56 protein-coding genes are annotated in these 56,279 nt (G+C 67.6%); 26 read left to right on the top strand and 30 right to left on the bottom strand.

All coding sequences use genetic code 11. The features are described 5' to 3' along the window. The first annotated feature begins 148 nt into the window (after positions 1-148). The 5 genes from ACFWUR_RS19575 (at position 149) to ACFWUR_RS19555 (ending at position 4,460) form a co-directional block, all read left to right on the top strand. Positions 149-1,048, top strand: a complete 900-nt coding sequence (locus tag ACFWUR_RS19575) for a DUF4129 domain-containing protein (RefSeq protein ID WP_378908621.1) — start codon at positions 149-151, stop codon at positions 1,046-1,048. Positions 1,049-1,268: 220 nt separating this feature from the next. Further along, positions 1,269-1,763, top strand: a complete 495-nt coding sequence (locus tag ACFWUR_RS19570) for a hypothetical protein (RefSeq protein ID WP_378908620.1) — start codon at positions 1,269-1,271, stop codon at positions 1,761-1,763. Positions 1,764-1,780: 17 nt separating this feature from the next. Further along, on the top strand, positions 1,781-2,743 hold the full coding sequence (locus tag ACFWUR_RS19565) for an AAA family ATPase (RefSeq protein WP_378908618.1): 963 nt from the start codon (positions 1,781-1,783) through the stop codon (positions 2,741-2,743). Further along, positions 2,740-4,014, top strand: a complete 1,275-nt coding sequence (locus ACFWUR_RS19560; protein ID WP_378908617.1) for a DUF58 domain-containing protein — start codon at positions 2,740-2,742, stop codon at positions 4,012-4,014. Before ACFWUR_RS19565 ends, ACFWUR_RS19560 begins: the two co-directional genes overlap by 4 nt. Further along, positions 4,011-4,460, top strand: a complete 450-nt coding sequence (locus ACFWUR_RS19555) for a hypothetical protein (protein ID WP_378908616.1) — start codon at positions 4,011-4,013, stop codon at positions 4,458-4,460. Before ACFWUR_RS19560 ends, ACFWUR_RS19555 begins: the two co-directional genes overlap by 4 nt. Positions 4,461-4,465: 5 nt before the next feature. On the opposite strand, the gene ACFWUR_RS19550 is transcribed toward ACFWUR_RS19555, so the two are convergent. Together ACFWUR_RS19550 and ACFWUR_RS19545 are read right to left on the bottom strand one after the other, a co-directional pair. Beyond that, positions 4,466-5,311, bottom strand: a complete 846-nt coding sequence (locus ACFWUR_RS19550; RefSeq protein ID WP_378908615.1) for a GNAT family N-acetyltransferase — start codon at positions 5,309-5,311, stop codon at positions 4,466-4,468. Between the two features lie 48 nt (positions 5,312-5,359). Further along, on the bottom strand, positions 5,360-5,707 hold the full coding sequence (locus ACFWUR_RS19545) for a winged helix-turn-helix transcriptional regulator (protein WP_378908613.1): 348 nt from the start codon (positions 5,705-5,707) through the stop codon (positions 5,360-5,362). 71 nt (positions 5,708-5,778) lie between these two features. Between ACFWUR_RS19545 and ACFWUR_RS19540 the strand changes: the two genes are divergently transcribed. Beyond that, positions 5,779-6,540, top strand: a complete 762-nt coding sequence (locus tag ACFWUR_RS19540) for an SDR family oxidoreductase (RefSeq protein WP_378908612.1) — start codon at positions 5,779-5,781, stop codon at positions 6,538-6,540. A 58-nt stretch (positions 6,541-6,598) separates the two neighbouring features. Here the strand turns inward: ACFWUR_RS19540 and dmpG are convergent, their stop codons facing one another. The 3 genes from dmpG to ACFWUR_RS19525 are packed head-to-tail and all read right to left on the bottom strand — an operon-like array spanning position 6,599 to position 9,373. Further along, positions 6,599-7,651, bottom strand: coding sequence for a 4-hydroxy-2-oxovalerate aldolase (gene dmpG / locus ACFWUR_RS19535; RefSeq protein WP_378908610.1), 1,053 nt, complete (start codon positions 7,649-7,651; stop codon positions 6,599-6,601). Positions 7,652-7,663: 12 nt separating this feature from the next. Further along, the gene (locus ACFWUR_RS19530) at positions 7,664-8,569 is read right to left on the bottom strand and encodes an acetaldehyde dehydrogenase (acetylating) (protein WP_378908609.1); all 906 of its coding nucleotides are present in this window, start codon (positions 8,567-8,569) and stop codon (positions 7,664-7,666) included. A gap of 18 nt (positions 8,570-8,587) precedes the next feature. Further along, positions 8,588-9,373 carry a 2-keto-4-pentenoate hydratase gene (locus ACFWUR_RS19525; RefSeq protein WP_378908608.1) on the bottom strand — a complete coding sequence of 262 codons (786 nt, stop codon included), beginning with the start codon at positions 9,371-9,373 and terminating at the stop codon, positions 8,588-8,590. Positions 9,374-9,555: 182 nt separating this feature from the next. On the opposite strand from ACFWUR_RS19525, the gene kstD reads away from it, so the two are divergent. The 3 genes from kstD to ACFWUR_RS19510 all read left to right on the top strand — a co-directional run bounded on the left by kstD (position 9,556) and on the right by ACFWUR_RS19510 (position 13,402). Then, entirely contained in the window at positions 9,556-11,250 is a 1,695-nt protein-coding gene (gene kstD, locus ACFWUR_RS19520; RefSeq protein ID WP_378908607.1) for a 3-oxosteroid 1-dehydrogenase, read from the top strand. A 222-nt stretch (positions 11,251-11,472) separates the two neighbouring features. Next, positions 11,473-12,333, top strand: a complete 861-nt coding sequence (locus ACFWUR_RS19515; RefSeq protein WP_378908605.1) for a MaoC/PaaZ C-terminal domain-containing protein — start codon at positions 11,473-11,475, stop codon at positions 12,331-12,333. A gap of 139 nt (positions 12,334-12,472) precedes the next feature. Further along, positions 12,473-13,402, top strand: a complete 930-nt coding sequence (locus ACFWUR_RS19510) for a DUF559 domain-containing protein (protein ID WP_378908604.1) — start codon at positions 12,473-12,475, stop codon at positions 13,400-13,402. Here ACFWUR_RS19510 and ACFWUR_RS19505 read toward each other — a convergent pair. The 5 genes from ACFWUR_RS19505 to hsaA all read right to left on the bottom strand — a co-directional run bounded on the left by ACFWUR_RS19505 (position 13,349) and on the right by hsaA (position 17,587). Further along, complete coding sequence (locus ACFWUR_RS19505; protein ID WP_378908603.1) at positions 13,349-13,957, bottom strand: YdeI family protein; 609 nt, start codon at positions 13,955-13,957, stop codon at positions 13,349-13,351. The two genes, ACFWUR_RS19510 and ACFWUR_RS19505, sit on opposite strands and share 54 nt — an antisense overlap. 95 nt (positions 13,958-14,052) lie before the next feature. Further along, positions 14,053-14,628 carry a 3-hydroxy-9,10-secoandrosta-1,3,5(10)-triene-9,17-dione monooxygenase reductase subunit gene (gene hsaB / locus ACFWUR_RS19500; protein ID WP_378908602.1) on the bottom strand — a complete coding sequence of 192 codons (576 nt, stop codon included), beginning with the start codon at positions 14,626-14,628 and terminating at the stop codon, positions 14,053-14,055. 17 nt (positions 14,629-14,645) lie between these two features. Continuing rightward, the gene (hsaC, locus tag ACFWUR_RS19495) at positions 14,646-15,554 is read right to left on the bottom strand and encodes an iron-dependent extradiol dioxygenase HsaC (protein WP_378908600.1); all 909 of its coding nucleotides are present in this window, start codon (positions 15,552-15,554) and stop codon (positions 14,646-14,648) included. Then, on the bottom strand, positions 15,551-16,420 hold the full coding sequence (hsaD, locus tag ACFWUR_RS19490; RefSeq protein WP_378908599.1) for a 4,5:9,10-diseco-3-hydroxy-5,9,17-trioxoandrosta-1(10),2-diene-4-oate hydrolase: 870 nt from the start codon (positions 16,418-16,420) through the stop codon (positions 15,551-15,553). The genes hsaC and hsaD overlap by 4 nt, the downstream gene beginning before the upstream one ends. 3 nt (positions 16,421-16,423) lie before the next feature. Beyond that, entirely contained in the window at positions 16,424-17,587 is a 1,164-nt protein-coding gene (hsaA, locus tag ACFWUR_RS19485) for a 3-hydroxy-9,10-secoandrosta-1,3,5(10)-triene-9,17-dione monooxygenase oxygenase subunit (RefSeq protein ID WP_378908598.1), read from the bottom strand. Positions 17,588-17,807: 220 nt separating this feature from the next. On the opposite strand from hsaA, the gene ACFWUR_RS19480 reads away from it, so the two are divergent. Beyond that, positions 17,808-18,983 carry a Rieske 2Fe-2S domain-containing protein gene (locus ACFWUR_RS19480; RefSeq protein ID WP_378908597.1) on the top strand — a complete coding sequence of 392 codons (1,176 nt, stop codon included), beginning with the start codon at positions 17,808-17,810 and terminating at the stop codon, positions 18,981-18,983. A 16-nt stretch (positions 18,984-18,999) separates the two neighbouring features. Next, positions 19,000-19,470, top strand: coding sequence for a hypothetical protein (locus ACFWUR_RS19475; protein ID WP_378908595.1), 471 nt, complete (start codon positions 19,000-19,002; stop codon positions 19,468-19,470). On the opposite strand, the gene ACFWUR_RS19470 is transcribed toward ACFWUR_RS19475, so the two are convergent. The 8 genes from ACFWUR_RS19470 to ACFWUR_RS19435 all read right to left on the bottom strand — a co-directional run bounded on the left by ACFWUR_RS19470 (position 19,471) and on the right by ACFWUR_RS19435 (position 28,154). Continuing rightward, positions 19,471-20,214, bottom strand: coding sequence for a DUF427 domain-containing protein (locus ACFWUR_RS19470; RefSeq protein ID WP_378908594.1), 744 nt, complete (start codon positions 20,212-20,214; stop codon positions 19,471-19,473). Positions 20,215-20,325: 111 nt separating this feature from the next. Further along, entirely contained in the window at positions 20,326-21,567 is a 1,242-nt protein-coding gene (locus ACFWUR_RS19465) for an MFS transporter (protein ID WP_378908592.1), read from the bottom strand. Between the two features lie 94 nt (positions 21,568-21,661). After that, the gene (locus ACFWUR_RS19460) at positions 21,662-22,114 is read right to left on the bottom strand and encodes a MarR family winged helix-turn-helix transcriptional regulator (protein ID WP_378908590.1); all 453 of its coding nucleotides are present in this window, start codon (positions 22,112-22,114) and stop codon (positions 21,662-21,664) included. A 178-nt stretch (positions 22,115-22,292) separates the two neighbouring features. Continuing rightward, complete coding sequence (locus tag ACFWUR_RS19455; protein WP_378908589.1) at positions 22,293-23,342, bottom strand: acyl-CoA dehydrogenase family protein; 1,050 nt, start codon at positions 23,340-23,342, stop codon at positions 22,293-22,295. 132 nt (positions 23,343-23,474) lie between these two features. After that, complete coding sequence (locus ACFWUR_RS19450; protein WP_378908587.1) at positions 23,475-24,524, bottom strand: acyl-CoA dehydrogenase family protein; 1,050 nt, start codon at positions 24,522-24,524, stop codon at positions 23,475-23,477. 49 nt (positions 24,525-24,573) lie between these two features. Beyond that, positions 24,574-25,716 (bottom strand): acyl-CoA dehydrogenase family protein, encoded by a 1,143-nt coding sequence (locus tag ACFWUR_RS19445; protein ID WP_378908586.1) that lies wholly within the window; start codon positions 25,714-25,716, stop codon positions 24,574-24,576. Beyond that, complete coding sequence (locus tag ACFWUR_RS19440; RefSeq protein WP_378908584.1) at positions 25,717-26,592, bottom strand: enoyl-CoA hydratase; 876 nt, start codon at positions 26,590-26,592, stop codon at positions 25,717-25,719. Continuing rightward, complete coding sequence (locus tag ACFWUR_RS19435; RefSeq protein WP_378908583.1) at positions 26,589-28,154, bottom strand: FadD3 family acyl-CoA ligase; 1,566 nt, start codon at positions 28,152-28,154, stop codon at positions 26,589-26,591. The genes ACFWUR_RS19440 and ACFWUR_RS19435 overlap by 4 nt, the downstream gene beginning before the upstream one ends. Positions 28,155-28,281: 127 nt before the next feature. Here ACFWUR_RS19435 and ACFWUR_RS19430 point away from each other — a divergent pair, with 127 nt between their 5' ends. From ACFWUR_RS19430 to ACFWUR_RS19405, 6 genes are all read left to right on the top strand, one after another. After that, entirely contained in the window at positions 28,282-29,421 is a 1,140-nt protein-coding gene (locus tag ACFWUR_RS19430) for an acyl-CoA dehydrogenase family protein (protein WP_378908777.1), read from the top strand. Further along, the gene (locus tag ACFWUR_RS19425) at positions 29,418-30,224 is read left to right on the top strand and encodes an SDR family oxidoreductase (RefSeq protein WP_378908582.1); all 807 of its coding nucleotides are present in this window, start codon (positions 29,418-29,420) and stop codon (positions 30,222-30,224) included. The genes ACFWUR_RS19430 and ACFWUR_RS19425 overlap by 4 nt, the downstream gene beginning before the upstream one ends. A gap of 46 nt (positions 30,225-30,270) precedes the next feature. Next, entirely contained in the window at positions 30,271-30,891 is a 621-nt protein-coding gene (locus ACFWUR_RS19420) for a TetR/AcrR family transcriptional regulator (RefSeq protein WP_378908580.1), read from the top strand. Positions 30,892-30,937: 46 nt separating this feature from the next. After that, positions 30,938-32,098, top strand: coding sequence for an acetyl-CoA C-acetyltransferase (locus tag ACFWUR_RS19415; protein WP_378908775.1), 1,161 nt, complete (start codon positions 30,938-30,940; stop codon positions 32,096-32,098). 216 nt (positions 32,099-32,314) lie between these two features. Then, positions 32,315-32,935: a hypothetical protein gene (locus ACFWUR_RS19410; RefSeq protein ID WP_378908579.1), complete on the top strand. Its 621-nt coding sequence runs from the start codon at positions 32,315-32,317 to the stop codon at positions 32,933-32,935. Between the two features lie 129 nt (positions 32,936-33,064). Beyond that, entirely contained in the window at positions 33,065-35,026 is a 1,962-nt protein-coding gene (locus tag ACFWUR_RS19405; protein WP_378908577.1) for a molybdopterin-dependent oxidoreductase, read from the top strand. A 138-nt stretch (positions 35,027-35,164) separates the two neighbouring features. On the opposite strand, the gene ACFWUR_RS19400 is transcribed toward ACFWUR_RS19405, so the two are convergent. Genes ACFWUR_RS19400 through ACFWUR_RS19385 form a run of 4 tightly spaced genes read right to left on the bottom strand, consistent with a single transcriptional unit; the run spans position 35,165 to position 38,662 of the window. Further along, positions 35,165-36,250, bottom strand: a complete 1,086-nt coding sequence (locus tag ACFWUR_RS19400; protein WP_378908575.1) for an NAD(P)H-dependent flavin oxidoreductase — start codon at positions 36,248-36,250, stop codon at positions 35,165-35,167. Continuing rightward, a complete protein-coding gene (locus ACFWUR_RS19395) occupies positions 36,247-37,014 on the bottom strand; it encodes a CoA-transferase subunit beta (protein ID WP_378908574.1) in 768 nt (255 codons plus the stop codon). The genes ACFWUR_RS19400 and ACFWUR_RS19395 overlap by 4 nt, the downstream gene beginning before the upstream one ends. Beyond that, on the bottom strand, positions 37,011-37,901 hold the full coding sequence (locus ACFWUR_RS19390) for a CoA transferase subunit A (protein ID WP_378908773.1): 891 nt from the start codon (positions 37,899-37,901) through the stop codon (positions 37,011-37,013). The genes ACFWUR_RS19395 and ACFWUR_RS19390 overlap by 4 nt, the downstream gene beginning before the upstream one ends. Beyond that, positions 37,898-38,662 (bottom strand): enoyl-CoA hydratase family protein, encoded by a 765-nt coding sequence (locus ACFWUR_RS19385; RefSeq protein WP_378908573.1) that lies wholly within the window; start codon positions 38,660-38,662, stop codon positions 37,898-37,900. The genes ACFWUR_RS19390 and ACFWUR_RS19385 overlap by 4 nt, the downstream gene beginning before the upstream one ends. 70 nt (positions 38,663-38,732) lie before the next feature. Between ACFWUR_RS19385 and ACFWUR_RS19380 the strand changes: the two genes are divergently transcribed. The 5 genes from ACFWUR_RS19380 (at position 38,733) to ACFWUR_RS19360 (ending at position 43,758) form a co-directional block, all read left to right on the top strand. Next, a complete protein-coding gene (locus ACFWUR_RS19380) occupies positions 38,733-39,509 on the top strand; it encodes an SDR family oxidoreductase (RefSeq protein ID WP_378908571.1) in 777 nt (258 codons plus the stop codon). 343 nt (positions 39,510-39,852) lie between these two features. After that, entirely contained in the window at positions 39,853-40,764 is a 912-nt protein-coding gene (locus ACFWUR_RS19375) for an SDR family oxidoreductase (RefSeq protein WP_378908569.1), read from the top strand. Between the two features lie 203 nt (positions 40,765-40,967). Beyond that, positions 40,968-42,200 carry a hypothetical protein gene (locus tag ACFWUR_RS19370; protein ID WP_378908568.1) on the top strand — a complete coding sequence of 411 codons (1,233 nt, stop codon included), beginning with the start codon at positions 40,968-40,970 and terminating at the stop codon, positions 42,198-42,200. Positions 42,201-42,211: 11 nt separating this feature from the next. Next, positions 42,212-42,727, top strand: coding sequence for an ImmA/IrrE family metallo-endopeptidase (locus ACFWUR_RS19365; protein ID WP_378908567.1), 516 nt, complete (start codon positions 42,212-42,214; stop codon positions 42,725-42,727). Further along, a complete protein-coding gene (locus ACFWUR_RS19360) occupies positions 42,724-43,758 on the top strand; it encodes a hypothetical protein (protein WP_378908566.1) in 1,035 nt (344 codons plus the stop codon). Before ACFWUR_RS19365 ends, ACFWUR_RS19360 begins: the two co-directional genes overlap by 4 nt. A 130-nt stretch (positions 43,759-43,888) precedes the next feature. Here the strand turns inward: ACFWUR_RS19360 and ACFWUR_RS19355 are convergent, their stop codons facing one another. Both ACFWUR_RS19355 and ACFWUR_RS19350 read right to left on the bottom strand, forming a co-directional pair. Beyond that, the gene (locus tag ACFWUR_RS19355; RefSeq protein ID WP_019044759.1) at positions 43,889-44,305 is read right to left on the bottom strand and encodes a helix-turn-helix domain-containing protein; all 417 of its coding nucleotides are present in this window, start codon (positions 44,303-44,305) and stop codon (positions 43,889-43,891) included. Positions 44,306-44,670: 365 nt separating this feature from the next. Next, complete coding sequence (locus ACFWUR_RS19350) at positions 44,671-45,834, bottom strand: steroid 3-ketoacyl-CoA thiolase (RefSeq protein WP_378908564.1); 1,164 nt, start codon at positions 45,832-45,834, stop codon at positions 44,671-44,673. A gap of 132 nt (positions 45,835-45,966) precedes the next feature. Here ACFWUR_RS19350 and ACFWUR_RS19345 point away from each other — a divergent pair, with 132 nt between their 5' ends. After that, complete coding sequence (locus tag ACFWUR_RS19345) at positions 45,967-47,256, top strand: cytochrome P450 (RefSeq protein ID WP_378908563.1); 1,290 nt, start codon at positions 45,967-45,969, stop codon at positions 47,254-47,256. A 66-nt stretch (positions 47,257-47,322) separates the two neighbouring features. Here ACFWUR_RS19345 and ACFWUR_RS19340 read toward each other — a convergent pair whose 3' ends face one another. From ACFWUR_RS19340 to ACFWUR_RS19320, 5 genes are read right to left on the bottom strand one after another with little or no spacing between them, the layout of a single operon-like run. Further along, entirely contained in the window at positions 47,323-47,742 is a 420-nt protein-coding gene (locus ACFWUR_RS19340; RefSeq protein WP_378908562.1) for a nuclear transport factor 2 family protein, read from the bottom strand. Beyond that, entirely contained in the window at positions 47,739-48,629 is an 891-nt protein-coding gene (locus ACFWUR_RS19335; RefSeq protein ID WP_378908560.1) for a TIGR03619 family F420-dependent LLM class oxidoreductase, read from the bottom strand. Before ACFWUR_RS19335 ends, ACFWUR_RS19340 begins: the two co-directional genes overlap by 4 nt. Next, complete coding sequence (locus tag ACFWUR_RS19330; RefSeq protein ID WP_378908559.1) at positions 48,626-49,795, bottom strand: thiolase domain-containing protein; 1,170 nt, start codon at positions 49,793-49,795, stop codon at positions 48,626-48,628. Before ACFWUR_RS19330 ends, ACFWUR_RS19335 begins: the two co-directional genes overlap by 4 nt. Then, positions 49,792-50,787 carry a thiolase domain-containing protein gene (locus ACFWUR_RS19325; RefSeq protein ID WP_378908772.1) on the bottom strand — a complete coding sequence of 332 codons (996 nt, stop codon included), beginning with the start codon at positions 50,785-50,787 and terminating at the stop codon, positions 49,792-49,794. Before ACFWUR_RS19325 ends, ACFWUR_RS19330 begins: the two co-directional genes overlap by 4 nt. Positions 50,788-50,833: 46 nt before the next feature. Further along, on the bottom strand, positions 50,834-51,799 hold the full coding sequence (locus ACFWUR_RS19320; RefSeq protein WP_378908557.1) for a Zn-ribbon domain-containing OB-fold protein: 966 nt from the start codon (positions 51,797-51,799) through the stop codon (positions 50,834-50,836). 60 nt (positions 51,800-51,859) lie between these two features. On the opposite strand from ACFWUR_RS19320, the gene ACFWUR_RS19315 reads away from it, so the two are divergent. Together ACFWUR_RS19315 and ACFWUR_RS19310 are read left to right on the top strand one after the other, a co-directional pair. Continuing rightward, positions 51,860-52,897, top strand: coding sequence for an LLM class F420-dependent oxidoreductase (locus ACFWUR_RS19315; protein WP_378908556.1), 1,038 nt, complete (start codon positions 51,860-51,862; stop codon positions 52,895-52,897). 21 nt (positions 52,898-52,918) lie between these two features. After that, positions 52,919-54,451, top strand: coding sequence for an acyl-CoA synthetase (locus ACFWUR_RS19310; protein WP_378908555.1), 1,533 nt, complete (start codon positions 52,919-52,921; stop codon positions 54,449-54,451). Positions 54,452-54,464: 13 nt separating this feature from the next. Here the strand turns inward: ACFWUR_RS19310 and ACFWUR_RS19305 are convergent, their stop codons facing one another. Beyond that, positions 54,465-55,463 carry a sigma-70 family RNA polymerase sigma factor gene (locus ACFWUR_RS19305; RefSeq protein ID WP_378908553.1) on the bottom strand — a complete coding sequence of 333 codons (999 nt, stop codon included), beginning with the start codon at positions 55,461-55,463 and terminating at the stop codon, positions 54,465-54,467. Between the two features lie 151 nt (positions 55,464-55,614). Here ACFWUR_RS19305 and ACFWUR_RS19300 point away from each other — a divergent pair, with 151 nt between their 5' ends. After that, positions 55,615-56,031 (top strand): VOC family protein, encoded by a 417-nt coding sequence (locus ACFWUR_RS19300; RefSeq protein ID WP_378908552.1) that lies wholly within the window; start codon positions 55,615-55,617, stop codon positions 56,029-56,031. Positions 56,032-56,279: the final 248 nt, after the last annotated feature.

Genomic DNA, 56,279 nt, shown 5'->3' with positions numbered 1-56,279 from the left:
GGACAATTATGTGGAGGGTCCAAAAGCATCGATTTCCTCGCGAGCGGACCACTCGGCATGTAACTATGTGGCTGTTTTGTGCAGTCTTCTGGGGTTTGGTGGTACAGCTGTGATCGGGGTGAATCAGCCCATAACGCGGGCGATTGTCGTGATCGCACTCGTCGTCGCCTCGACGATCGCTCTGCAGGGCACGCTGCCCGGCGCCGGCGACACGTCGTCGGGCGCCCCTTCGCCGTTGCTCATCGCCGTGATGCCGGTGCTGCTGCTGGTCTCCATCGTCATCCTCATCGCGGGCGTGATCGCCAGCCAGCACCGCCTGCCCCTGGCGATGCCGGAAGCCGAACGCGACGCCATGCCGCGTATCCAGTGGCATCGGATGGCTCTGCTGATTCCGATCGCCGTCGCCGCTGTCGCGCTGATCTTCGCCGGCGGCGTCACCGCGCTGTTCCTGCTGCCCGGTGCCCGTCCGATGAACCCGGCCGCTGAAACGCTGGCCGAGGGCTCCGGCCCGGTCCCCACGACCGACACGCACGCCGCCGACCCCACCACCGGGCCCACCGAGCTCACCGGCACCGCCCTGGTGATCGCGGCGGTGCTGGCCATCGTGCTGATCGTCGTCGCACTGGTCGGCCTGATCGTCGTCGCGGTGGCCGCGCGCCGCGAACCGGCCACCGCGGCCCCCGTCGAGGACGAGCCGACCCCCAGCGAAGTCGATTCCCTCACGCGCGCCGCCGAGATGGGCCTGGCCGCGATGAACGCCCCAGGCCAGGACCCGCGCACCGCCATCATCGCCTGCTATGTGGCGATGGAACGCGGCCTGTCCAGCGACCGCGCCGCCCGTCCGCTGGCGTCCGACACCCCGATGGAAGTGCTGGCCAGGGCGTTCGAAAGCGGTGTGCTGCACGATGCCTCGGCCCGCGAGCTGGTCGCGCTGTTCGAGGAGGCGCGGTTCAGCCCGCACTCGATGCTCGAATGGCAGCGCATGCGCGCCGAACAACTGCTGCGCATCGTGCTCACCGATCTGCAGCGCAGGCTGGTGCCGGCATGAGCGGTCAGCGCCCGGAGGCGGTAGCGAAGTGTGACCACGTAGGGCGCCCGAGCATGCCGAATGGACACGGCATGAGCGGTCAGCGCCCGGAGGCGGTAGCGAAGTGTGACCACGTAGGGCGCCCGAGCATGCCGAATGGACACAGCATGAGCGGTCAGCGCCCGGAGGCGGTAGCCCGCGTCACCACGCGGCACGCCCGAGCATGCCAGGAGGACACGGCGTGAGTCGGACTTCGGTGATCGTCACGGCCCTCCTCGCGGTCGCTGTGATCGAAGTGGTGCTGGTGCGCCTGAACCGCGACTCGGTGCTGCTCGCGGTCGCCGTGCCGGTGGCCGCGGCGCTCGCGATGTTGGTCTGGTCGCTGCGTCACCGTGTGATCCGCGAGGAACCACTTACCGAGTACATCGACAACGGACCGGCGGAGATGCTCGGTCGCTGGCACGCGCGCGCCGAAATGCTCACCGCCCGCGCCGACGGCACCCGCGCCGACTGGGACCGCCACCTGCGGCCGCTGCTGGCCAAGGAATTCGAGCTGTCCACCGGGCTGCGGGTCTCCAAGAATCGCCGGGCCACCGAGGCCGCCGGTCAGCTGCAGTTCGGACCAGAACTGTGGCGCTGGGTGGATCCGGCGAACTCCGCGCTGCGCGATCAAACCGGTCGCGCACCGGGTAGGGAGGCGCTGGATGAGATCCTGCGCCGTTTGCAGACGATGTGAGGGGTTAGAGGCCACCGATGACAATGCCGTTGAACGTGACCGTCCAGCGCTCCGATGCCGTACTGCGTGAGCTGGGTCGGGTCGTAGTCGGCAAGCGAGATGAGATGCAGCTCATCATGATTGCCGTGCTGGCCGGAGGGCACGTACTCATCGAGGACCTGCCGGGACTCGGAAAGACCCTGATCGCGCGGTCTTTCGCGGCCGCGCTCGGACTCGACTTCACCCGCGTGCAGTTCACGCCGGATCTACTGCCCGCCGACCTGCTGGGTTCGACGATCTACGACATGGCTTCGGGCCGTTTCAACTTCCGTCGTGGCCCGGTGTTCACCAATGTGCTGCTCGCCGACGAGATCAACCGCACTCCGCCCAAGACCCAGGCTGCCCTGCTGGAGGCGATGGCCGAGGGTCAGGTGAGCATCGACGGCGAAACATTCCTGCTCCCACAGCCTTTCGTCGTGCTGGCCACCGACAACCCGATCGAGTACGAGGGCACCTACCCGCTGCCCGAGGCCCAGCTCGACCGTTTCGCCATCCAGCTGCGCCTGGGCTACCTCTCCGAGGCCGACGAGACGCAGATGATCCGGCGCAGGCTCGAACGTGGCTCCACCGCACCGCAAGTCGGCCAGGTGGTCGACGCGCAGGGGCTGATGGAAATGCGGCAGTCGGTCGAATTCGTCACCGTGCACCCCGATGTCGTGAACTACGTGGTGGCGCTGGCCTCGGCCACCCGCAGCCACCCGCAGGTCGAGGTCGGCGCCAGCCCGCGCGCCGAACTGGATCTGGTGCAGATGTCGCGGGCTCGCGCGCTGCTGCTCGGACGCGACTACGTGATCCCGGAGGACGTCAAAGCGCTGGCGGTGCCCGCCATGTCGCACCGCATCACCCTGCGCCCGGAGATGTGGGTCCGCCGCATCCGCGGTGAGGACGTGATCACCGAACTACTGCGCCGGCTACCGGTACCCCGCGCCACCAGCACATGAAGCACCGCGACGAATCGAGATCGGTCGAGGTCGACCTCCGGTGGCGACCCGCACCGCTGGTGTTCATCTTGGCCGGTTGCGCCGCGGCGGCGCTGGTCGTCGCGGTGCTGCTCGGGCAGTGGCAGCTGGTCGTGTTCGCCGCGCCGATGCTCGGTGTGCTCGCCACCGCCCCGTGGCAGCAGGCGCCGACCCGGGTGCAGGTAGACGGCAGCGGCACCGTTCGTTGTTTCGAGAACGAAGTGATCGGGTGCAGCGCCGCGGCTTTCGTCGAGAGTGGACACGCGCTGCTGCGGATGACGGCCCTGCCGATGCCCGGCCTGGAACTCGAGGTCGAGGAATCCCACGATTCCGGCGGCGCGCCCGCGGGGATGCGGCTGGGGCTCTCGGCCGCCCGCTGGGGACGCTACCCGGTGCAGGTGAAGGTGTCGGCGTTGAGCCCGGCCGGTCTCGCGGTCGCGACAACCGAGCTGCCCGCGGCCAAGCTCTATGTCTATCCCATCGCCGATCCGCAGCGAATGCGCTTGCCGCGCACCGAACTTCCCGACCGCATCGGCACCCACCTGACCCGCCGACACGGCCCCGGCGTCGAATACGCCGATATCCGCGCCTACACCCCGGGCGATCAATTGCGTGCGGTCAACTGGCCGGTGAGCGCGCGGCGCGGCAGGCTCTACGTCACCCAGCGGTTCACCAACCGCTCCGCCGACGTGGTGGTCATGGTCGACACCTCCTTGCAGGCGCCGGGCCCGGCCACCGCCTCGCTGGAACTGTCGGTGCGTGGCGCGGCCCAGGTGGTGCAGTCGACCCTGCAATCCGGCGATCGGACAGCGGTTGTCTGCCTCGGTGAATCGCCGCGCTGGCTGCGCCCCGATATCGGCCGCAGGCAGTTCTACCGCATCGTCGACACCGTCCTCGGTGTCGGTGACGAGCACGTCGAGACCACCGGCACCCTCGCCCCGCACGCCGCCGTCCCGATCGGCGCGATCGTGGTCGCCTTCTCCACCCTGCTCGACACCCAGTTCGCGCTGGCCCTGATCGATCTGCGCAAACGCGGCCACGTGGTCGTCGCGGTCGACGTGCTGCGCGGCACGCCCTTCGAGGACGGCCTCGACCCGACCATGGCCAAGATGTGGCAGCTCGAACGCGCCTCGATGTATCGGGATATGGGCACTGTCGGTGTGGACATCATCGCCTGGCCCGAAGGCACGCGCCTCGACCAGGCCATGCGCCTGCTGCCCGAACACCGCCGCGCAGTACGGGTACGCCGATGACGAGATTTCTGGCCCTTCTGGCCGGCCTGCTCCTGGTCGCCGCGGTCGCGCTGATCAACCCCATCGCCGGGGTGCCCGCACTGGTTCTGGTCATCGCGAGCTGGTGGTGGCGCCCGGCCTCGGTCGGCGCGGTCCTGATCACCATCGCCGCGCTGGCCGTCTCCGATGTGGGCGTCACAGCCGCGGCGGCAGCGGGTTTGGTGGCCACCACCTACCTGCTCAACGCCGCCGTGCTGCACGCGCCCGACGGCGTGGTGCCCACCACGATCCCCTCGGTCGGTGGCGCGGTCCTGTTCACCATCGCCGCCGCCACGGCGGCCTGGGTGCCCGTCCAACTGATCTGGGCCCCGCTGGCCGCACCCATCCTCATCGTCGCGATCTACGCCCTGCTGGTGAGTGGCCTCGCGGCCAAGGGCCCGACGGTCGAAGAGATCCGCGTCGAGTAGGACCCTCAGGCAGGGTCTTTGACCAGCACGGCCCGGGTGTAGAGCAGCGCGAAGCCCTGGGATTGGGAGTTCTTCTGGGATTTCGATCCGGGCTCGGTGGTGACGACCGCGAGATCGCAGTCGGCCACGGCCGCGGCACGGAGCCTGGCCGAGAGCAGCGCTGTCTGGACGCCTTGTCGGCGGTGCGCGGGCAGGGTGGCCGCCCCGGCGAGAGCGGCGATGCCGCCGGCCATGCGAAGGCTGGCGCCGCCTGCGGGAACGCCGTCTCGGTAGGCCAGGTAGCGGTGGGTGTCGCCTGCGGTGGCGAGGTCCCGGACGACAGTGGCGAGGATGTCGCGGGGGAACTCTTCGTGGGCGGGTCGACCGTCGTCGTCGGGGTGGGCGAAGCCCTCCACGACGGTATCGAGCCAGGTATCGAACCCGTTCTCGTCATCGCGACGTACCTCGACCGACTGCGGTGTCGGCCAGGCGCGTCCCCGTGGACGCAGGCCGAGCACGTTCTCGAACGACGTCAACCGGTACCCGCGGGCGGTCAGGTCTGCCCCGATCCGAGGGTCGGCCAGATGTGCCAATTCCACCTGGACCGGCGCCCCCACCTCGGCGTAAGCCTGTTCGACAGCCTCCCATTGCCCCACCGTCGGCACCCCGGCGAAGCCGACCCCGACCACCTTGTTCAGCGGGGAGCCGGGCGCCGCGAAACATGCCGCGCCACCGGCGATCTCCTGGGCGAACCCGCCGTTGCTCCGTCGCAGCCCCGTACGCACCCCGCCGGTGATGGCATCGGTCTCCATCCGCTCTATCCGGGCAGCCGTGGCGGTATCGCAGAACAATGTCGCCGCATCCTCGCTCATCAGCCAGTTATATCGCCCTTGTCCAGCGGTTTTCCGGCGATCAGCGCACTAGCGGTCGGGGCGCCATGGAATGCGGCCGTCGCCGTCGCCGGAGGAAGTCCGGTGCTCGGACCAGTCCCACAGGGGTTGCAGGGATTCGGCGAGGAGGGCGCCTTCGGTGGTGAGTTCGTAGGCGCCACGTGCGCCGTTCTTGCGGATCAGCGCCGCGGACTGGAGTTGCTGCAACCGGTCCGAGAGCATGCTCGACGAGCAATTGCCCATGCGTCGGCGGATGTCGAGGAAGCCGAGGGGACCGGGCTCCAGTTCCCAGATCACGCGCAGCATCCAGCGCTGGCCGAGGAGGTCGATCGCGGCCAGGATCGCTTGGGAGGGCTCGTCGCCGGTTGCGCTTCTCATTCAGAAGCACGATAGTTGCTTCTGAATCAGAAGCGTTATGGCCGGTCGGGGTGTGGACGAGGAGATCGACGATGGATTCGACAGAGCGGCGAAATCAGCGGATCGTGCTGGTCACCGGGGCTTCACGGGGGATCGGGGCGGAGGCTGCCGCGCAGTTCGGCGCGGCGGGAGCGCATGTCGTCGTGAACTTTCGGGAGAAGCGCAAGCGGGCCGAGGCCGTCGTGGACGGGATCGTGACGACGGGTGGGAGCGCCTCGGTGCTCGGCGCCGATGTGTCCGATCCGGCGGCTGTCGAGGCGATGGTCGAGGAGATCGGCCGGACGTTCGGGCGACTGGATACCTTGGTGCTCAACGCATCCGGTGGACTCGAGCGGGATGTCGACCCCGGGTACGCGCTGCGGCTCAACCGGGATGCGCAGGTGAACCTGGCGACGGCGATACTGCCGCTGATGCCGACGGGTGGCCGGATCGTGTTCGTGACCAGTCATCAGGCGCACTTCTTCCGCGAAAAGGGCGACGTACCCGCCGGGTACGCGCCGATCGCGGCGAGTAAGCGGGCCGGGGAGGATGCGCTACGGGCACTGATTCCCGAATTCCGTGCGCGGGGCGTCGGTTTCACGGTGGTCTCCGGAGACATGATCGACGGCACCATCATCGTGCGCCTGCTCGAACGGCGCGACCCGAGCAGCGTCGAGTCACGTCGAGAAGCGGGGCCGTTGCCCACGGTCGAGGAGTTCGCGCGCGTGATCGTGCACGCGGGAACTGAGGACAGCGCCGAGGGGCAGACGCGTTATGTCGGCGGTGACGACTACCTCGCGACAGGCGCTCGGTGACCGAGCAACGGCGTGGCCCGAGTCGTGTCGGGTCACGCCGTAACGCCGAGTGCGATGGCTAGCTCGAGGTGACGGATGCTTCGCGCTGCAGTTCCAGGGCGATGTCGATGAGCTGGTCTTCCTGGCCGCCGACGAGTTTGCGCTTGCCCGCGCGGACGAGCATTTCGGCGGCGGAGACGCCGTAGCGTTCGGCTTGGCGTTCGGCGTGGCGCAGGAAGCTGGAGTACACGCCCGCGTAGCCCATCATCAGGGCTTGGCGGTCGAGCAGGCATTCCGACGGCATGGCCGGGCGGACCACGTCTTCGGCGGCGTCGGTGACGGCGAAGAAGTCGACGCCGGTCTTGATGCCGAGCTTGTCGCAGACGCCGATGAAGGCTTCGACCGGCAGATTGCCCGCGCCCGCACCGAAGCGGCGCGCCGAGCCGTCGATCTGGGTGGCGCCCGCGCGCACGGCGTAGACCGAGTTCGCCACGGCGAGGCCGAGGTTCTCGTGGCCGTGGAAGCCGACCTGGGCGTCGTTACCGAGTTCGGCCACCAGGGCCGAGACACGGTCCGAGACCTGCTCGAGGACGAGGGCGCCCGCGGAATCGACGACGTAGACGCACTGGCAGCCCGCGTCGGCCATGACGCGGGCCTGCTCGGCCAGTTTCTCCGGCGTGGTGGAGTGGGCCATCATGAGGAAGCCGACGGTCTCGAGGCCGAGTTCGCGCGCGAGACCGAAGTGCTGGATCGAGACATCCGCCTCGGTGCAGTGGGTGGCGATACGGCAGATGGACGCGCCGTTGTCCTGAGAGATCTTGATGTCTTCCTTGACGCCGACGCCCGGCAGCATGAGGAAGGCGATCTTGGCCTGCTTGGCGCTCTCGGCGGCGGCCTTGATCAGCTCCTGCTCAGGGGTTTTCGAGAAACCGTAGTTGAACGAGGAACCACCGAGACCGTCACCGTGGGTCACCTCGATGACCGGGACACCCGAAGCATCGAGGGCGGCAACGATATCGCGCACCTCGGTCACGGTGAACTGGTGACGCTTGTGATGAGAGCCGTCGCGCAGCGAGGTGTCGGTGACACGTACATCGAGTTCGCCCGAGAAGGGCTCGAGGATATTGCTCATGGTCAAAACTCCTTACACCCGAGCCGAGATGATCTGGTCGGCCAGCACGTCACCCACGCGGGTGGCGGCGGCGGTCATGATGTCGAGGTTGCCCGCGTAGGGCGGCAGGAAATCGCCCGCGCCTTCGACCTCGACGAAGATCGACACCTTCGCCATGCCACCGGAGATCACCGACGGCTCGTCGAACTGCGGATCGTTGAGCAGCCGGTAGCCCGGCACGTACTGCTGGATCGACTTCTCCATCTCGAAGATGCTCTCGGCGATGGCATCCCGATCAGCGTCTTCGGGGATGGCGCAGAAGATGGTGTCGCGCATGATCATCGGCGGCTCGGCCGGGTTCATGATGATGATGGCCTTGCCCCGCTGCGCGCCGCCGATGGTCTCGACACCCTTGGAGGTGGTCTTGGTGAACTCGTCGATGTTCGCGCGAGTTCCCGGACCGGCCGATACCGAGGCCACCGACGCCACGATCTCGGCGTAGGCCACCGGCACGACGCGCGACACCGCCGCCACCATGGGAATCGTGGCCTGACCACCACAGGTGATCATGTTGACGTTGCGCGCATCCCGCAGCGAATCCAGGTTCACCGCGGGGATCACGGCCGGGCCGACCGCGGCCGGGGTGAGGTCGACGGCGCGGATGCCCGCGGCCTCGTATTTCGGCGCGTACGCGCGGTGCACATAGGCGGAGGTGGCCTCGAACAGCAGATCCGGCTTCTCGTCGAGGGCGAGCAGCCAGTCAGCGCCCTCGGCGGAGGTTTCCAGGCCGAGCCCGCGTGCCCGTTTCAGCCCCTCCGAATCCGGGTCGATGCCGATCATCCAGCGCGGCTCGATCTTGTCCGAGCGCAGCAGCTTGTAGAGCAGGTCGGTGCTGATATTGCCGGACCCCACGATCGCGGCGGTGACTTTGCTGGTCACGGTGTCTCCTAGTGAAGTTCAGCTGAAACGCAGGCGGACGGAACCGAGCCCGGAGAACTCGGCGTGGAAGTCGTCACCGGGGCGGGCGTCGATGGCGCGGGTGCAGGAACCGGGCAGCACGATGTCGCCCTTCTTCAGCCGCACCCCGAAGGTCGCGACCTTGCGCGCCAGCCACGCGACGGCGATCACCGGATCGCCCAGCACCGCGTCGCTGCGGCCCTCGGCGATGACCTCGCCGTTGCGGGTGAGCACGGCGTCGATGGCCTTGATGTCGATGTCGCCGGGGGCGACGCGTTCTTTGCCGAGCACCCATCCGGCCGAGGAGGCGTTGTCGGAGATGGTGTCGGTCAGACCGATCTTCCAGTCCTTGATGCGCGAGTCGATGAGTTCGATCGAGGGTGCGTACGCGACGGTCGCGGCCAACACGTCGGCTTCGGTGCAGTCCTCACCGGGTAGGTCGGCGCCGAGGACGAATCCGACCTCGACCTCCACCCGGGGCAGCAGGAATTTCGAGGTGTCGACGGGGACGTCCTCGTAGACCTCCATGTCGGCGAGCAGGTGACCGTAGTCGGGCTCGTCGACCCCCATCATCTCCTGCATCGCTTTCGACGACAGCCCCACCTTGTGCCCCACGACCTTCGCGCCGGACCGGAGCCGACGCTGGATGTTGAGCAGCTGGATCTCGTAGGCGTCGACCACATCGATGTCGGGGAACCGGTCCACGAGCGGCGAGACGGCGACGCGCTCGTCTTCGGCGCGGGCCAGTTCGTCGGCGAGTTGGGTTCGTACCGCGTCAGGCAGCACGCGGACCTCCTTGGCAGCACGGTCGGAAGGATCTAGGCGTCAAAACTGTAACCGGTTTCCCGATGCAGCGTCAGCCGTTCACCTGACAATACAACGCTACATCTGGTGATTTCTGCAACATGTTCTACTGAGTTCTACTTTTGTCTGTCCAAACGGCCGGGCCCTTCTATAACGTGTTCTACATGAGTGATCGGGAATACGATGTCGTGGTCGTCGGTAGCGGCGCCGCCGGGATGACCGCGGCCCTCGCCGCGGCGCACAAGGGACTGAGCGTTGTGCTGCTGGAGAAGGCCGCGCACTACGGCGGGTCGACGGCCCGCTCAGGCGGTGGCGTCTGGATTCCGGGCAACAAGGCGTTGCTCGCGTCCGGGCGACCCGACGATCGCGAGGACGCGCGCACCTACCTGCACAGCATCATCGGCGACGTGGTGCCCGCCGAGAAGATCGACACCTACCTCGACCGGGGCGCCGAGGCATTCGACTTCGTCCTCGACCACACCCCGCTGAAGATGAAGTGGGTTCCCGGCTACTCCGACTACTACCCGGAGGCGCCGGGCGGGCTCGGCCAAGGGCGTTCGTGCGAACCCACGCCGTTCAACGGCAAGGTGCTCGGCGCGGAGCTGGTCAATCTGGAACCGCCCTATGCCAAGGCGCCGCTGAACGTGGTCGTCATGCAGGCCGACTTCGTGCGGCTCAACCTCATTCGTCGTCACCCCAAGGGCATGATGCGGGCGCTGCGCGTCGGCGCGCGCACCTACCTGGCCAAGTGGACCGGCAAGCATCTGCTCGGCATGGGCCAGGCCATCATCGCCGCCATGCGCAAGGGCCTGCTCGACGCGGGCGTGCCGGTGCTGCTCAACACCCCGCTCACCGAGCTGGTGGTCACCGACGGGCGAGTCACCGGCGTCAAGGCCATCGCCGACGGCGAGCCGGTCACCTTCACCGCGCGCTACGGAGTGGTACTCGGCGCAGGCGGGTTCGAGCACAACGCCGACATGCGGGCCAAGTACCAGCGTGCACCGATAACCACTGAGTGGACAACCGGTGCCGCGGCCAACACCGGCGATGGCATCGTCGCGGGTATGGCAGCGGGCGCGACGGTCGGGTTCATGGAGGACGCCTGGTGGGGTCCCACGATCTTCAAGGGTGGCAAGCCCTGGTTCGCCCTCGCCGAGCGCAACCTGCCCGGCACCATCATGGTCAACGACCGAGGCGAGCGGTTCGGCAACGAGTCGGCGCCCTATGTCGAGGCGGTGCACACCATGTACGGCGGTGAGCACGGTCAGGGCGCGGGCCCCGGCGAGAACGTTCCCGCCTGGCTGGTGTTCGACCAGCGCTACCGCAACCGCTACATCTTCGCCGGACTCCAGCCGGGGCAGCGCTTTCCGTCGCGCTGGATGGAGAACGACTACATCGTCAAGGCCGACACCGTCGCAGAGCTGGCCGAGCGCATCGGCGTGCCCGTCGACAACCTGACCTCGACGATCGAGCGCTTCAACGGCTTCGCCGCCGCGGGTGAAGACGAGGACTTCGGCCGCGGCAACAGCCATTACGACCGCTACTACGGCGACCCGACCGTGAAGCCGAACCCGTGCCTGGCCGAACTGTCGCAGGGCCCGTTCTACGCGGCGAAGATCGTGCCCGGCGACCTCGGCACCAAGGGCGGACTGGTCACCGATACGGCCGCACGTGTGCTGCGGGAGGACGATTCCGTCATCGAGGGCCTCTACGCCGCGGGCAACACCAGCGCGCCGGTGATGGGCCACACCTACGCGGGCCCCGGCGCCACCATCGGCCCCGCGATCACCTTCGCCTACCTGGCGGTCCTCGACATCGCCGCGAGGAAGACGACCGAATCGGCGAAGACGACAGCATGAGCGTCAGCCCGGCGATCGCGATCGGCTACCCGGCGGTCCTCGATGTCTCGACGACGGCGTCGGCGGACGAGGCCGACGCATGATCGGAGGTGGTGTTTTCGTGCGATCGATCCGCGCAACCGGACGACTGGATGGCAAGTCCCGTCGAGTGCACGCTCATGCCACCTCCGCAGTGCACCGAACGAGCCATTCATTCTGTTCAGCAGACATGCAGGAGTAACCATGCCCATTGATCCAGCGATCGCGCTCGGCGCGACACTGCCCGCACGCGAGTTCAGTTGGACACCCACCGACGTGCAGCTCTACCACCTGGGCCTGGGCGCGGGCGCCCGCCCGACCGACCCGGCCGAGCTGGCCTACCTCGACGATCGCACGCCCCAGGTACTGCCCACGTTCGCGACGGTGGCGCCGACCCTCGGCGAAACCGAGCCGCCGCGGGTGAGCTTCCCCGGTATCGAGATCGACCTGGCCAAGGTTGTGCACGGTCACCAGGAAGTGTTGGTGCACAAGCCGATTCCCGCCACCGGCAAGGCGGTCTCGGTCGGCCGGATCGCCGAGATCTGGGACAAGGGCGCCAATGCGGTGATCGTGCAGGAGCACACCGTCACCGGGTCCGACGGTGAACCGCTGTGGACGGCACGGTCGTCGATCTTCGCCAAGGGCGAAGGCGGCTTCGGCGGCGAGCGCGGCCCGAGCACCCGCACCGAACTGCCCGATCGCGCCCCCGACGCCGAACTGCTCACCCCCACGATGCCGCAGCAGGCCCTCCTCTACCGCCTGTCCGGCGACCGCAACCCCCTGCACTCGGACCCCGAATTCGCCCGCAACGCAGGCTTTCCCGCCCCCATCCTGCACGGCCTGTCCACCTACGGCACGGTGTGCAAGGCCATCACCGACGCCCTTCTCGACAGTGACGCCAGTCGAGTCCGCGGCTTCCGCGCCAAGTTCGCCGGCGTCCTCTACCCCGGTGAAACCCTGCGCACCAAGGTCTGGCGCGAGGCCGACGACCTGATCGCGGTCGTCACCGTGGTCGAACGAGACGACGCCCCCGTCCTCGGCGACGTCGCCTTGCGTATCGCCTGACCTGGACCACTGATCACCAGGCCACCACGGCACCATCGCCCGAGAGCGAAAATCCCTGGTGGCCTGGTGATCACGCGTCCAGTGGGGGGCGCCTCGGTGGGGGGTGGGTTGTCGGTGGGGTGGGGGACGATCTTGCGGTATGGGGGTATTGGATGAACCGTTTGTGGGGTCGTGGGCGTTGGCGGCGGGGGCGCTCACGCGGCACCAGTTGCGCCATGACTTCGAGCGAGTCGTGCCGGATGTGTATTCGCGCAAAGGGAGACCGCTCGATGCGATAGGCCGCGCCAAGGCGGCGGTCCACTGGACCAAAGGCGAGGGGGTGTTGCTCGGGCGCTCGGCCGCCGCGCTGCTGGGGAGCGCCTTCGTCGATGCCGATCAACCTGTCGAGATCGCCTTGCCGCGGCATCGGCGTCCGGCGCCGGGCATCACCGTGGTGCAGGCCCGGATCGGTAGGAGTGACCGGTGCGAGGTGGACGGATACCCGGTCACGACACCATCGCGCACGGCATTCGACCTCGCTTGTCGACTTCCCCGCGACCGAGCGGTCCCGGCGCTGGACGCCCTGTGCCGAGCCACCGGCCTCGACCCGTCGACTGCTCTGGCCTTCGCCGACGTTCACCAACGGGTGCGTGGCTCTGCGCGGGCGCGCGCTGTACTCCGGTTGGTCGATCCCGGCGCCGAGTCGCCGCCGGAATCGCTGACCCGCTTGCTGCTGATCGACCACGGATTGCCCGCGCCGACCACCCAGCTCGTGGTCCGCGACACCGGGGGCGCGTTCCTCGCCCGCTTGGACATGGGCTGGGAAAGATGGCGGGTGGCAGTCGAATACGACGGCGCGCAGCACTGGACCGACTCCGCGCAGCGTACGAAGGACATCGACCGGCACGCCATCCTCGCCGAGCACGGCTGGTCGATCGTCCGTGTCGGCGCCGACCTGCTGCGCAACCGCCCCCACATCGTCATCGATCGCGTGGTGGCGGCCCTGAGCGCGCGTGGAGCCCAGTTGGACGATGGATCACCAGGCCACCACGGCACTATCGCCCGAGAGCGAAAATCCCTGAGAGCCTGATGATCTTGATCGCAGGGTGGTGATCGCCTGGGTGATGCGTCGAGTTCGGTCTTGGGGGGTGGTTGCTTTGAGGATGGGGAGGAACAGTTGGTACTGGGCGGTGCGGTTGAGGGCGGTGTAGGTGGTGCGTGCTTCGGGGGCTGTGGACAGGGCGGTGTGGAGGTCGGCGGGGGTTTCGGCGGTGCGTTGGCGTTCGTACGCGACTGCCCAGCGGCCGTCGGCTACGGCCGATTCGATGGCTGCGTATCCGGCGGGCCGCATGCGGCCGGTGGCGATGAGGGCTTCGGCCTTGGTGACGTTGACTTGGGACCAGGGGCTGCGAGCTCGACGGGGGGAGTATCGCTGCAGGTAGTGGTGGGTGTCGAGGGTGCGGCGTTGGCTGTCGATCCAGCCGTAGCAGAGGGCGGCGTCCAGGGTTTCGGTGATGGTCACCGATGGCTCGGGTGCGCCCTTCTTCGCGATGCGTACCCAGACCTCGTCCGCGGACGAGTGGTGGGTGGACAGCCACGATTCCCAAGCTTTCGCGTCGGCGCAGAGGAGATATTCGATGGTCATGTGAACCATGATCCAAGGCAAAGTGCTCAACGAATGAGCACTTAAAAACAAAGAGACGGGCATGGCCGCGGGGTGCGCGGCCACGCCCGCTCGATTCAGAGCCAGGTGTCGAGGCTGGTGGTGGTGAGGAAGTGGTCCAGGTCCGCGCGCCAGGGGGCGGGGGTGGTCTTGTCCGGCTCGATGCCGGTGTACTGGCCGCGGTAGAACAGCAGTGGCCGCCCGCCCGTGGTGGCCGATTCCGAGAGCGCGTGGACCCGGCCGATGACGATGTAATGGTCGCCGCCGTCGACGACGGAGTCGACCGTGCATTCGATGGTGGCCAGCGAATCGTCGATCACCGGAACACCGAGTTCGGAGGTGTGCCAGGAGACTCCGGCGAACTTGTCGGTCTCGCGTGAGCCGAACCGCGCGCAGGTCGGTTGCTGTTCCTCGGAGAGCACGTTCACGCAGAACCTGCCCGCCGCCTCGATCGCCGCCCACGACCGCGACCCCTTGGTGGGGCAGAACAGTACGAGGGGCGGGTCGAGGGAGAGCGCGGCGAAGGACTGGCAGGCGAACCCGATGGGTTCACCGTCCGGATCGAGCGCGGTGATCACGGTGATGCCGGTGCAGAACTGCCCCAGTACCGTGCGGAACTGTCGGCCGTCGATCGCCGGTGTCTGTTCGGTCATGTCCCTCGCCGCCGTTCCTATTGCTGCTTGAATCCGACGGTGAAATCGTGACCCCACAGGCTGACCGCGGTCGATTCGCGGGCGACCCAGGCGTGGTCGTCGACTTCGAGTCCCTCACAGCCGAATTCGATATCGAAGCCGCCGGGCGTCTTCATGTAGAAGGACAGCATCTTGTCGTTGATGTGGCGGCCGAGGGTGGCCGACATCTTCACCTTCTTGCGGTAGGCGCGGTCCAGGCAGAGGCCGACGTCGTCGGAGTTCTCCACCTCGACCATCAGGTGCACGATGCCGGTCGGATTCGGCAACGGCAGGAACGCCAGTGCGTGGTGGCGCGGGTTGCAGCCGTAGAAGCGCAGCCAGGCCGGGTCACCGTCGGCGGGACGGCCCACCATCTGCGGCGGTAGCCGCATGGAGTCGCGCAGCCGGAAGCCCAGGATGTCCTGGTAGAACGCCTGGGCCGCGCCATCGTCGGTACAGGTCAGCACGACGTGGCCCAGACCTTGCTCGGCGGTGACGAACTTGTGGCCGTAGGGGCTCACGAAGCGGCGACCCAGGTACTGCGCGCCGTAGAACGCCTCCAGGGTGTTCCCGGACGGGTCCTGGAACCGGATCATGCCCTCGACGCGGCGCTCACCCAGCTCTTCCTTGGTGCCCTCGGTGAACGCGACCCCCGCCTTGTCCAGGGTCTCGCGCAACTGCTGCAGACCGGGGGCATCGGTGACCTCCCAGCCCGAGACCAGCAGCCGGTCCTGCTCGCCGGGAACGATCACCAGTCGCGCGGCGAAATCGTCCATGCGCAGGTAGAGCGCGTCCGGGTTCAGCCCGGTGCCCTCCATCATGCCGAGAACCTTGAGGCCGTACTCGCGCCAGGCCGCCATGTCGGTGGCCTCGATGCGCATGTAGCCAAGGGCGCGGATACTCATCACTTCTCCCCGAGGAAATCGACCGTGAGCCGGTTGAACTCGTCGAACTTCTCCAGCTGCGCCCAGTGCCCGCAGCCGCCGAACACGTGCAGCTGGACGCGTGGGATCACCTTGGTGGCGATCAGCGCGCCATCGAGTGGGTTGACCCGATCTTCGCGACCCCAGATCAACAGCACCGGCTGGCGCAGCTTGTACGCGTCACGCCACAGCATGCCCTTCTCGAAGTCGGCGCCGGCGAAGGACTTGCCCATCGCCTTCATCGCCGCCAGCGACTCGGGGGTGTTGGCCAGTGCGAATCGCTCGTCGATCAGTTCGTCGGTGACCAGCGACTGATCGAAGACCATGATCCGCAAAAACTTCTCCAGGTTGTCCCTGGTCGGTTCGTAGGTGAAGCGCGAGAGCAGCTTCACGCCCTCGGTGGGGTCGGGCGCGAACAGGTTGGTGCTCAGTCCGCCCGGCCCCATCAGCACGAGCTTGCCCGCGCGCGTGGGGTGGTCGAGGGCGAACCGCACCGAGGCGCCGCCGCCGAGAGAGTTGCCGAGCAGGTGCACCCGGTCGGTGATCTCCAGGTGATCGAGCAACGCGAGCAGGGCGTTCGAGCTGTGCACGAAGTACTGCGGGTGGTCGATCGGCTTGTCGGACTTGCCGTAACCCGGCTGATCGGGCGCGATCACGTGATAGCGCTCGGCCAGAACAGGGATATTGCGGGCGAAGTTCGACCACGCCGAGGCGCCGGGTCCGCCACCGTGCAGCAGCACGATCGTGGTCGCGTTGCCCACCCCGGCTTCGTGGTAGTGCAGCTTCAGATCGGGGGTGACCTGCGCGAAGCGTGAGGTCGTTTCGTAGGTGAGTTCAGCGGTCCGGGTCATCGGCTACACCATGGCGTCGGTGACGGGCAGGCCGAACTCGTGCGTGCCGTACATGACGTAGGCGCGCTCGGGATCGTTGGCCGCGTGGACCCGCCCGGCATGCGCGTCACGCCAGAAGCGCTGCAGCGGAGTGCCGTTGGACAGGGCGGTCGCGCCGGAGGACTCGAAGAGCTTGTCGATCGAGGCGATCACCCGACCGGTCGCGCGCACCTGGTCGCGACGGGCGCGCACGCGCAGATCGAACGGCACCTCTTTGCCCGCCAGCAGCAGCGCGTACTCCTCGGCCACATTGCCCGAGAGTTGGCGCCACGCGGCGTCGATATCGCTGGCCGCCTCGGCCACGCGCACCTTGGCGAACGGGTCGTCCTTGGCGTTCTCGCCGGCGTAGGCCGCGCGCACGCGCTTGCCCTGGTGCTCGACGTGCGCCTCGTAGGCGCCGTAGCCCATGCCGACGATCGGCGTGGAGATGGTGGTGGGGTGGATGGTGCCCCACGGCATCTTGTACACGGGGTCCGGATTCTGCTCGATGCCCGGCGCGCGGCCCTCGCTCATCGCGCGGAAGCTCAGGAACCGGTGCGTCGGAACGAAGACGTCCTCGACGACGACGGTGTTGGAGCCCGTGCCGCGCAGGCCGACGACGTTCCAGACGTCGTCGATGCGGTAGTCCGAGCGCGGGATCAGGAAGCTGCCGAAGTCGACCGGCTTGCCGTTCTTGATCACCGGACCGCCGAGAACCGCCCAGGTGGCGTGGTCCGAACCCGAGGACCAGGCCCACGAGCCGCGCACGATGTAGCCGCCGTCGACGGCCTGTCCCGCACCCATCGGCGCGTAGGAGGAGGAGATGCGCACATCGGTGTCCTCGCCCCACACGTCCTGCTGGGCCTGCTGATCGAACAGCGCGAGGTGCCAGTTGTGCACCCCGATGATGCCCGCGACCCAGCCGGTGGAACCACACGCGCTGGCGATCTTGCGCACGCTGTCGTAGAAGACCACCGGGTCGGCGGCGTGGCCGCCCCACTGCTTGGGCTGCAGCAACCGGAAGAAACCGGTCTCCTGCAGCGCCTTCATGGATTCTTCGGGAATCTGGCGCAGGTCCTCGGCCTCTTGCGCGCGTTCACGCAGCGTCGGCAGCAGTGCCTCGACCCGTTCGGTCACTTCTTGCGTCATTTCGGAGCCCGCTCCTGCCTGTGTCGGATCGACAACCGGTTCTGTTCGACTGCTTGGTTCGTCTGCTTGGTTCGACTCTGAGATTAGAACAGGTTCTCATTTATGTCGAGAAGATCGCCCTACCTCGGATATAACAGGATGCAACAGAGAAGTTCGCTGGATAACTGGCGTGAAGTGGCTCAGTTTTGTAACGTGTTCTAGTGAACGAGGAGGGTTCGGGATGGCGATCAACCCCAAAGTGAGGGAACTTGATGTCGGTGCACCGCCGACGAGGTTCGCGCGCGGCTGGCACTGCATCGGCCTGGCGTCGACCTACCGCGACGGTAAGCCGCACGCGGTAGAGATCTTCGGTACCAAGCTTGTCGTGTGGACCGATACCAACGACGAGCTCCGCGTGCTCGACGCCTATTGCAGGCATATGGGCGGCGATCTGAGCATGGGCACGGTGAAGGGCGACGACATCGCCTGCCCGTTCCACGATTGGCGCTGGGGCGCGAGCGGAAAGTGCACCGCGATTCCGTACGCGCGCCGAGTTCCGCCGCTGGCCCGCACCAGGAAGTGGACCACGCTCGAGCGCAACGGTCAGCTGTTCGTCTGGCACGACCACGAGGGCAACGAACCGCCCCCCGAGGTGACGATCCCGCACATCGAGGGGCCGTACACCGATGCGGAGGGCAACCCGACCGAGACCCACGACAGCGGCTGGACCGCCTGGACGTGGGACTCGCTGCTGATCGAGGGCGCCAACTGCCGCGAGATCATCGACAACGTCGTGGACATGGCGCACTTCTTCTACATCCACTACGCCTTCCCGACGTACTTCAAGAACGTCTTCGAAGGCCATGTGGCGACACAGTTCCTGGAGACCAAGGGTCGCCCGGACGTCGGAATGGCGGCCAAGCACGGCGGTGACACGCTGCTGAAGTCGGAGGCGTCCTACTTCGGGCCGTCCTACATGATCAATCCGCTGGTGAACATCTACAGCGGGTACGAGATCAAGGTGCAGCTGATCAACTGCCACTACCCGGTGAGCCAGGATTCGTTCGTGCTGCAGTGGGGCCTGACCGTCGAGAAGCCCAAGGGCATCCCCGACGAGGCCGCGCAGAAGCTGGCCGAGACGATGGCCAAGTTCTTCGGCGACGGCTTCCTGCAGGATGTCGAGATCTGGAAGCACAAGTCCAAGGTCGAGAACCCGCTGCTCTGCGAGGAGGACGGCCCGGTCTACCAGCTGCGCCGCTGGTACGACCAGTTCTACGTCGACATCGCCGATGTCTCCGAGAAGATGACCCAGCGCTTCGAATTCGAGGTCGACACGACCAAAGCGAATCAGGCATGGGAGGCCGAGGTGGCGGAGAACCTGCGCCGCAAGGCCGAATCCGAAGAAGCGGGCGTCTGATATGAGCTCGAGGTCGATGTCGAGCGAACCGCCGAGCTCTGGCGATCCGTCGCAGCGCGCATCGACCAGCCGAAGCGAGCCGCAAAGGTCCGGCGATCCGTCGCGGCTCGCTTCGGCCGAGCAGGGGCCGGGCGATACTTCGCAGCGTGCTGCGACTCGCCCGACCTGGGCCAAGGCGCCTGATTTCGCGAATCAGCCCGTCCTGCAAGCCGCGGTGCGGGCGCAAACCGTGGTCGACAAACAGCATTACCTCGACACGGGTCTCACACCGCTGCGGTGTCAGGCCTGCTCGGCGCAGGTGTTGGTACGCAAGGCGAGCGCGCACCAGACCTCGGTGCAGTGGACCGACCGCCCGGGCGCGCACTGCCCGGTTTTCGCGCAGTTGGCCGAACACGGTGCACGGCCGGGTCGGCCGGAATCATGTCCGTCGCTGGAGAAGTCGATCAAATGGGCGGTCGACGAAGGCGTGCTCGACGTCGGTGAATAGTCAGCCGAACGGTGTGTGCGGGCGATCCTCGCGCACACCGTCGAGGTAGATGTCGACCTTCTCGTTGTAGAAGCACGCCAGGCCCGCGACCTTCTGGCTCTCCGGCAGCGGCGTGCGATATATCCAGACGACGTCGCGGTGTTCGGTGTCGCCGACCTGGACATTCCAGTAGTCGGCGGTGCCCTTGTACGGGCAGCTGGTGTGGGTGTCCGACGCGGTCAGCAGATCCATCCGGACATCGGTCAGCGGCAGGTAATACCGTGCGGGCAAACCGGTTTCGAACAGGATGCGCGGTGAGTGCGAGTCCGCGACGGTGACCCCGTCGATCTCCACCCGCACGTGCCGGGAACTGCCGAGAATGTCCACGCGCGAGTACGGATCGCGCGGATGGACGAAGACCTGCTCGTCTTCCTCGAACCAGTCGAACGCGGCGATATCCAGTCGCACCGCGTCTTTCAGCTCCGCCAGCGGTGAATCGAGATACCGCAGCGCCGCACCCTCGGCCCGCAGGCCCTCGACCGCCACGTCGTATCCGGTCGCGTCGCCACGGCTGGGGGAGTGTTCGGTGATCCCGTTCGGGTCCAGGTCGGCGTGTACGTCGGTGAGCGGCACGTAATAGGTCGGGTAGTACGGGACCTCCCAGACCAGCAGCGGCCGCAGGGTGTCGGCCACCAGCTTCCCGCGCAGATAGACCCGCACCCGCTTCTGCCCGGTCTCCACCTTGACACGTCCACGCTCGGTCATGGCTCCGACGCTACCCGAACCGCAAGCCCCGAACCCCGACCTCTGGGGAGGGACCGGACGCGTACCGGCGGGGCCGCGAACTCGAGCGCGCCGGCGCTCCGGCAATTCAGCTCAATCGCCGACGGTGAGGGCCCGGGCCTCCTCGACGGAGTGTGGGGCCGGGTCGTGGTCGTCGATGTGGGCCAGCGCGCCGCGCCCGAGGAACAGCACCGCGACCGCGGCGGCGGTGAACGCCGCGCCCAGCCAGAACGGCAGTGACATGTTGTGCTCGCCGAGCTTGCCCGCCACCCACGGCGCCGCCGCACCGCCGCCGAACCGGACGAAGCTGTAGGCCGCCGACGCGGTCGACCGCTCGACCGGCGCCGAGATCATCACGGCCTCGGTGATCAGTGTGTTGTTCACACCGAGGAACGCACCCGCGATCACGACGCCGACGATCAGCACGACCTTGTGCTCGGTGAACATCGCCATCACCGCCAGGTCGATCGCGAACAGGGCCAGCGACAGGGCCATCATCGGCAGCGAACCGTAGCGTGCCTGCAGTTTCGGGGCGAGGAACACCGACGACACAGCGAGCAGAATGCCCCAGCCGCAGAAGATGAAGCCGATCGCGTAGGTGCCCATGTCCAGCGGGAACGGGGTGAACGCGAGCAGGGTGAAGAAGCCGAAGTTGTAGAGCAACGCGGTGATGCTGACCGTCAGCAATCCCCGGTGCCGCAACGCTTCGAACGGCGCGGTGATCGAGGTCGGATGCGCGGCCTTCGGTGTGTCGGGCAGCAGCACGACGATCGCGATGAAAGCGACGGCCATCAGTACCGAGACTCCGAAGAACGGCCCACGCCAGCTGATTCCACCGAGCACGCCGCCGAGCAGCGGACCGGTCGCGATGCCGATGCCGAGCGCGGCCTCGTAGAGGATGATCGCCTTGGCGACACCGCCGGTGGCCGCGCCGACGATGGTGGCCAGTGCCGTCGCGATGAACAGGGCGTTGCCCAGGCCCCAGCCCGCGCGGAAGCCGATGATCTCGCCGATGCTGCCGGACATGCCTGCCAGCGCGGCGAACACGATGATGATCGCCAGCCCGGACAGCAGCGTCTTCTTCGCGCCGAAGCGGCTCGAGATCACGCCGGTGACCAGCATGGCGACACCCGTTACGGCCATGTAGCTGGTGAACAGCAGCGAGACCTGGGAGGGTGTCGCGTCGAGCTGTTCGCCGATCGGTTTGAGAATGGGGTCGACGAGGCCGATGCCCATGAACGCGATGACGCTCGCGAAGGCGACGGCCCACACGGCCTTGGGTTGGGAGTCGGTGGTTGCGGCGTTGTCGTCGCGAGCCAGCTGGGGGTTGCTCATGCCTGCGCCTCGCTGGCGCTCGGCTGCGGCATGCGCATTGCGCGCCGGCACATGATTCGCTCGCTGCGCTCGTTCATGGGCACTCCTGGTTGCATCACTGATGACCGCGGGCAACCGAGCGAAGGGCTGTCAGCAGGTCGTTCATGTCGGTGTCGAGCCGGATCAGCCGATCGAGATCGAAATCGGCGATTCCGGGCGCCATGGCGGCGGCGAACGCGCGCCTGGCCTCGGTGAGTCGGGACCGGCCGGCCGGAGTGAGCTCGACGAGCGCTGCCCGGGAATCGTGCGGGTCCTTGGTGCGGGTGGCGAAGCCGTCGGTGACGAGTCGACCGATCAGCGCCGTTGCCGCCGGTTGGGAACATCTGTCGATCCGGGCGAAGTCGCTGACCCGCAGGCCGCCGTGCTCGTCGAGCACGGCCAGGGCCCGCAGGACCGCGCGGGGCAGATCGTCGGTGCTGATCGCCCCGGCCAGCCGGGTGAGCCGACCCGCAGTGACCAGCAGGTCGACCACGATGTCGTCTGCCGAGGGCTGCGCTGTCTGCTTCACGGAAAATAATATTACATAAGCTAACTATCTAAATCCAGGCAGCTCGGCTCGGCGACCCTGGTGAAATGGCGCACAACGCGCCGAAAGCCCTGGCCGCAGGACTGCGACCAGGGCTATCGGCGCAACTCTCGCAAGCTGCAGTCAGCGGGTGCCGAACAGGGCGCGGTGGCGCTTCGGCCTAAGCCGCGGCCGGACGTCTGCCGGTGCCGAACAGCTCGGCGGTGGCGTGAGCACGCTTGAAGTACAGGTGGGCGTCGTGTTCCCAGGTGATGGCGATGCCGCCGTGCAACTGGATGGTCTCCGCCGCCACCGTGCAGAAGGCCTCGGAGCAGTGCTTGCGCGCGACCCAGGCCTCCTCCGTGGCGGACGGACTGTCCTCGGCCACCGCGAGGGCGGCAGCCAACGCCGCCGATTCGGCCGACTCGACCAGCACGTACATGTCGGCCATCCGATGCTTGAGCGCCTGGAAGCTGCCGATCGGACGACCGAACTGCACGCGCGAGGCCGTGTACTCGACCGTCATCTCGAGGCAGCGCCTGGCCGCGCCGACCTGCTCGGAAGCCAGCGCCGCCCAGGCGATCTCGCGCAGCCGGCGGCGCAGCGCGGCGGGGTCGCCGGTGCCGATCCTGGTGGCGGGGGCGTCGGTGAAGGTGATGGCGGCCAGCGTGCGCGTGGGATCGAGCGCGGGGGTCGCGGCAACGGTCACACCGGCAGCGTCCGCTGTCGTCTCGAAGAGTCCGTCATCGGTCAGGACCAACAGCAGGTGAGCCTGCGCACCGTGCAGAACGTAATGGGCTGCGCCGCTGAGCTTCCCGTCGGTGACGCTGACCCCGGCCGAATCCCAGCCCGCGGCGTCGGCCCAGCACAGGGCCGCCGTGCGTGACCCATCCGCCAGATCGGGCAACAGCCGGGCGCAGGCCTGCTCGTCGCCGGCCAGCAAGATCGCCTGCACCCCGAGCACCGCCGACCCGAGCATCGGCACTCCACTCAGCGTCCGCCCCAATTCGCCCACGACCATGAGTGATTCGACCAGGCCCGCCCCCGCTCCACCCCACTGCTCCGGCACCGCGAGCGCGGCGACCCCGACCTGCTCACACAGCATCCGCCACAACTTCGGGTCGTACCCGAGGTCGGTGTCCATCGCGGTACGCAGCGCGGCCGAGGTGGCGTGCTTGCCGAGCAGGGCCCGCACGGAGGTCCGGAATTCGAGTAGTTCATTCGATGGCATGGGGTTCCTCGTAAGGCTCGGTGATGGCGTCGGAGGTGGGAGCGCGTCGGCTGCGGTTCGGCGGGACCCGGCTGCCACCGCGACACGAACCTGCGCGGCGTTCGGTCTGTGTCGACGGTGGCATCGCGGGTCTCAGATCGTCGCGGCCGCAGGTTCGGCGGCGCGTAGGGAATCGGCGATCCTGCCTCGGTGGAAATCCGCTGTGCCCCAAGCTGTCCGCAGCGCGGCGACCTTGGTGAGCCACAGCGACAGATCGAATTCCGCGGTGTAGCCGATGGCCCCGTGTACCTGGAGCCCGGTGCGCGCGGCGCGATGGGCGGCGTCGCCACAGGTCACCAGGGCTGCCGAGACATCGCGGGCGCGGTCGGCCGAATCGAGCGTGAGCGCCGCGCGGTACACCAGCGGTTCGGCCAGATCCAGCGCGATTCGCACATCGGCGAGCTGCTGTTTCACCGCCTGGAATTCGCCGATCGCACGCCCGAACTGCTTGCGCTGCTTGGCATAGGAGGTGGTCTGCTCGAGAATCGAGCGGCCCGCACCGAGCAGTTGCGCGGCACAGGCGAGAACACCGGTGTCGAAGGCGTAGTCGATGGCCGCTTCGACCTCGGGGCCCTCGGCGATCGACTCGTCGGCGGTGACTCGACACAGCTTGCGGGCGGGGTCTATCGAGGCCACCGAACCCGGCGCCGCGTCCGCGCTGGTCTCGACGTCGGAGCGGGACAGCCTGCCCAACGCCAGTCGACCGTCGGTGGCGACGAGTACCGGCTCGGCGATCTCGGCGTCGAGGGCGATGCCGCGCTGTGGCTCGAAGGTGATGGTGCCCAGCGCCTGCCCGCTCGCGAGCGCGGACAGCCACCGTCGCGCGGGTGCGTCATCGGCGAGCCGCTGCAACAGCGCTGGAATCACGGCAGCGGATTCGATCACTGGCCCGGGTACAGCGCCGCGGCCGAGTTCGATCAGCGCGACGACGAGATCGACGGTGGTCGCGTCCGCCCCGTCGTACTTCTCGTCGACGATCAGGCCGAAGACACCCATCTCGGCGATCTGCCGCAGTATCGCGCGCCCCTTGCCGGTGTCGCCATCGGCCCAAGCGCGCACCGCCGCGGGCACCTGTCCGGCATCGAGAATCTTGCGCAGCTCGGCGGCGAAGTCGAGCTGTTCGGTACTGAGCGCGAATCTCATCGCAGACCTCCTGTGTTCGCAAGGGCGATTCGGCCCGAATGATTGACGTTCATCGCTTGCTCTCGCGGGGCAGGCCGAGGATGCGTTCGGCGATGATGTTGCGCTGGATCTCGTTGGTGCCCGCGTAGATCGGGCCCGACAGCGAGAACAGATAGCCGTCGGTCCAGTCGCTGCGCTGCTCGGCGGCCGAGCCGAGCAGGTCGAGCGCCGTCTCGTGCATGGATATGTCGAGTTCGGACCAGAACACCTTGGTGATCGACGATTCCGCGCCGAGCTGGCCGCCGTCGGTGAGTCGGGTGACGGTGCCGAAGGTGTGCAGGCGGTAGGCCTCGGCGCCGAGCCAGGCGTCGACCACGGAGTTGCGGGCCGCGGTGTCGCTCGGATCGGCCGTCTCCTTCCACAGGTCGATGAGCCGCTGCGCGGTGGCGCTGAACCGGCCGGGGCTGCGCAGCGAGAGGCCACGTTCGTTGGACGAGGTCGCCATCGCGACCCGCCAGCCCTCGTTCACCCCGCCGATCACGTCGTGGTCGGGCACGAAGACGTCGTCGAGGAAGATCTCGGCGAAACCCGGTTCGCCGTCGAGCTGGGGGATCGGCCGCACACTCACGCCCTCGGCGGTGAGCGGGAACATCACGTAGGTGAGTCCGTGGTGGCGCTGCGCCTCGGGATCGCTGCGGAACAGGCCGAACGCCCAATCGGCGAAGGACGCACGCGAACTCCACGTCTTCTGGCCGTTGAGCAGCCAGCCGCCTTCGGTGCGCCGAGCGGTCGAACGCAGGCTCGCGAGGTCGCTGCCCGACTCGGGTTCCGACCAGGCTTGCGCCCAGATGTCGTCACCGCGCGCCATGCGCGGCAGGATCCGCGCGAGCTGTTCGGCGGTGCCGTGCTCGAACAGCGTCGGCGCGAGCAGGAAGATGCCGTTCTGCGCGACCCGGCCCGGTGCGCCCGCGGCGTAGTACTCCTGCTCGAACAGCACCCATTCCAGGATCGAGGCGTCGCGCCCGCCGAACTCGCGCGGCCACGACACCGCCGACAGCCGGGCTTGCGCCAGCTTCGCCTCCCATTCCCGATGCGCGGCAAAGCCTTGCGCGGTATCCATCGACGGCAACGGCTCGGCCGGTACATTGGCGGCGAGGAACTCGCGCACCTCCAGCTGGAATTCCCGGGCAGCCGGGTCGATCTCGAGATCCACTTACTTCGTCCCGTTCTGTTCGGTAGAGGTGGCGGTGGCCTTCATCGAGCGGGCGTTCATCCCGCCCAGCGAATCGGCGCCGACCTCGGCGTTGTGCGCGTGTGCGAAATGATGCAGCCCGAAGACCGAGTCCATGCCGGTGCGCATGCCCATCAGATCCTCGGCCTGGTTGACGGCCTTCTTGGTGAGCGCCAGCCCGAATTGCGGCATGGCGGAGATCTTCTCGGCCAGACCCATGACCTCGGCCTCGAGCTGCTCATGCGGCACGACCCGGTTGACCATGCCCCACTCCTTGGCCTGCGCCGCCCCGAACCGGTCGCCGGTGAACAGGAACTCCTTGGCCGCGCGCGGACCCATCACCCACGGATGCGCGAAGTACTCCACACCCGGAATGCCCATCCGGACAACGGGATCGGAGAAGAACGCGTCGTCGGAGCAGATGATCAGATCGCACACCCAGGCCAGCATCAGCCCGCCCGCGATGCAGGCGCCCTGCACCATCGCCACCATCGGCTTGGGGATTTCCCGCCAGCGCCTGCACATTCCGAGATACACCTCGGATTCGCGCGCGAACCGCTGATCACCGCCGGAACGGTCCAGGTGGTCCCACCACAGGGCGGCCTTGTTCTCGTAGTGCACGTCGTGATCGCGACCCGGTGTCCCGATGTCGTGCCCGGCGCTGAAGTGTTTTCCGTTGCCGGCCAACACGATCACCTTGACCGCCGAATCCTCGACCGCGCGCACGAAGGCGGCATCGAGGGCGTAGGTCATCTTCGAGTTCTGCGCGTTGCGGAAGTCGGGCCGGTTCATGGTGACGACGGCGACCGATCCGCGCACCTCGTAGGTGACGACCTCGGTCTCGGTTTCGGAACTCACGACTTCTCCTCACGTAGCTCACGCTTGAGCACTTTGCCCGCGGCGCTGTAGGGCAGCTGGTCGCGGAACTCGACGAGCCTGGGCACCTTGAAATTCGCCAATTCGGCTGCGGCGAAGGCGATCACGTCCTCGGCGGTCAGCGCCGATCCGGCCTCGCGGACGACGACGGCCTTGCCGATCTCGCCCATCCGCTCGTCGGGCACGCCGATGACCGCCGACTCGGCGACACCGTCGAGCCTGGCCAGGGTCTGTTCGATCTCGGCGGGGTACACGTTGAACCCGCCGGTGATGTACATGTCCTTGAGCCGGTCGGTGATCTTGAGGTAGCCGCGCTCGTCGACGACGCCGATGTCGCCGGTGTGCAGCCAGCCGTCGGCGTCGATCGCCTCGGCGGTGGCCTCGGGATCGTCGAGGTAGCCCAGCATCACATTGGGGCCGCGCAGCAGCACCTCACCGGCCTCGGACAGGCTCAGTTCGAACCCGGCGATCGGCCCGCCGCAGGTATTGGCGATGGTCGTCGCGTCGTCCTCGGGGCGGCACATGGTGCCGAAACCGGCCGATTCGGACAGGCCGTAGGCGGTAATGACCACCTCGAAGGCGAGATCGTCGCGCATGCGCTCGATCAATACCACCGGCACGGTCGCCGCGCCGGTCACCGCCACCCGCAGCGAGCTCAGGTCACGCTCGCCGCGTTGGGGATGGGCGAGGACGGTCTGGTAGATCGTCGGCGGACCGGTGAGCACGGTGATCCGCTCGGACTCGATCAGCGCCAGCGCCGCGGGCACGTCGAAGGTGGCCTGCGGCACGATCGTGGCCCCGGTGACCAGGCACGCGAGAATGCCCGCCTTGTAACCGAAGTTGTGGAAGAACGGGGGGATCACCAGGTAGCGGTCGCCCGCGCGCAGGGTCGAACACTCGACCCAGCCACGAACCACGTCCAGTGCCTGCCGGTGCGCGACGAGGGTGCCCTTGCTGCGGCCGGTGGTTCCGGAGGTGAACAGGATGTCGGAGACGTCGTCGGGGGACACCTGGGCGGCCCGCTCCTCGCCGACCGCTTCCGGCACCGTCGCGGCCTCTTCGAGCAACTCGTCCCACGTCACCGTCGTGTGCGCGGACTCGACCGCCGTGGGGGCGGGCTCGTCCTCGATCGGGATGACGACGACAGTCCCGATACCCAGTGCCGGCGCCGCCGCCGCGAGTTCGGTCGCCCGATCCCGACCGAGGAACGGACCGGCCACGAACAGCGCCTTCGCGTCGACGCGGGTCAGCACGTCCACGGCTTCGGCCGCCACATAGCGGGTGTTCAAGGGAACCAGCGCGGCCCCGACGGAATGGGCGGCGAGGGCGGCGACCACCCAGTGATAGGTGTTCGGCGACCACATCGCGACCCGGTCGCCGGGGCGGATGCCACGGGCGATCAGGGCGCGGGCGGCCACCCGGACCTGGTCGAGTAGCTCGGTCCAGTCCAGGCGGATCGCGCCGTCGATCAGGGCGGGCTCGTGCGGATGCGCCGCTGCGATGTGTCGCAGCGCCTGCGGAGTGGTGTGTGCGGGGGGTGTCACGGGGTCCTCACCGTTGTGCGGTTCGCTGTTCTTCCGAAGCAGCTAACAAAGCAAGTGCTTGGTAGGTTATCCTACCGAGGTGGGCGTGATCCAGACCTCAGATTCCGATACCGCGACCTCCGACGCGATGTTCACCGCGGAGATAAGAACTTGGCTGTCCGAGAACCTGACAGGCGAGTTCGCTGACCTGCGCGGGACCGGCGGGCCGGGCCGTGAGCACGAGTTCTTCGAAGAGCGCTTGGCGTGGGACCGCCACCTCGCCCAGGCCGGCTGGACCTGCCTCGGCTGGCCGGTGGAACACGGTGGCCGTGGTGCCAGTGTGCGCCAGCAGGTGATCTTCCACGAGGAATACGCGAAGGCCGACGCGCCCGCGCGGGTCTCGCACGTCGGTGAGGAACTACTCGGCCCGACCCTGCTGGCCTTCGGTACCGAGGAGCAGAAGAAGCGATTCCTGCCCGGCGTCCGCTCGGTCGGCGAGCTGTGGTGCCAGGGCTACTCCGAACCGGGCGCGGGCTCCGACCTCGCCGCGGTCAGCACCACGGCTCGCCTGGAAGGCGACAAGTGGGTGATCAACGGCCAGAAGATCTGGACCTCGCTCGCGCACGTCGCCGACTGGTGCTTCGTCATCGCCCGCACCGAGCGCGGCTCGAGCCGTCACAAGGGCCTGTCCTATCTGCTGGTTCCGATGAACCAGCCCGGCATCGAAGTGCGCCCGATCGAACAGCTCACCGGAACCTCCGAATTCAACGAGGTCTTCTTCGACGATGCCGTCACCGACGCCGACCTGGTCGTCGGCGCGCCGGGCGACGGTTGGCGAATCGCGATGGGCACGCTCACCTTCGAGCGCGGCATCTCCACGCTCGGTCAGCAGATCCGTTTCGCGCGCGAGCTCTCCGACATCGAAGACCTGGCCCGGCGCACCGGCGCCGCCGACGATCCGCTGATCGCCGATCGCCTCGATCGCGCCTGGGTCGGGCTCAGGGTGTTGCGCGCGCACGCGCTGCGCACCATGAGCGAGGACCACGACGACTCGGGCGGGGCCTCGGTGTCGAAGTTGTTGTGGGCCAACTGGCATCGCGACCTCGGCGAACTGGCGATGGCCGTCCAGGGCGCGGCAGGCCTGGTCCTGGGCCCCGACGACATGACCGCATGGCAGCGGCTGTACCTGTTCAGCCGCGCCGACACGATCTATGGAGGTTCGAACGAAGTGCAGCGCAACATCATCGCCGAGCGTGTGCTCGGCCTGCCGCGAGAGGCGCGCCCGTGAGTGCGAACAATTCCCCGCTGTCGGTCGCTCCCGCCCCGGTCGCCGGGCACGGGCTGCTGACCGGCCGCAAGGCCGTGATCACCGCGGCGGCGGGTACCGGAATCGGTTCGTCCACCGCGCGCAGGCTCCTCGATGAAGGCGCCGATGTCGTCGTCTCCGATTGGCACGAACGGCGTTTGACCGAAACCGCCGAGCTGCTCGCGAAGGATTTCCCGGAGCGCACGGTGGGAGCCGTGGTCTGCGACGTCCGCGACACATCCCAGGTCAACCAGTTGCTCACCGATGCCGCCGTCCGTCTGGGCCGGATCGACATCATGGTCAACAACGCGGGCCTCGGCGGTGAGACCCCGGTGGTCGACATGACCGACGAGCAGTGGGACCAGGTTCTCGACATCACCCTCACCGGCACCTTCCGCTGCACCCGGGCCGCCCTCGGCTACTTCCGCGGCGCGGGCCATGGCGGGGTGATCGTCAACAATGCCTCCGTCCTCGGCTGGCGCGCTCAGCACGGGCAAGCCCACTACGCCGCGGCCAAGGCCGGTGTGATGGCGCTGACCAGGTGCAGTGCGGTCGAAGCCGCCGAATTCGGCGTGCGGATCAATGCCGTGGCGCCGAGCATCGCCCGTCATCCGTTCCTGGACAAGGTGAGTTCGGCGGAGCTGCTCGACTCGCTCAGCGAACGCGAGGCGTTCGGTCGTGCCGCCGAACCGTGGGAAGTGGCGGCGACGATCGCCATGTTGGCCAGTGACTACACCTCGTATCTGACCGGCGAGGTTGTCTCGGTGAGCAGCCAGCGCGCATGATCGCCGTGGCGGGTTACCCGAAACCAAGCAAGTGCTTGGTTGTACGATGACGGGTGTGACCGCACCCGACACCGTGAAACGCACCCGCCGCGCCGAACTGCTCGACCTCGCCGCCGGCCTGTTCGCCGAACGTGGCCTGCGGGCCACCACGGTGCGCGATATCGCCGACTCCGCGGGCATTCTCTCGGGCAGCCTCTATCACCACTTCGACTCCAAGGAATCGATGGTCGACGAGATCCTGCGCGGCTTCCTCGACGACCTGTTCGGCCGCTACCGCGAGATCGCGGCCGCTTCCCCGAGTTCACGAGACACCTTGGAGTCGCTGGTCATCGCCTCCTACGAGGCGTTCGACCGGCACCACGCCGCGGTCGCGATCTACCAGGCCGAGGCCAAGAACCTGCGTGACGTAGAACGTTTCGCCTACATCCGTGACTTCAACATCGAGTTCCGCGATCTGTGGCACCGGGTACTCACCGCCGGCGTCGCCGATGGCAGTTTCCGCCCCGAACTCGACGTGGAACTCGCGTTCCGTTTCCTGCGCGACACCGTGTGGGTGGCGGTGCGCTGGTACACCCCCGGTGGTCCGATCACCGTGAAAAACCTTGCCCAGCAATATCTCACCATCGTGCTCGACGGGCTCACCCTGCCCGGGAGCACCACGCACTAGGAGTTCCCCGATGACCGCACCCGCCGAGCGCCGCCCCTACACCCCGTTGCGGGAGGCCTATGTGATCGACGCGGTGCGTACCGCGGTAGGCAAGCGCAACGGCGCGCTGGCCGGCGTGCATCCCGCCGACCTCGGCGCCGCCGCCCTGCGCGGGCTCATCGAGCGCACCGGCATCGACCCGGCTGTCGTCGACGACGTGATCGTCGGCTGTGTCGACAACGTCGGTCCGCAGGCGGGCAATATCGGCCGCACCATGTGGCTGACCGCGGGCTTCCCGGAGGAAGTTCCCGGCGTCACCGTCGACCGGCAGTGCGGGTCGAGCCAGCAGGCGATCAACTTCGGCGCCCAGGCCATCATGAGCGGCACCGCCGAGGTGATCGTCGCGGGCGGCGTGCAGAACATGAGCGCCATCCCGATCTCGGCGGCCATGCTCGCGGGCAAGGAATACGGTTTCGACTCCCCGTTCGTCGGCGCCACCGGCTGGGACTCCCGCTACGGCACCGGCGAGGTCTCGCAGTTCCGCGGCGCCGAGCTGATCGCCGAGAAGTGGGGCATCACCCGCGAGGACATGGAGCAGTGGGCGCTGCGCAGCCACGAACGCGCCCGCGCGGCCATCGCCGATGGCAAGTTCGACGCCGAGATCGTGCCGGTGGGCGACTTCACGGTCGACCAGGGTCCGCGCGAGACCAGCCTCGAGAAGATGGCGACCCTGCAGCCGCTGGGTGAGGGCAGCCCGCTCACCGCCGCCGTCGCCAGCCAGATCTCCGACGGTGCCAGCGCGACACTGCTCGCCTCGGAATGGGCGGTCGCGGAATACGGACTCACCCCGCGCGCCCGGATCCACCATGTGAGTGCGCGCGGCGCCGACCCGATCTTCATGCTCAGCGCGCCGATCCCGGCGACGCAGTGGGCGCTCGAGAAGACCGGGCTGACCATCGACGACATGGACGTCATCGAGATCAACGAGGCCTTCGCCCCGGTGGTGCTGGCCTGGATCAAGGAGATCGGCGCCGACCCGGCGAAGGTGAACGTCAACGGTGGGGCCATCGCGCTCGGCCACCCGCTCGGCGCGACGGGCGCGAAACTGTTCGCCACCCTGCTGCACGAGCTCGAGCGCGTGAACGGCCGCTACGGCCTGCTCACCATCTGTGAGGGTGGCGGCACGGCCAACGTGACCATCATCGAGCGACTCGACGCGGCGGAGTAACCGGCGGCCGCGCGGTACGCGGAGTTCCAGGCTTGCGAGCAATCGATCGGTGATCGAGACTGAACGGTTGCTCATCTCCTGTGTCGCTAGAACACGTTGGCGCAGTGGATAAGCCAGGTGGCGTCGGATCGACGTCACTCGTGGAACAGCGAACAGGAACTCCGAACAATGGGTCACCCACAACAACCCAACCCGTATCAAGGGCACGGTCAGCCGATGCCCGGTCAGCCGTATCCGCAGGGCCAGCCGTACGGTCAGCCGTATCCGCAGGGCCAGCCGCAGTACGGTCAGCCCTACCCGCAGGGTCAGCCGATGCCGGGTCAGCCGTTTCCACAGGGGCAGCCGCAGCACGGCGCCCCGGGTGGTTACGGTCCGCCGCCCCGTCCATCCGGCGGCAACGGCGGCAAGATCGCACTCATCATCGGTGGCGCGGTCGTGCTGATCGTCGTCGCGGTCGGCGCGCTGTTCATGTTCGGCGGTGGCGGTTCGATCGGTGGCGGCGGCTACGACACCCCGCGCGAGGCGGCGCAGGCGTGGGTCGACCAGAAGGGTGAGTTGGAGGATCTGGTGTGTGCCTCCGATCGGGACGAGATCGCGAAGTACAAGAACACGGCCACGCCGACCGGGGCCCCATCGGACACCGGGCTCCCCGCGACGACAACGACCTTGAAGAGCGTGGATGTCGCTTCCGGTGCCGATTCCGGAACCTTCACCACGGCGATGAGCATGACGATTCTCGGCAAGAAGGCAACCTCGACCGCGACGTACAAACTGGTCGAGGAAGGCGGAAGCTGGAAGGTGTGCGGAATTCTCAACCCGGTCATCGAGACGGAGTGAGGTCGCGGGTCGGTCTCCGGACCGACCCGCCTTTCGGTCACCACCGATATGCCACGACCTCCCGGCGATGCAGGGCCCCGGCGTTCCTCGTCAGCGCTTCGAGCTGCGGTTTTCGCTTACGATGGCCTGGTGAAGGTGCTCGGCGCATGCCCGCTCGACTGCCCCGACGCGTGCTCGTGGGTGGTGACCGTCGAGGACGGGGTCGCCACGGGGCTACGGGGGAACAAGGAACACCCGGTCACGCGCGGTGCGCTGTGCGTGAAGGTGAACCGCTATCTGGAGCAGGTCGGTGCGCCGGACCGGCTCCGGTATCCGATGCGCCGGGTCGGGCCGAAGGGGTCCGGGCAGTTCGAGCGGATCAGCTGGGACGAAGCGCTCGACGAGATCGCCACCCGGGTCACCGGCATCATCGACGAATTCGGTGGGGAGGCGATCTGGCCGTTCCACGGCACCGGCAGCCTCGGCTATATCCAAGGGATGGAGGGTCTTCCGGGGCGCCGGATGTTCAACCTGCTCGGTGCGTCGCACCACGCGCCGACCATCTGCTCGGTCGCGGGCGGCGCGGGCCTGCGCTATACCCTCGGCACCTCCGGCGGCATGGATCCCGAGGACTTCGCGAAGTCCAAGCTGATCCTGCTGTGGGGTACCAACCCGCTCACTTCCGGCCACCACCTGTGGAAATTCATCCAGGACAGCGGCGCCTACCTGGTCTCCATCGACCCCATCCGTACCAAGACCGCCGAGCGTTGCGACGAACACCTCGCCCCGCTGCCCGGCACCGATGCTGCGCTGGCTCTCGGGCTGGCGCACGTGGTGGTTTCGCTGGGCGCGCAGGACAGCGAGTACATCGCCGAGTACACCGAGGGCTGGCCCGAATTCCGGAACCGCATCGAGGAATTCACGCCCGAGCGAGTCGCCGCGATCACTGGTTTGCGGGAGGAGCAGATCATCGCGCTCGGTGAGCGGATCGCGAGAACCAGGCCGACTGCCATCCGCGCGTCGCAAGGCATGCAGCGGCATGCGGGCGGCGGCATGGCCCTACGGGTGCTTGGGTGCCTGCCCGGCGTCACCGGCGACTGGGCGATCCCCGGTGGGGGACTGCACTATTCGACGAGTGGGCATTTCCGGGTCGACGCGGCGGCGTTGCTTCGCGATGACCTGCTGGCGCGCCCGGTCCGCACACTGTCGATGACCCGACTCGGCGAAGCGTTGCTCGAGACCGAAGGGCCACCGGTCAAGGCGCTGTTCGTGATCGGGGCGAATCCGGTCGGGTCGAATCCCGATCAGCGTCGCGTGATCGAGGGGCTCTCGCGCGAAGACCTGTTCACCGTGGTCCTCGAGCACTTCGGTACCGACACCGTCGATTACGCCGACATCGTCCTGCCCGCCACGATGCAGCCCGAACACCTCGACGTGCTCGCGGGTTACGGGCACCTCTACCTGATCTGGAACGAGCCTGCGGTCGAGCCTCCCGGCGAATGCCTTTCCACGACAGAGACTTTCCGGCGGCTGTCGCAGCGCCTCGGTCTCACCGAGCCCGCGCTCTACGACTCCGACGAGGAACTGGCCGGACAACTACTCAAAGGCTTCGACCTCGAACGTCTCCGCGCGGACGGATTCCTGAAGGTGCAGGCGGGTCCGGTGCCGGCGGGCAAACTCCAGTTCGTCTCCACCAGGGCGGAATCGGCAGGTCACGACCCCCTGCCGGACTACACACCCCCCGCTGACGCCGGCGACGGTCTGGTACTGATCTCCGCCGCTTCGCACTACTTCCTGAACAGCACCTTCGGCTCCAACCCCGAGTTACGCCGTCGCGCAGGTGGATCCAGCATCACCCTGCACCCCGATGACGCGGCCGCGCGGGCCATCGCCGATGGCGCCGCCGTGGTCGTGTCCAATGCCCGCGGCTCTTTCGAGGCAGTCGCCGAGGTGTCGGACCGAGTGCGGCCCGGCGTCGCGGGTACCACCAAGGGTCGCTGGGCCAAGTTCACCGGCGGCGCCACCGTGAATGCCACGATCGCCGAACGTGATTCGGACTACGGCGGCGGCGCGGTCTTTCACGACAACCGCGTCGAGGTCGCGCTGCGATGAGGTATCGCCGCCGCGTGTGGACCACAGCAGAAGCGCCGGACCTGGGCGCGCCCGGTGGGCGTCGCACCTGATCCGGCGCTCTGTCACCCGGCGAACTCGACGGACGCTCCAGGCCGTCGAGTCGGGGGGTTCGATCGGTCAGTGAGTTTCGGCGGCGGGCTCGCTGGTCAACGCGCCGATCGCGGCGATCCGGGCGACCGCGTCGGCAACGATCTGGTCGATCAACTCGGCCACGGTCGGCAGGCTGTCGATGATGCCGGTGACCTGGCCCGCGGGCAGCACGCCTGCGTCCGTGCGACCCTCCACGAGACCGGCCTTGGTCAGCATCGCCGAATTCGCGGCCATCACGACCTGAGACCAGCTGAGGTCCTTGGTCTTTCGCATCGCCAGGCCGTCGCGGGCGAGGGTCGACCACTTCATGCCGGTCATCGACTTGAACTTGGCCGCGTTCGACACCGCCGCCGAAAGACCGCGCCAGCCACCGGAGTGCTCGAGCTTGGTCACCAGTTCGGTGTTGAGCATCCGGTGCGGCATGCCGTCGACCTTCACCGACACCACGGTGTCCTGCAGGCCGCGAGCCAGGTACTCCTGCTTCACGGCCTCGGGGACGGTGCTCTCCTGGGTGAGCAGGAAACGGGTGCCCATCGCGACGCCCGCCGCACCGTAGGACAGCGCGGCGGCGAGACCGCGACCGTCGAAGAATCCACCCGCCGCGATCACGGGGATGTCGACGGCGTCGAGGACCGAGGGCAGCAGCAGCGTGGTGGCGACCGGACCGGTGTGCCCACCACCCTCACCGCCCTGCACGATCACCGCGTCGGCGCCCCACGAGGCCACCTTCACCGCGTGCTTGGCCGCACCGATCGACGGAACAACCACGACACCGGCATCTTTGAGCCGGGCGATGAGTTCCTTCTTCGGCGCCAGCGCGAACGACGCGACCCGCACCTGCTCGCGGATGAGCAGTTCGATGCGCTCGCCGGCGTCGGTGGCGTCGGCGCGGATGTTCACGCCGAAGGGCTTGTCGGTGAGCGACTTGGTCTTGGCGACCGCCGCTTCCAGCTCCTCGAAAGTCATCGTCGCCGAGGCCAGAATGCCCAGTCCGCCCGCGTTGGCGGTGGCCGCGACCAGGCGCGGCCCGGCGACCCAGCCCATGCCGGTCTGCACGATGGGATGTTCGATCCCCACCAGCTCGGTCAGGGGGGTGCGCAGCCGCCCGCTCATGCCGCTACTTCCTTGTCGCGGAACCCCTTGGGGTCGAGCACGGTTCGGATGATCCGCAGCTCTTCCTCGGTGGGCAACCTGGTCTCGCCCGCCGCGCCCAGCTCGGCGATCTCGAACGAGGTGTTCTCGGCGACCTCGTCCGCGCTCACGCCGGGGTGCAGCGACAGTGCGCGCAGGGTGTGGTCGGGGCCGTTGAAGTCGAACACGCCCAGGTTGGACACCACGCGGTGCAGGTGATGGAAGCGGTAGGCCGGGTTCTCGGGATCGATCCTGTCGTAACCGATTCCGGAGATGATGTCGACCTTCTCGACGAACACCCGGTTGTTGTGCCTCGGCACGAAGTAGCTGGTCGCGTGGTTGATGGTGTTGCCGGGCGCGCCACGCACACCGAACATCTGCCGCGACGGCTGCTGGAGCGGGCCGAAGGCCGACAGGTTCTGGTTGCCGAACCGGTCGAGCTGATTGGCGCCCATCACCACGTGCCGACGGCCGGAGGCGACCACATCGAACACCCGCGAGAACGGAATCCAGCCCTCGACCGGAGCTTTCGCGCCGATCGCGGGCACCTCGGCGAAGAACAGCGCCTCACCGTCGGACAGCAGCAGATCGGGCTCGAAGGTGAGCCGGGCCAGCCGCGCGCCGATGGTGGTGATCGTCGACATCGGACTCGCCATGATCTCGCCCGCCCCGCGGAAGATCTCCGCCGCCGCGACGACACAGACCTCGGCACGGGTGATCGACCCGGCGTGCACTGCGGAACTCATAGCTTCGACTCCTCGGCGAAAGTGGCGACGGCGGACTGGTATTCGTCCTCGGAGACATCGAGGTAGCGAGCCTTGAACTCGGCCCACGACTCCGGCGTCTTCGCGGCGGCCACATAGTGCTTCTGAAACTTCTCGTCGCGCCCGTAGCCGCCCGCGAAGGTGAAGTGCGCGCCGCCCGGCGACTCGACCACGCCGTCGACCAGCATGCGGTTGAGGATGATCGCTTGCTGCGGAACGGCTTTCACCAGTTCCTCGGTCTCGACGATGCGATCCACCGAGACGTAGCGACGTTGCGCTGCCAGGCAGTACAGATCGTCGAAGTACGGATCGACGCCCGTGTAGGCCGCGTTGCCGTGCTTGTCGGCCAGGTCCAGGTGCACGAACGAGGCGTCGAGATTCAGTGCCGGCATCGCGATCAGAGTTTCGACGCGACCGTCGGCGGCGGGATACGGCGACGGGACGGTTTTCAGCTCGCCCTCCCAGAAGTCGAGCACCGCCGATCCGAGTCCGGCTCGAATCGGCAGGAACGGCAGTCGCGCCGCGGCCGCTTGCAGCCCGCACTTCACCATGCCCTCGTCCATCTCGCGCACGGTGATCGCGCCCTCGGTGCGTGCCTTGGCGAACCACGGGTCGTAGAACGGCGCCGAATCCAGCGACACGAATCCGTAGTACGCCTTGCGGACCTTGCCCGCCGAGCACAGCAGGCCCAGGTCGGGGCCGCCGTAGGTGACCACGGTCAGGTCGGTGACATCGGAGCGCAGCAGCGCGCGCACCAACGCCATCGGCTTGCGGCGTGAACCCCAGCCGCCGATCCCGATGGTCATGCCGCTGCGCAGCTCGCCGACCACCTCGTCGAGGGTCATTCTCTTGTCGCGCATGGCGCTCAGCTCTCCTTCTTCTGCGCGGCGAGATCGTCGTCGAAGCGCGCCCTGATCTCGTCGGCGACCCCGGCGAGGTTGAGCTCCATCGTGAAGCCCTGTTCGTAGCGGTAGGAGCGGTGCACGTCCTGCACGTCGATACCGTTGAGCGCTCGCTTGGCGGCCCGGATCACGCGGCCGTCCTTGTTCGCGATGTTCTTGGCCACGTCCATCGCGGCGGCGTCGAGTTCGGCTCTCGGCACGACCTTGTACACCGAACCGAAGTGGTGCAGCTGCTGGGCGGTGAGCTTGCCCGCGGTGTAGAACATGGTGCGCATCAGGTGCTGGGGGACCAGCCGGGCCAGATGCGTGGCGGCGCCGAGCGCGCCACGGTCCACTTCGGGCAGGCCGAAGGTGGCGTCGTCGGAGGCGACGATCACATCGGAGTTGCCGACCAGGCCGATGCCGCCGCCGAGGCAGAAGCCGTTCACCGCGGTGACCACGGGTACCTCGCAGTCGTAGACCGCGGCGAAGGCCTCGAAGCAGCCGTGGTTGGCGCGGATCAGCGCGGTATGGCCGACGTCGGCGTTCATCTCCTTGATGTCGACGCCCGCGTTGAATCCGCGGCCTTCCGCGCGCAGCACGACCACCCGGGTCCGCTGGTCACGGCCCGCGGCCCGGACGGCCTCGGCCAGCGCGAACCAGCCGTCCGAGGGCAGGGCGTTGACCGGCGGATAGTCGACAGTGACGACCTCTACGCCGTCGGCTTCGGTGTGACGGTTTATCCCCATCGCGATGTCTCCTCGTGCACGCCTCGGCGAACCCGAGACAAAGCAAGCAATTGCTTGGTAGGTTAACACGGTGGCTGTAGAAATCGACCTTTCCGAGCAGATCGTTCTGGTGACAGGCGGTGTGCGCGGCGTCGGCGCCGGGATCAGCCGGGCCTTCCTCGCCGCGGGCGCGACGGTGCTCACCTGCGCGCGCAGACCGGCCGACGAACCGATCACGGTCGGGGGTCGCGGCACCGAACATCTCACCTGCGATGTGCGTGACGTCGACGCGGTCTCGGCCATGTACGCCGAGATCCTCGCCAGGCACGGCCGGATCGACCACGTGGTGAACAACGCCGGTGGTGCGCCGTTCGCGATGGCCGACGCCGCGAGTCCCAAATTTCACGCCAAGATCGTGGAGCTGAACCTGCTCGCGCCCCTGCTGATCTCCCAGCAGGGAAACGCGCTGATGCAGAAGCAGGACACCGGCGGCTCGATCGTGATGATCACCAGCGTCAGCGGTCATCGGCCCTCGCCCGGCACCGCCGCCTACGGTGCCGCCAAGGCGGGCCTGGACAACCTGGTCTCCTCGCTGGCCGTCGAGTGGGCCCCGAAAGTTCGCCTCAACTCCGTCGTGGTCGGCCCGGTGGAAACCGAACTCAGCCACCTGCACTACGGCGACGCCGACGGAGTAGCCGCCGTAGCGAAAACCGTTCCACTCGGCCGCCTAGCCAACCCCGCCGACGTCGGCAACGCCGCCCTCTTCCTGGCCTCACCCCTGGCCGCCCACATCACCGGCGCCGCCCTGCTGGTCCACGGCGGCGGCGAACGCCCCGCCTTCCTGGACGCCGCCAACGCGACCCACTAGCCCACCCTCACGACACCGTCTCCGCCAAGAACGCCAGTCGCCACCACGGACACCAGTCGCCGATACGACACACACAACACGACAACAGTCGCCAAGATCAGCAGTCGCCACCACAAATAACCAGTCGCCGAAGTGAACATCAGTCCAGACCCCGTCTCGCGACTGACCTTCCCCACCCGCCGCAACTAACGCCACCCACCCCACCTAGCCACCACGATTTTCGGCCGCCTCGCATCCGAAGGGCGAGACGGACCGCCGAAGGCGCAGTATCGCCCTTCGGATGTGAGGCCCCCCGGGCCGAAAATCCCGCGGCGCCAGCCGCAAATAAACACAGGAGTGCAGCATGGATGACCAGCCAATTTGTGCAGGCCGGACCGTAATCGTCACCGGCGCGGGCCGCGGAATCGGTCGCGCCCACGCCCTCGCCTTCGCCGCGGCGGGCGCTCGCGTAGTGGTCAACGATGTCGGCACCGCACTCGACGGTGCGGCGACCACGGAAACCCCCGCACAGCAGGTAGTCGACGAGATCGTCGCCGCCGGTGGCGAGGCTGTCGCCAACTACGACGACGTCGCCGACTGGGAGGGCGCGCGCAGGCTCGTTCGCCAGGCCGTCGATACCTTCGGCGGGCTGGACGTACTGGTCAACAACGCCGGCTTCGTGCGCGACCGCATGCTGGTCAACCTCGGCGAAGACGAGTGGGATGCCGTGGTGCGCGTGCATCTCAAGGGTCATTTCGCCACGATGCGCCATGCGGCCGAGTATTGGCGGGCGGAGTCGAAGGCGGGTCGTCCGGTGGACGCGAGGGTGATCAACACCAGCTCCGGTGCGGGTCTGCAGGGCAGTGTCGGTCAAGGCAACTACGGCGCGGCCAAGGCGGGTATCGCGGGTCTCACACTGACCGCGTCGGCCGAGTTCGGCCGCTACGGCGTGACCGTGAACGCGATCGCGCCCGCCGCCCGCACCCGGATGACCGAGACGGTCTTCGCCGACACCATGGCCGCCCCCGACGCGGGCTTCGACGCGATGGCTCCGGAGAACATCTCGCCGTTGGTCGTGTGGCTGGGCAGCGCCGAATCCGCCGGGGTGACCGGCCGGATGTTCGAGGTGGAGGGCGGAAAGGTCGCGCTGGCGCAGGGCTGGCTCCATGGCACTCCGGTCGATCGTGGCGCCCGCTGGAGCCCCGCCGAGCTGGGTCCGGTCGTCAAAGAGCTGATCGAGAAGAGTACTCCGCCGGAGCCGGTGTACGGCGCATAGCAAACTTTGCGGTGTGCGGTCGGGGAAAAGTCCCCGGCCTGCACTTATGGCATGTCACGCACGTTCAGTGGGCTGGACGACTCTTGTGCTCCGCTGCGGGCCTCGAGGGGTGGGTTTACTATGGGCTACTGTTCGTCGATCCCGGAATGTGTCGCGACCGGGGGTAATTCTGCGCTGAAAAACTAAAGGGGATGATCTAGCGCATGGCCATTGGTCGCATGTTGCGCGTATTTGCCGCTGCGAGTGTGCTGGCCGGTTGTGCGCTCTTAGGCCCCGCGGTCGCCATGGCCGCGCCGGAGAAGCCGCCCACACCTGCCGCGCAGGCACCCGGTAGCGGGAGCAGCGGGCAGGGCAACGGTAGTGGCGGGGACAAGGGTGGTCAGAGCACTCCCACCCCCGCACCCGGTGAGCTGAGCCTGCCCGGTCAAGGTAATGGCCAAGGCCAGAACCAGGGCAACGGCGGCGGCGGTCAGGCCCCTGCGCCCGCCGAGCCGGGTTCCCCGCAGTCCGGTGCCCCGGTCTCCGACGAAGGTGAATGGACGCCCCTCACCATTCCCGGACAGTCGCGCGACGACATCCCCAAGAAAGACGTAGCGGGCCCGCTCTCCGGTTCGGCTGCCGTCGGCTCCGCCGCGGCAGGCGCGGGCTCGGCAGCGGCAGGCGCGGTCCTCGGCACCGGTTCAGCAGGTCTCGGCGTTCTCCTCGGCACCGGTTCGGCGGGTCTCGGCGTGGTCCTCGGCACGGGCTCCGCGGGCGCGGCAGCCGTTCTCGGCACCGGTTCGGCGGGCGCCGCCGCGGTGCTCGGCACTGGTTCGGCGGCTGCCGCGGCGGTCCTCGGTACCGGCTCGGCCGTCGTCGGCTCAGCAGCCGCCGGCACCGGTTCGGCCGCGCTCGGCGCGGGGTCCGCGGTGCTCGGAACAGGTTCCGCCGCAGTCGGTTCCGCCGCTGCCGGATCGGCGGCGGTAGGTTCGGCGGGCGCGGGATCGGCCGCGGTCGGTTCCGCCGCGGTGGGTTCGGCGGCCGTCGGATCGGCTTCGCCGCTGCTGTTACTCCTGATCCCGATCCCCTCGGCCCCGGCCGCGCCCGCGCTTCCGTCGATCGCGCTCCCGCCGTCGCCGGCCGCGCCGTCGACCCCGGCACTGCCGAATGTGGTTGTGGCAGCTCCTGTTCCGGCGGCGGCCCCGCCCGCGGCCGAGGCTCCGGCCCCACCGGCCGCCGCGGCCGCACCGGTGCCTGCGGCCAAGCCGAACCACGAGGTGACGCCGACCAGTGACAACAGCGGCCTGCCCGAGCCCGAACTCCTGTCGGTGATCGGCGGCCTGATCGCGCTCACGCTGGCCGGAACCGGCTCGGGCGCAGTGAGTTTCCAAGGTGCCGCGGCAGCCCAAGCGCGGGTGAACGCGGCGCGTGCCGAGTTCTTCGGACCGAGGTCGTGAGGGGATCTTCGATGACCAAGAGCAAGACCCAGAGCACCTCCCGGTCCTATCGCCGCGTCGCCGCCGCTGTCGACGCGGTGTGCGCGGTGGCCGCGGACTCCGACGCCACCAGCCTCGACGAGGTGGTGCACGCCATCTCGTTGGAGCGGCAACGCGAAATCGAGATCACCAGCGCCAACCTCGGCCCCGGCGTGTGCGGTCAGCGCCGGTTCTACCCCGAGCGCGACATCATCGTGCTCGCCGACTCCCTGCCGAGTCGCGATCACACCCTCGCGCACGAACTCGGCCACATCGTCTTCGACCACGAGGGCGCCCCCGCGGTGGAGACGACCCTCGAGGTCAGCGACGACCTGATCGCCTACATGCTCAGCCAGCGCGCCCACGCGCAGATCGTCGACGACGGCGGAGACGACCTCGCCGAATGGGAAGCCGAGACCTTCGCGGCCATGCTCATGACCCGACTGCGCGTATTCAGCAACCGGGGCGCAGGCGTCTCGGTCCTTCGATTCGATGAGGCACTCGGATGACACTCTGGTTGACAGCCCTGCTGGTCTGGGTTGCCGCGGGTGCGCGAGTGGGTCGCGTGCTGGTGAAGCCCGCGACGACCGCCCGCGTGGCCATCGTCGTGGCGGTCGCCGCCGTGGCGCTCGCGGTCACCGTCGCGATTCCCGAGATGGCGGTGGCCATCGACAACGTGATGAAGGGCGGCGTGCACAGCGGCTGGCTGTCCACCGGCATCGTCATCTCCGCCTGGATCCTGTTCACCGCGGCCACCTCGGTGGTCGCCTCGGCCGCGTGGCCGGTGGTCTCGCGGCGCAACCTGCGCCAGGTCGCGATGGTCGTGTACGGCATCGGCGCGGTGGCGATCGCGATCACCCTGGCGTGGTCGTTCACCTTCGGGTGGGTCATGGTCGCGCTCGGCGCGGTGTTCATCGTGACCACCGGTCTGCGCAACCTGGACTGGACCATCCTCGGCCGCGGCATCGCGATCTACATCACGGGCACCGCCCTGGTCGCGGTGCTCGCCGTCGCCAATGTGGGCCGCGCCCTCCAGCACGCCGAACCGACACCGCCCGGTGAGCCGCTGTGGGGATGGGCCGCGTGGGAGATCGCCGCGTTGCTGATCGCGCTCGGTGCCGTGTCGATCGTGATCGAGCTGTGGTGGCGAGCCAAGACGCTGCTGCGCCGGATCCGCCCGCTGCACCAGCTGATGGTCGGCCGGTTCCCCGAGGTGGTCGCGCCCGAGCAGAATGCCACCTCGGCCCAACTCAAGGCATCCGATCACATGGCGCAGGTGATGGACGCGCTCTATCTGCTCTCGGGCAGCGGCATCGTCATCCCGGCGGCCGGTGAGCCGCCGACCTCGGTGCCGCAGCGGGCCGCGGTGGTGGCCGAGTGGGCGCGAAATCCCTTGGGAGAGTTGTTCGTCGATGCGCGCTGGATCGCACCGCCGCCCGGAATGAGTCCCCGTGGTTGGGTGCTCACGCTCGCGAAAGAGTACGAGAGCGCGGTGGCGGCCGCGAAGGCGACACCGCAGAACGCCACCTCGTCGAGCTGACCGGCGGACCACAGAAAACGGGCCTGAGCTGGTGGGTTACACCGTCTCAGGCCCGTTGTCTGCGTATCCGATGTTCTACGGCCGCACCCAGGACACCATCAGGTGCGTCAGGCCGGCCGCTGTGTGGATCCTATTCTGTTCCGTCCGGAGGGATTTCGGGCAAGCCTTCGCTGGCCCGCAACTTCTCCGCCATGGAGGTGAGTAGATTCTGTGATTCTTCGGACAGATCGAATGCCCTACTCGACAGTCGACGAAGTCCGTAACCCTGCAGCTGCGCGAGCAGCTCCAGGTCGTGATCGATCTTGGCCGCGTAGATATCGTTGAAGAAGTAGTCAGGCTTGACCTTGAAGAACTTCGCCAGGGCGGCCACCGTCTCATCGGACGGATTTGTACGTTGTCCCGACCGCAACTGCGAGAGATACGGCTTCGAGATCGGATGCCCGGAGGCAGTCAGTGCAGCCGCAACCTCTGCGTTGGTGTGCGGCTTGCGCCCCGGGGGATGCACGGTTTCGAACAGCTTGTTCAGCCGCGCCGCGAAATCAGCCATTGTGAGCCGCCCAATTCCCTTCACTGTACTAACAGTCGTTATCTCGGATACGTATCATTGATATTAGCGGCTCAGTAACTGAAAACCTACGCCTGATTCAGGATTTCTCTGCGATTTCCGACGCTCACCTGCGTGCAGGGGCGGCGGCGGTCGCGTTTGCGGGTTACGCCAACGACTCTTGTGGAGCGGGAGGGTGTCCGGGTTCGTGCCCGTCGCGGGGTTCTTTCCTCGGCAAGGCATGATAGCCCAAAGATAGCTGACATCTCATCATCCCCCTGGCCCCCGTGACTTTGTGGCGTACGACACGTTCCGGGCGCCCTGGGATGAATGTTCAACCTGGGCGCCCGGTTTCGATGATGCCCAGTCTACAGGCGTTCGATGATCGTCCCGGTCGCGAGTGCGCCGCCGGCGCACATCAGCACCATGGCAGTGCCCTGACCTGTGCGTTCGAGCTCATGCAACGCTGTTGTGATCAAACGGGAGCCGGTGGAGCCGACAGGATGCCCGATTGCGATCGCGCCGCCGTTGACATTTACCCGTTGCATGTCAGGTTGATGTACGGCAGCCCAAGAAAGTGCAACCGACGCGAATGCTTCGTTGATCTCGAATAGATCGATATCGCCAATCGTCATTCCGGAGCGCTCGAGAAGTCGGGTGCACGCCTGCACCGGACCGTCGAGATGGAACTCCGGTTCGGCGCCGACGAGCACCTGGGTGCGGATCCGGGCGCGTGGGCGCAAACCCTGTCGGCGCGCGACGGTTTCGTCCATCAGCAGCACCGCGGCGGCGCCGTCGGAGATCTGCGACGAGGTACCGGCGGTATGGATGCCGTCGGCCATGACCGGTTTCAGCGCTGCGAGGCCTTCGCGGGTGGTCGCGCGCAGTCCCTGATCGCGCACGACTTCCACCTTCTCGCCGGTGGCCACGCCCTCGCTGTCGAGTACCGGCGCCGAGACCGCAAGCACCTCGCGGTCGTAGCGGCCCTCGGCCCACGCGGCGGCTGCCAATTGCTGTGAGCGCAGGCCGAATTCGTCGATGTCGGCCCGGGTGATCCCGCGCCTGCGGGCGATGCGCTCGGCGGCGCCGAACTGATCGGGCAGATCGATCGACCACGAGGCGGGCCGTCGCGTGCCCGCCTCGGTGCCGACGTTGGCGCCGAGCGGCACCCGGCTCATCGCCTCGACGCCACACGCGATGCCCACGTCGATCGCGCCGGTGGCGATGAGGCCCGCGACGAGATGGTTGGCCTGCTGGGCCGAACCGCACTGGGCGTCGATCGTGGTGGCGCCGGTCTGCCAGGGCAGGCCCGCGTGCAGCCAGGCGACCCGGGTGACGTTGTTGGACTGCTCGCCCGCCTGGGTGACGCAGCCGCCGATCACCTGCTCGACCTCGGCGGGGTCCAAGCCTGCCCGGTCGAGTAGTCCACGCTGGGCCAGGCCGAGCAGTTCGGCGGCATGCAGGCCCGCAAGCTGCCCTCGTCGTTTGCCGATCGGGGTACGCACGGCCTCGACGATCACGGGTGTGCCCATCTGAATCTCCCTCATAACTGCAACAGGTTCTGATCTTGTCTTCAGGGTAAAACCGCGAGGTTCTTCCGTCGCGGCAACCCCTGTGCTTGAATGATTGTAGAACGTGTTTCAGTTTGTCGAAGGAGACATCTGGTGGTAGATCCGAGCACCGAACACGCCGGCCCTGTGACGGGTGCCCGGCCGAACCTGCCGGACGGGTTCGACGTTACCGACCCGGCCATCTACGCCGAGCGGATTCCGGCCGAGGAGTTCGCCGAGCTGCGTCGTACGGCCCCGATCTGGTGGAACGAGCAGTCGCCCGAGGTCGGCGGTTTCCACGACGACGGCTTCTGGGTGGTGAGCAAGCACGCCGATGTCAAAGAGGTCTCGCGGCGCAGCGATGTGTTCTCGACCTACGAGAACACCGCGATCCCGCGCTTCAGCGACGACATCCAGCGCGAGCAGATCGAACTGCAGCGCTTCGTTCTGCTGAACAAGGACGCCCCCGAGCACACCAAGCTGCGCAAGCTGATCGCCAAGGGTTTCACCCCGCGCGCGATCAACGGCCTGCGTGCCGAACTCTCGGCCCGCGCCGAAGGCATTGTGAAGCGAGCCCTCGAGTCCGGCAGCGGTGACTTCGTCACCCAGGTGGCGTGTGAGCTGCCGCTGCAGGCGATCGCCGAACTGATCGGTGTGCCGCAGGAGGACCGGATGAAGGTCTTCGACTGGTCCAACGACATGACCAGCTACGACGATCCGGACAGCACGGCCGATCCGGTCGCCGCGTCGATGGAGATCCTCGGCTACGCCTATCAGATGGCCGAGGCCAGGAAGGCCTGTCCTGCCGACGATCTGGTGACCACGTTGATCGAGGCCGATGTCGACGGCGAGCACCTCACGCCGGAGGAGTTCGGCTTCTTCGTGATCGTCTTGGCCGTCGCGGGCAACGAGACGACCCGCAACGCCATCACCCACGGCATGATCGCCTTCATGGAGAACCCCGACCAGTGGGAGTTGTTCAAGAAGGAGCGCCCGGCCACCGCGGCGGACGAGATCATCCGCTGGGCCACCCCGGTCACCTCCTTCCAGCGCACCGCGCTCGAGGACACCGAGCTGGGCGGGGTACAGATCAAGAAGGGCCAGCGCCTGGTCATGCTGTACCGCTCGGCAAACTTCGACGAAGAGGTTTTCGAGAACCCGGAGAAGTTCGACATCACCCGCGCCGACAACCAACACCTGGCCTTCGGCGGCACCGGTGCTCACTTCTGCGTCGGCGCGAACCTGGCTCGGCTCGAGGTGGATCTGATCTTCAACGCGATTGCTGATCATCTGCCCGATATCACGCAGATCGGCGATCCGAAACGTCTGCGTTCAGGGTGGCTCAATGGGATCAAGGAGCTGCCGGTCGATTACAAGCCCGCCGGCTGCCCCGTCGCGCACTAGTCACCGACAGCGACAAACGGCCCGGGACCGAAAGGTCCCGGGCCGTTCTCGCGTCTACTGCTTCACCTATACCGAGCGGGTGGTCGCGACCGCGCGGTCGACCTCCCAGAAGGCACGCAGTGCTGCGATCTTTCCGTCGGCATCGACCTTGTAGGTGAACACGCCCTCGGCATCGATGACGTGGCCCGCGATGGTTGTGCGGATCAGGCCGGTGAAGGCGATCTCGTTGCCGCAGGCGAAGGAATCCTCGAAGCGGAATTCGATGGATTCGGTCATCGCGATGGCCTTGTCCCAGAAGGCGCCGATGGCCTCGTGTCCGCGGTGGCCCACGCCCTCGGGATCGAAACCCGAAGGACCGACCGGGTCTTCGACGATGCCGTCCTCGGCGAACAGGGCGACCCAGGCGGCGCGGTCCTTGGCCCGCACCGCGGCCTGCGACGCCAGGCCGGCGGCGCGCGCGGAGTTCTCGACTGCGGTGTCGGTCATGGCGTTCCCTTCGCGATGATGGGGTCGGCGATGTATTTCTCGGCGAAGCGGCGCAGGGAGTCCTGCTTGGCGGCGAGTTCGCCGTCGAAGCCGATGCCGTCGGAGAGCCAGGGCACCACGATGGTGTCGGTGACGCCCGCGTCGGCGAGATCCTGGTAGCCGTCACGGCCGTAGCGGTCGATGCACACCGCTTGGATCTCGAAAGGTTCTGCTGCCCGGCCGTATTCGGCGCGCAGGTCGCGCAGGGTGGCGATGGTGGTTTCCAGTTGCTCGAACTTCATCATCGCCGAGGTCCAACCGTCACCGATGCGGGCGGCGCGGCGAAGCGCGGGCGCGGTGTGGCCGCCGATGTAGAACGGCACCCGCTCGCTGGGCGCTGGACTCATCTGCAACTCGTCGAAATCGAAGAACTCGCCGTGGAAATCGACCATGCCTCCGTCGAGGACCAGCTTGATGATCTCGATCATCTCATCGACCCTGGCGCCACGGCGAGCGTAGGGCACCCCACACCACTCGAATTCCTCAGGAGCCCAGCCGATTCCCACGCCGAAGCCGAAACGGTTACCCGACATGTTGGCGATCGAGCCGACCTGGCGGGCCAGCAGCAGCGGATTGCGGGAGCCGAGCTTGAGGACATTGGTGTAGAACCGCAGCTTCGTGGTCACCGCGGCCATCGTGGCGGCGGCGATCAACGGATCGACCCAGGGGGTTTCCGGGCCCCAGAATCGGCTGCCGTCGGGGGTGTACGGGTAGTCGGCGGCCTGCGACTTCATGTAGAACAGCGAGTCGGGCAGGCCGATGGAGGTGAACCCGCATTCTTCGGCCGTCTTGGCCAGCTCGGTCAGCTGGTCGAGCGGACTCAGCGCGATACCGAGGGTGAATTTCATGCCGGACGCTCGCTTCCCACGACCCACATCGAAAAGTACTGGGAGCCACCGCCGTACGCGTGACCGAGGGCCTTGCGCGCATTCGGCACCTGGTAGTCGCCCGCGCGGCCCATCACCTGCTTGGCCGCTTCGGCGAACCGGATCAGGCCGGAGGCGCCGATCGGGTTGGACGAGAGAACGCCGCCCGACGGGTTCACCGGGATGCGTCCGCCGATCTCCGTCTCACCCTTGTCGGTGAGTTTCCAGCCGTCGCCCTCGGCCGCGAAGCCGAGGTTCTCCAGCCACATGGGCTCGAACCAGGAGAACGGCACGTAGATCTCGGCGACGTCGATCTCCTCGAGCGGATCGGTGATCCCGGCCGCCTGCCACAGGGCAGCGGCCGCGTCCCGGCCCGCCTGCGGATTCACCTGGTCGCGACCGGAGAAGGTGGTCGGCTCGGTGCGCATCGCGGTGCCGTGTACCCAGGCCACCTTCTTGCCTTCGGCTTCGACCGCCGCCGCTGCCTCGGCATCGCCGATCACCACGGCGCACGCGCCGTCCGACGACGGGCAGGTCTCGTCGAAACGAATGGGGTCCCAGAGCATTTGGGATGCCAGCACCGATTCGAGGGTGATGTCGGGCTGATGCAGGTGCGCGAGCGGGTTCTTCGCGCCGTTGCGCCGATCCTTCACCGCCACCATCGCGCCGATGTGCAGTGGCGCGTTCGAGCGACGGATGTAGGAGCGCACGTGCGGCGCGAAGTAGCCGCCCGCACCCGCGCCGACCGGCATGGTGAAGGGGACCGGAATCGACAACGCCCACATGGCATTCGACTCCGACTGCTTCTCCCAGGCGATGGCGAGCACGCGCTTGTGTACCCCGCCCTGCACCAGGTTGGCGGCGACCACGCCGGTCGAGCCGCCGACCGAGCCCGCGGTGTGCACGCGGATCAACGGCTTGCCCGCCGCGCCGAGCGCCTCGGCCATGTACAGCTCGGGCATCATGACGCCCTCGAAGAAATCGGGGGCCTTGCCGACGACGACGGCGTCGATGTCGGCGATGGTCAGACCCGCGTCATCGAGTGCGCGATCGATGGCCTCGCGACACATGCCCGCCATGGACACGTCTGTACGTTTTGTCACGTGATGAGTTTGACCGGTGCCGAGCACCGCGGCGGGGAAGCTCACTTGACCTCCATGACGGCGACCAGATTCTGTTGCAGCGCAGGGCCGCTGGTCGCATGAGCGAGAGTCCGGTTCGCGGTGCCGGACATGATGGCTTGGGCGGCGCAGCCGATGCGTTCCAGGCCCGCCGCGAACATCGGGTTGGCGGCTAGCGCGCCGCCGGACGGGTTGATGCGCGTGTCCGCCGACAGCCCGATCGCTTCCGCGAGGATCAACTGCTGGTGGCTGAACGGTGCGTGCAGTTCGGCGACGTCGAAGGCGGTGTTGCCGCCGGTCGCCGCCGCGGCGGCCTTGGTGGTGGAGGGAGAGCGGGTCAGATCGCGGCCACCGAATGCCTGGGCGTCGATGTTGTGCGCCATTCCGGTGATCCAGGCGGGCCGTTCGCAGAGCTCGCGCGCGCGGTCGCCGACCGCGAGCACGATCGCGGCGGCACCGTCGGTGATCGGTGCGATGTCGTGGGCGCGCAGCGGGTCGGCCACATAGGGTGCGCCGAGGTCACCGCCGGTGACCGCCGCCATGTCCTGCTCGGTCCACCGGCCCGAATCCAGCCCGGCACGCGCCTGCAAACCCGCCACCGAGACCGCGTCGGGCCACAGCGGCGCGACCAGGTAGGGGTCGAGCTGCATGGTCAGCACCTGGCGCAGCGTGCCGGCCGACGACTTGCCGAAGCCGTACACGAGCGCGGTCTGCGCCTGTCCGGAACGCAGCTTCACCCACGCTTCGTAGAGGGCCCATGCGGCGTCCATCTCCACGTGCGACTCGTTGATCGGTGGGACCGCGCCGATCGCGTCGATCGCCGAAATGAACGAGAACGCGCGTCCGGCCAGGAAGTCCGACGAGCCCGAGCACCAGAAGTCGATATCGGACTTGGTGATGCCGAGTTCGGCGTAGAGCTGCTGGAAGCACGGCACGAGCATCTCGACACCGTTGGTGGTGCCGTGGGTTTCGGGTACGTGTGGTGCGTGGGCGAAGCCCACCACCGCGATCTCGGGCAGGCTCGCGTCGCTGCCGGAGGATGCTGATGTGGTCAACGTCGCCTCTCTAGAGGTGGTGCTGGTAGGACTCGTAGGGAGCGTCGGGCTCCCCGGTGGGCCGGAAGTGGTCGATATTGGCGAGCGTGTGGCCCCATTCCTCGCGGGGTTTCCACACCGCCTCGACCTGCATGCCCATGCGCACCTCGCTCGCCTCGCAGCCGAGGATCAGGTGCAGGACCGGGATGTCGGCCCCGTCGAGCAGCACGTAGGCGGCCACGTACGGCGGCTTGATCCGCTGACCGAGGAACGGCACGTTGACGATGCAGAAGGTGGTCACCGTGCCCTTGTCGGGCAGCTCGACCAGGTCGTCGGTGGGCGTGCCATCGGTCGGGTTGGCGCCGCGCGGCGGGAAGTACACCCGCCCGCCCGCTTCGGAGCGGCCGCCGATGAGCTTGCCTTCGGCGAGTCCGCGCAGGTAGACGCTCTCCTGGGGGGAGGCGGTGTGCTTGTAGTCGAGATCGACGGGCGTGGTCAGGATGGTGATCGGTGCTTGTTCGGAATAGTCGGCGGGGCTGGTGCTTTCGCCGGGTTCGAAACAGGTGATGTCCTGGATGCGGCCGCTGCGCTCCTCGGCCCAGCGGGCACTGACCCGCATTCCCGTGCTGACCTGGCCGGGGTCGGCCACGTCGAGGGCGTGCAACATGGCTGTGTCGGCGCCGTCGAGCTGGATCAGCGCCCATGCGAACGGCCGGTCGAACGGCTGGCCGGGCAGCGGCTCGGACACCCACGTCCAGGACGTGACGGTGCCGGTCGCCGCGACCTCGACCAGGTCGGCCAGCGCCGCGCAGGTGTGCGGATCGTATTCGGGCGGTGGCACGAGTATTCGGCCGTCGCTGCCGCGCGCGCCGAGTATCCGGCGTTCGCGCAGTCCGGTCAGAAAAGCGCCGATGATGGGTCCGACGGACCTGGTGTAGTCGAACTGCACCCTGAGGGGTGCACTCAATACTTCCACTGCGGTATTCCCCTGGGTCACGATATCGAGTAGAACAGGTTCTTATTCTGCTCGCAAGGATTCGCCGAAAGGGCGCCGATCATGAAATTCGGATTGCAACTCGGATACTGGGGCGCACAGCCCCCCGCCAACGCGGGCGAGCTGGTGATCGCGGCGGAGGAAACGGGCTTCGACGCGGTGTTCGCGGCCGAGTCGTGGGGCTCGGATGCCTTCACGCCACTGGCCTGGTGGGGCTCGTCCACGTCGCGGGTACGGCTGGGCACCTCGGTCGCGCAGATGTCGGCGCGCACGCCCGCCGCCGCGGCGATGCACGCGCTCACGCTGGACCACCTCAGCGGCGGCCGGGCCATCCTCGGCCTCGGCGTCTCCGGTCCGCAGGTGGTGGAGGGCTGGTACGGCCAGCCCTTCGCGCAGCCGCTGCGACGCACGCGCGAGTACGTCGACATCGTGCGCAAGGTGCTCGCGCGTGACGCCCCGGTGACCTCGGACGGCAAGCACTACGGCCTGCCGTACGAGGGCCCCGGCGCGACCGGCCTCGGTAAACCGCTCAAGCCGATCGTGCATCCGCTGCGCGCTGATCTGCCGATCTGGCTGGGTGCGGAAGGGCCGAAGAATGTCGCGCAGACCGCGGAGATCGCCGACGGCTGGCTCGCGATCTACTACGCGCCTCGACTGGCGGGCATGTACAACGAGTGGCTCGACGAGGGGTTCGCGCGGGCGGGCGCTCGCCGCTCGCGCGCGGATTTCGAGATCGCCGCGAGCGCGCAGGTGGTGATCACCGACGATCCAGCGGGCGAGATCGAGCGGATGCGCTGGGTGAGCGCGCTCTACATCGGCGGCATGGGTGCGCCCGAGCTGAACTTCCACGCTCAGGTGTACAAGCGGATGGGTTACGGCGCCGAGGTCGACGAGATCTCCGCGCTGTTCCAGGCGGGCCGCAAGGCCGAGGCCGCGGCGGCGGTGCCCGACGAGCTGATCACCGACACCGCGATCTTCGGCGACGAGGCCCATGTGCGCTCCCGGCTGAAGGAATGGGAGGACGCGGGCGTGACGATGATGCTGATCTCGGTGTCGGATGCCGAACAAATGCGTCGGCTCCAACCCCTTGTCACCATGTAGAACACGTTCTAAATTCGAGGGGTGAGCCAGCAGACAACGGAAGTCCTCGGACTGTGGAATATCGCCGCGGCCGATCCCGAGCGGATCGCCGTCGTCGACCCGGACGGCAGGGAGATCACCTATCGAGAATTGGCGACTCTGGCCAACCGATACGCCAACGGACTACGCGGCATCGGATTGCGTACCGGCGACGTCGTGGTCAGCATGCTGCACAACGGCGTCGAGGCGATCGCCGCGTACTTCGCCGCCTACCAGGCGGGGCTGTACATCGTCGCGGTGAACTGGCACCTGACCGCGCCGGAGATCGCCTACATCCTCGGCGACAGTGACGCCGCCGCGTTCCTGGCCAGCGAGCGGTTCGCGGCCACCGCCGCCGAGGCCGCCGACCTCGCCGGACTGCCCGAAGACGCCCGGTTCGCGGTCGGCACGGTGCCCGGCTTCCGCCCGGTGTCGTGGCTCGGCGCCGCCGACACCGGCAGGCCCTCGGATCGTTCGGTCGGTGCGCCGATGCTCTACACCTCGGGAACCACGGGGCGGCCCAAGGGCGTTCGTCGCCCGCTGACCGGGGCTGATCCCGATGAGGTCCCCGCGCCGAACAAGGCCTTCTTCAGTCTGTTCGGGCTCGCGCCCTACGACGAACACGTCCACATCTGCGGTTCGCCGCTCTACCACACCGCCGTGCTGAACTTCTCCACCATCTCGATCCAGTTGGGCCACAAGCTCGTTCTGATGGATCGTTGGGACGCCCAGGACATGCTGGCGCTGATCGAGCGGCACAAGGTGACGCACAGCCACATGGTGCCCACCCAGTTCCATCGCCTGCTCGCCCTGCCCGACGACGTGCGCGCCCGCTACGACGTGTCCTCGCTGCGCAGCATGGTGCACGGCGCGGCGCCGTGCCCGCCGCAGACCAAACGGCAGATGCTCGAATGGTGGGGCCCGGTGGTCACCGAGTACTACGCGGCCACCGAGGGCGGCGGCACCGTGATCAGCGGGGCCGAGTGGCTGGTCAAGCCCGGATCGGTGGGCAAGGCCTGGCCCTGGTCGGTGATCAAGGTGCTCGACGAGACCGACGGCACCGAGCTGCCCGCGGGCAAAGAGGGCCTGGTCTACATGCGGATGGGCGCGTCGAGCTTCGAATACCACCACGCCAAGGAGAAGACCGAGGAGTCGCGCGTCGGTGATCTGTTCACCGTCGGCGACATCGGCTATCTCGACGAAGACGGCTATCTGTTCCTGTGCGACCGGCGCTCGGACCTGATCCTGTCCGGTGGGGTGAACATCTACCCGGCCGAGATCGAGGGTGTGCTGATGAGCCATCCGAAGGTGGCCGATGTGGCGGTGCTCGGTGTGCCCGACCCGGATTGGGGTCAGCAGGTGAAGGCGTTCGTGCAGCCCGTCGAGGGCACCGAAGGCAGCGACGAACTCACCGCCGAACTCCTGGAATTCGCCGCCGGTCAGCTCGCGAAGTACAAGCTGCCCCGCACGGTGGAATACCGTGCGGAGCTGCCCCGCGACCCCAACGGCAAGCTGTACAAGCGTCGCCTGCTGTGAAAACCGTTCCCGCTCAGACGGCTTCGCGCCACTCCGGCGCGAGCCCGAAGAGCGGGAACAGGCGCTGGGTGTCGAGGAAGAAGTTGAGGCCGGCGATGGTGTCGCCCTCGAGCTCGAGCACCGTGATCGACCACGGCACCCAGACGCCGGGCTCCTCGCTCGGCTTGTAATGGCCGAAGGCCGGCGATCCGTTGGCGCCGACGAGCGGCACCATGCGCGAATCGCGGCACGCGCTGCCCGTGCTGAGCATGAACGCGGCCACGTTCTCCGGGCCCGAGATCCAGAGATCGAACGGCGGCATCGACAGCGCCACATCGGCTTTGAGCAGTGTGGTGAGCGTGTCCATGTCGTAGGCCTCGAACGCCTTCACGAAATCGTCGATCAGCTTGCGCTGATCGGGATCGGACTCGTCGAAACTGTCGGCCACAGTGGGCTGCACCTTCGACATGGTGGCCCTGGCCCGCTGCAGCGCGCTGTTCACCGACGCCGGCGACATCATCAGCGCCTCGGCGGTCTCACCCGCGGAGAAACGCAGCACCTCGCGCATGATCAGGATCGCCCGTTGAGTGGCGGGCAGGTGCTGGCAGGCCGCGACGAAGGCAAGGCGCAGTGTGTCTTTGGTGGAGGCGTGGTCGGCCGGATCGGCGCCGAAGGCCAGCGCGTTCGGGATCGGCTCGATCCACACATAATCGGGCTGCGGCATGGGCAACGGTGAATCCGGGCGACCCGGCCCGTTGAGATCCATCGGTCTGGCTCGGCTCTGTGGACGGTCGAGCATGTCCAGACAGATATTGGTGGCGATCTTGTACAGCCACGAGCGCAGGCTGGCGCGTCCCTCGAAGGAATCGTAGGAGCGCCAGGCCCGGGTGAAGGTTTCCTGCACCGCGTCCTCGGCCTCGAACGAGGAGCCGAGCATGCGGTAGGCATACGCGCACAACTCGCGCCGGTGCGTCTCGAACTCGGCGAGTACGGCGGGGTCGGGCCCGGTGGTCGCGGTTGTGGCGTCGCTCATAGTTTCACGATGCCACAGGGGTCCGACAGCCGACAGAGGCGAAAACGGACTATCCCGATTCCGAGAACTTGTGCGCACGTGCGATGAATCCGCGTCGACCGTCGCGTCTACATGAACGAGACCGCAACGACGCCCCCGAAAGGCTGATCCCATGAGCACCAAGATGATCTTCATCAACCTGCCCGTCGCCGACCTCGACCGTTCCAAGACCTTCTACGAGGCACTCGGCTGGAAGGTGAACGATGATTTCACCGATCAGAACGCGGCCTGCATCGTCGTCGACGACAACATCTGCCTGATGCTGCTGACCAAGGACTTCTTCACCATGTTCAGCAAGCGTCCGATCGCTGATACCGGTGCGGCCATCGGTGCTGCTTACGCGTTGTCACTTGGCAGTGCGGCGGAGGTTGATTCGCTGACCGACGCGGCTGTGGCGGCGGGTGCCACTGAAGAGGTGAACGACGACAAGAAGGCTCAGGAGGCTCAGGTCGGGATGCACGGCCGGACGTTCATTGATCCGGATGGCCACCAGTGGGAGCCGTTCTTCATGGATTACCCGGGGGCGTAGGGGGATTTGGGGGCCGGATCGGGTTTGTCTGGCAGAGGCCCGGGGTTTGAGTGGTCCCGGTTCGAGTTTGTCTGGCAGAGGCTCGGGATCTGGGGCCCGGTTGGGGTTTGTCTGGCAGGGGGCCGGGGTTTGAGTGGTCCCAGGTGGTTTGACGCTGTGTTTATTGGAGCGCTGGCGCGCTCGAGCGCGGCCCCTGGGCCGGACGACCACCGCCCGAAGACCCCCGGGGCGGACTCGGTGATCTACGA

The sequence above is a fragment of the Nocardia sp. NPDC058633 genome (genome assembly GCF_042717045.1).
Lineage (GTDB): Bacteria > Actinomycetota > Actinomycetes > Mycobacteriales > Mycobacteriaceae > Nocardia.
Note: the sequence above shows the minus strand (reverse complement) of the source record. Positions and strands in the feature narration are given on the sequence as shown.

Bases quoted from the DNA above. Each gene is read 5' to 3' on its own strand.
- ACFWUR_RS19565 (WP_378908618.1), top strand. From the start codon at position 1,781: ATGACAATGCCGTTGAACGTGACCGTCCAGCGCTCCGATGCCGTACTG.
- ACFWUR_RS19315 (WP_378908556.1), top strand. From the start codon at position 51,860: ATGAAATTCGGATTGCAACTCGGATACTGGGGCGCACAGCCCCCCGCC.
- ACFWUR_RS19420 (WP_378908580.1), top strand. From the start codon at position 30,271: ATGACGGGTGTGACCGCACCCGACACCGTGAAACGCACCCGCCGCGCC.
- ACFWUR_RS19545 (WP_378908613.1), bottom strand. From the start codon at position 5,707: ATGAGAAGCGCAACCGGCGACGAGCCCTCCCAAGCGATCCTGGCCGCG.
- ACFWUR_RS19335 (WP_378908560.1), bottom strand. From the start codon at position 48,629: ATGAAATTCACCCTCGGTATCGCGCTGAGTCCGCTCGACCAGCTGACC.
- ACFWUR_RS19350 (WP_378908564.1), bottom strand. From the start codon at position 45,834: ATGGGCACACCCGTGATCGTCGAGGCCGTGCGTACCCCGATCGGCAAA.
- ACFWUR_RS19400 (WP_378908575.1), bottom strand. From the start codon at position 36,250: ATGAGCGGGCGGCTGCGCACCCCCCTGACCGAGCTGGTGGGGATCGAA.
- ACFWUR_RS19370 (WP_378908568.1), top strand. From the start codon at position 40,968: ATGGCCATTGGTCGCATGTTGCGCGTATTTGCCGCTGCGAGTGTGCTG.
- ACFWUR_RS19430 (WP_378908777.1), top strand. From the start codon at position 28,282: ATGTTCACCGCGGAGATAAGAACTTGGCTGTCCGAGAACCTGACAGGC.
- ACFWUR_RS19470 (WP_378908594.1), bottom strand. From the start codon at position 20,214: ATGACCGAGCGTGGACGTGTCAAGGTGGAGACCGGGCAGAAGCGGGTG.
- hsaA (WP_378908598.1), bottom strand. From the start codon at position 17,587: ATGACGCAAGAAGTGACCGAACGGGTCGAGGCACTGCTGCCGACGCTG.
- ACFWUR_RS19355 (WP_019044759.1), bottom strand. From the start codon at position 44,305: ATGGCTGATTTCGCGGCGCGGCTGAACAAGCTGTTCGAAACCGTGCAT.
- ACFWUR_RS19480 (WP_378908597.1), top strand. From the start codon at position 17,808: ATGGCGATCAACCCCAAAGTGAGGGAACTTGATGTCGGTGCACCGCCG.
- hsaB (WP_378908602.1), bottom strand. From the start codon at position 14,628: ATGACCGAACAGACACCGGCGATCGACGGCCGACAGTTCCGCACGGTA.
- ACFWUR_RS19455 (WP_378908589.1), bottom strand. From the start codon at position 23,342: ATGCCATCGAATGAACTACTCGAATTCCGGACCTCCGTGCGGGCCCTG.
- ACFWUR_RS19555 (WP_378908616.1), top strand. From the start codon at position 4,011: ATGACGAGATTTCTGGCCCTTCTGGCCGGCCTGCTCCTGGTCGCCGCG.
- ACFWUR_RS19510 (WP_378908604.1), top strand. From the start codon at position 12,473: ATGGGGGTATTGGATGAACCGTTTGTGGGGTCGTGGGCGTTGGCGGCG.
- ACFWUR_RS19305 (WP_378908553.1), bottom strand. From the start codon at position 55,463: ATGAGCGACGCCACAACCGCGACCACCGGGCCCGACCCCGCCGTACTC.
- ACFWUR_RS19395 (WP_378908574.1), bottom strand. From the start codon at position 37,014: ATGAGTTCCGCAGTGCACGCCGGGTCGATCACCCGTGCCGAGGTCTGT.
- ACFWUR_RS19300 (WP_378908552.1), top strand. From the start codon at position 55,615: ATGAGCACCAAGATGATCTTCATCAACCTGCCCGTCGCCGACCTCGAC.
- ACFWUR_RS19450 (WP_378908587.1), bottom strand. From the start codon at position 24,524: ATGAGATTCGCGCTCAGTACCGAACAGCTCGACTTCGCCGCCGAGCTG.
- ACFWUR_RS19515 (WP_378908605.1), top strand. From the start codon at position 11,473: ATGCCCATTGATCCAGCGATCGCGCTCGGCGCGACACTGCCCGCACGC.
- ACFWUR_RS19475 (WP_378908595.1), top strand. From the start codon at position 19,000: ATGTCGAGCGAACCGCCGAGCTCTGGCGATCCGTCGCAGCGCGCATCG.
- ACFWUR_RS19465 (WP_378908592.1), bottom strand. From the start codon at position 21,567: ATGAGCAACCCCCAGCTGGCTCGCGACGACAACGCCGCAACCACCGAC.
- dmpG (WP_378908610.1), bottom strand. From the start codon at position 7,651: ATGAGCAATATCCTCGAGCCCTTCTCGGGCGAACTCGATGTACGTGTC.
- ACFWUR_RS19560 (WP_378908617.1), top strand. From the start codon at position 2,740: ATGAAGCACCGCGACGAATCGAGATCGGTCGAGGTCGACCTCCGGTGG.
- ACFWUR_RS19410 (WP_378908579.1), top strand. From the start codon at position 32,315: ATGCCCGGTCAGCCGTATCCGCAGGGCCAGCCGTACGGTCAGCCGTAT.
- ACFWUR_RS19365 (WP_378908567.1), top strand. From the start codon at position 42,212: ATGACCAAGAGCAAGACCCAGAGCACCTCCCGGTCCTATCGCCGCGTC.
- hsaD (WP_378908599.1), bottom strand. From the start codon at position 16,420: ATGACCCGGACCGCTGAACTCACCTACGAAACGACCTCACGCTTCGCG.
- ACFWUR_RS19360 (WP_378908566.1), top strand. From the start codon at position 42,724: ATGACACTCTGGTTGACAGCCCTGCTGGTCTGGGTTGCCGCGGGTGCG.
- ACFWUR_RS19550 (WP_378908615.1), bottom strand. From the start codon at position 5,311: ATGAGCGAGGATGCGGCGACATTGTTCTGCGATACCGCCACGGCTGCC.
- kstD (WP_378908607.1), top strand. From the start codon at position 9,556: ATGAGTGATCGGGAATACGATGTCGTGGTCGTCGGTAGCGGCGCCGCC.
- ACFWUR_RS19375 (WP_378908569.1), top strand. From the start codon at position 39,853: ATGGATGACCAGCCAATTTGTGCAGGCCGGACCGTAATCGTCACCGGC.
- ACFWUR_RS19540 (WP_378908612.1), top strand. From the start codon at position 5,779: ATGGATTCGACAGAGCGGCGAAATCAGCGGATCGTGCTGGTCACCGGG.
- ACFWUR_RS19505 (WP_378908603.1), bottom strand. From the start codon at position 13,957: ATGACCATCGAATATCTCCTCTGCGCCGACGCGAAAGCTTGGGAATCG.
- ACFWUR_RS19385 (WP_378908573.1), bottom strand. From the start codon at position 38,662: ATGGGGATAAACCGTCACACCGAAGCCGACGGCGTAGAGGTCGTCACT.
- ACFWUR_RS19340 (WP_378908562.1), bottom strand. From the start codon at position 47,742: ATGACCGACACCGCAGTCGAGAACTCCGCGCGCGCCGCCGGCCTGGCG.